Origin of the sequence: Desulfoluna spongiiphila (assembly GCF_900101345.1) — a bacterium.
Taxonomy (GTDB): Bacteria; Desulfobacterota; Desulfobacteria; order Desulfobacterales; family Desulfolunaceae; genus Desulfoluna; species Desulfoluna spongiiphila.
Genome location: NZ_FMUX01000010.1, coordinates 57,285 through 101,440 on the forward strand (window position 1 = coordinate 57,285; position 44,156 = coordinate 101,440).

The window sequence follows — 44,156 nt, forward strand, 5'->3', positions numbered from 1 at the left end:
GAGAAAGGTGGACAGCCCCGGCCCCGGGATGTACCCTTGCACAGAAGTGTCCCCACCTTCGATGGTTAAACCCAAACACCCCGAGGGACCCCCATGCCCCTGATCATTCTTTTTGTCAAAGCCCCGGAGCCCGGCAAGGTCAAAACCCGGCTGGCGGCCCGCCTGGGCAATGCCATGGCCCTTGACCTCTACCGTCACTTTGTGGAGACCTCCCTTGCCCGCCTTGCCCCGTTGGGCCCTGTCCGCATCGCCTACACCCCTGACAACCGAAAAGAGTTCATGGAAGACTGGCTTCCCGGACACCCCGAGATGCGTCCCCAGCGGGGAGACGACCTCGGCCAGCGCATGGAAAACGCCCTGATGGAGGCTTTTTCAGACGGTCACGACAAGGCGGTGGTCATCGGAGGAGACATCCCGGACCTTCCCGAGGACCGAATCCGCGGGGCCTTTCGGGAATTGAACACCCACGACATGGTGGTCGTGCCGGTATCAGATGGGGGGTACTGCCTGGTGGGAGCGCGCAGAGGAACCCTTCTTGCGCCTGTGTTTGACAAGATGCGGTGGAGCTGCAGCTCGGTGACCGAGGAGACCGTCAGAAGGGCAAAGGCTCAGGGGATAACCCTTCGCCTCCTTGACGGCTGGCACGACATCGACACAGCCGATGACCTGCTGGCCTTTGTCCGGCGCCATAAGCGCCGGGCCGATGTGCCCGCACTCTACCGGGACGCCATTCGCCGCCTCAGTGATGGTGATGGGGATTGTCCCCGTGGCGATGGACGTGGGCATGGCGATGCAGGTGAAGCCCCCCGTCCATGACGATCTTTCCCCGCACGAGGCTGTGCAGGGAATCGGTCACCTGCTCCAGGAAATCAAAATCGTGGGAGATCACCACCCGGGCCACCTTGGATGCCTGAAGCACCGCCACCAGCCTCGAAAAAGTATCCCGGTCCAGGCCCGTGGTGGGCTCGTCCAGAAGCAGCAGGTCCGGGTCCATGGCCAGCACCGTGGCCAGGGCCACCATGCGCTTCTCCCCGCCGGAAAGGCGAAAGGTGATCCGCTCTTCGTAGCCGGAAAGCCCCAGATCCGACAGCACGTCCCTGGCTTTGGCCCGGGCCTCGTGCCGTCCCATGCCCAGGTTCATGGGCCCGAAGGCCACATCCTCCAGCACCGTCGGGCTGAAAAGCTGATCATCGGCATCCTGGAACAACAGCCCCACCCGACGCCTCACCTCCTTAAATCCCTTCTCACCGCTCACCTCACGGCCAAAGGCCGTGATCACGCCCGCCTGGGGCTTGAGAAGCCCCATCATCAGATGAAACAAGGTGGTCTTTCCGCTGCCGTTGGGGGCGATGAGTCCGATGCTGGCCCCCTGGTCCACGGCAAAATCCAGCCCGTTGATCACCGGTTCCCGGTCACCGGGGTATCGGTAGGTAAGCCCTGAAAGATGCATCAACTGTTCAGCCATCACATATCACCTTCTGTGGTTAAAGGTCTTAAGCAAAACGTTCCAGGCTCCGCCGAAACAGTGTCGACTGTTTCAAAATCAGGAAAGTTTTTTGCGGAGCTTTTTTTCAAAAAAGCGACCTGCCGGAGGCAGGCTTTTCCATGCACTTTAACCATAAAAAGGCTTTGCTTTTTGTGCATTTATTTTTTTTTCTGCAGCCTAACCTAAATCCCGCCCAGCCGCACGGCCACCTCAAGGCCCACAAGGGCCACCACGGAACCGGCCATGCAGGCGGTCTGGGGAAGGCACCCTGCCATCCTCTCGGAACGCCGGGCCGTCAGCAGGTTGAACCGGCCGTCAAACCCCCGCAGCACCATGGCGTTGTGCACCCGTTTTGCGCGAAGGTGGGAGCGCACCAGAAGCATGGCGGCCATGTGGGCAAAGGTCCGGTAGGCGTGCAGGGAGGTGTCGGATTGAAAGCCCCTCATGCGGGCCGCGTTTCTCAGTTTTCGGTACTCCCGCTCGATGACGACGATATACCGGGCGCTCATCACGATGAGAAAGGTCAGCTTCGTGGGCATGCCCAGGGCATTGAGGGCGTGGCCCAGGTCAAAGGTGTGCATGGTGGAGACCAGGGCCATGAGAATCAGGAGAATGGAAAAGGACTTCAGGGAGATCAGGCAGGCCAGGGCCAGCCCGTCGCCTTTGACGGTCAGGGGACCCAGGGAGCCCAGGGCCGGTCCCTCCCCGGTAAAGGGCAGCACCACCCAGAGAACAAACAGAAACAGGCACAGGGGCATCAGTCGCCTGACAACCGCCCCCAGGGGCAGCCTTGCAAGGAGAAGAAAGCAGCCCCCCAGCCCCAGGGCGGCAAGGGGCACCGTCGGGGTTGAGGCAAGGGCCGTGACCAGGGAGAGGACAAAGGCCACCGCCACCCTCACGGTGGGGGCCGTGCGATGAATAGGTGAAGAGATATCCACAAAGGGCTCGTTCATGCAGCCCCCTTCCGGCTGCGATACCAGGCAAACGCCCCCAGCAGGCCCACGATGTAGCCGAGGCCACCCACGACGTCCCGAACCCGCGTCTCCGCCTGTTGCCGGTGCAAGGACCTGGTCACGGCGCTGTCCACCACCTGCTCCAGGCGCGTCCAGTCCCCGGCGGAAAGCCCTTTTTCCACAGCAGCGGCCTGGGAAGCCGGTGCGTCCGGCACCACCTCAGCGCCCACATCCTTATAGGCCTGCGCGCCCTCTGCAGGCTCCAGCTCCCACCGGCTCTTGTGGCCCATCCCCGCATCCACTTCCACGGTCAGGGCCCCGGACTCGGGCCGGGAAAAGGTTAAGAGGCCCGCATCGTCTGTCTTCCCGGTGAATACCTGGGTGCCGTCCGCGTTGAACACCCGGATCACCCCGTTTTTCACCGGACGCTTTCCGGCAAAGGTGCTTTCGGTATACACCTCGCCCCCTTCATCCAGGGCAAAGATGTTGATCCGGTGGGCCAGGGCCGGAGAGGCCATGGAAAGAAGAAAGCTTAATATCACCAGCCATCGCATGGGGTTCATCGGTCCTCCTTTTTCTCTTCCGGGGCCCTGATGAGCCCCCCCAGTAACTCAGGGTAGACGCGCAGGAGAAAGGAGATCACAAAGGCGGTGAAGATCCCTTCCACAACCATCACGGGTGTGTTTCCCACCACCGACGCCCAGGCGATCACTGTAAAATTTTCTCCGGTAAACACGAGGGCGGCGGCCAGGAGCAGGGACGAGAAAAGAACGGCAAGGAACCCGCACCCGAAGGAGGCGGCCATGCCCACGCGCCCGTTGCGGGACACCAGGGGCCCCAGCAGCAGGGAGACCCCCACGGCAGGCGCTGCCATCACCACGGTGTTGACCCCCAGGGTGGTCAGGCCCCCGTACTGGAAGAGAAGGGCCTGGAGAAGCAGGCCCGTAAAGATGGCGGGAAATGCCGCCCAGCCCAAGACCAGGCCCACCAGCCCGTTTAAGACAAGGTGAACGCTGGCCGGGCCGATGTTCAGGTGGATAAGGGACGCCACGAAAAACGCAGAGGTCACCAACGCGGCGCTGACGGTTGCCTCCCCGTCCATCCGCTTCAGGCCGTAGGCCACGCCGCCTGCGGCGACGGCAGCCCCGGCCAGGAGCACCGGGGCGGACAACACCCCTTCCGAAATATGCATCGCTGAATTCCTTGGTCAATCAAACATGTCTGTGGTGCCCGGCATCATCCCTGCCACTTGGAAAACTCCACCCAGAGGACGGCGCCCAGCTCGACACCCTTTTTCTCTCCGTCGACCTCCAGGCTGTAGTCCGCTTCATTGAGGGCGGAAAAGCCCCACCACCCCTCGGTGGGCACGGTAAAGGAAAAAATCCCGTTGGCGTCGGCCTTCACCACCTGGGTCACCAGGTACTCGTTGGCGGCCTTTGCCTTGCCGTCCCGGTTATAAAACTCCACCTCCACTTCGGCCCCGGGAACGGCCTTGCCGTTGAGCTTCACCACCCCCTGGAACAGGTTGCCTGCATACAGCCCGAAGGGTCGGGTCAGGGGGACGATCTCGGTCTTCAGGCCCAGCTCGTCATCCCAGCCCTCTTCCCCGCCGTAGGCCGGAACGATGGTCTTGGTATAATGGATGATAAAGATATCCTCGGCAGGTTCCCAGTAGGGCTTCGGGGTCATGACAAAGGAGTAGACCCCTGGCCTTTTGACGGCGTAGGTGGATGTCCAGGAAGGCTTGCCCATGATCTCTGCGGGGGTCAGGGTCCCGGTGAGGTCCCGCTTCTTGCCGTCCATGACCACGGAAAACTCCGCGGGCTTTTCAAGGGGCATGCCGATCCCTTCAAAGGGATGCGAAAAGGACAGGGAGAGATCGAGTTGTTTTCCGGTTTTCTGGGAGACAACGGATGTATCGGGGATCACCATGCCAAAATGGGCCAGGGCGGACGTGGGAAGGCAGACCCCAAGGGTCAGGGCAACGACTGCTGCGAAGCGTTTCATCTTGATTCCTCCATTTCAGAAAGCAAAAAACCACCTTAAGTAAACCACGTGACGGCACCGCAAAAAACCAAAACCGGCCATGCCCTTTCAGGCCATGCCCCGGTCTTCCCTGCCGAACCCTCCCGGGGGAGGTGCTTCCGGCGGCGTTTTTGCGAACCCATCACATCAAATGAAAGCCTTCGTGGCCGTTTACCTTCGTGGAGCGCCCATTCATGACAACTTCAGAACAACGACATTCGCAACAGACTTCGTGTCTGCTATTATTTAACACAGATAGCGTGAAGGAATTGCTCTTGTCAAATCCAAAGTGAAAAACAAAATCCCCCGACTTTCGGGGCGAAGCGCCCTCCCTGCCTAGTCCCTCACCAGCACACCCGATGCGATATATCACCCATAACCTGCTGAAATCCCAATTGACATGCACGCCACCAATTCGTTATATTTGGGGAAAGCATCTTATTTTAAAGGCATCTCCAACCGACAAAGCCTCGTTGACAAGCAACCCTCTCCTGACAACAGGTGCCCCTTCACCAGACGCAGCTTTTCCCCGGACATCATTGCGATTCACATCCGGCAATCCCCCAATGGTCCCCCCGGACCAGCGCCTTTGCACTGACGATGCAATGGAGACCATCATGACATCCACCCATCGCACACCCCGGGGCCCCATCCTCGTCATTGACGAAGACGCCTCGGTTATCAACACGTATGCCCCACACCTGGAAGCCTGCGGATATGAGGTGATGACGGCAAGGGACGGTCACGCCGCCACCCAGCTCATCGCCGTCAACCCTCCGGACCTTATCATTTCAGAGCTGCGCACCCCCGCCATGGACGGGCACTCCTTCTTCCGGCACCTCCAGAGACGATGGCCTGAAATCCCCGTGATCGTCACCTCCACCACCTGCGAACCCACCGAGGTGGTGGCGTGCCTCCGCAAAGGTGCCAGCGATTTTCTGATCAAGCCCCTAAAAAATATGGACATGTTGTCCCTGTCGGTGTCACGGGCCCTGCGGGAAATAAAACTCAAGCACCAGAATCAGCGCTACAAAGAACTCCTGGAACAACGCGTCTCCCGCAGCTCCGAAGAATTGAAAACCACCAACCGCTACCTCACCGAACTGAACCGGCGCCTCACCGAGGTGGTGGACTCCTCCAGGCGCCTCTCCTCCTGCGTCACCATCGAAAGCTTCGGCACCCGCCTGCTCGAAGAGTTCAGCCACCACCTGGACGCATCGGGAGGGAGCCTCTACATCGCCGGCCAGGAGGGCCTGCGCCTCGTCCACTGCCTGGACGGGGGACACGCCCCCGGCCTCATCTCCTACCCGGTGGCCAAAAGCTCCCCCTTTGGGTACGCCCTCTACCGCAAAGAACCCGTCCTCATCGGAGACATTCGCAACGAAGGGGCGCTTCGCCCCAGCGGATACGGAGGGTACCACAACGGCTCCTTTGTCATTTTTCCCCTGCAGAACCAGGAGGGCAAACCCTTTGGCCTCGTCTCCCTCCACGGCAAAAAACGCCCCCCCTTTGTCAACCAGGACCGCGAAGTGGGAGGGCTCCTTGCCTCCTACAGCTCCGAGACCCTTCGAGCGGTCAGGGCCATGGAAGCCCTGTCCAAAAGTGAGGAGAAGTACAAGCTTGCCGCCCTCACCGCCAGCGACCTCATCAGCGAATGGAGCCCGGCCACCGACGACCTTGTCTGGTTCGGAAACATCGACGCCGTCATCGGCTCCGCCCCGGAAACCCGCCCCACCACCATGGAGGCCTGGCTCTCCCTGATCCATCCCGACGACAGGCAGCGCATTGCCGATACCTACCGGAACAAGACCCACTGCGCCACGGCCGCTCCCATGGACTATCGCGTACGCCACCTCTCCCATGGCTGGCGCCATTTCCGGGAGCGCACCACCACCCTCAGGTCCAAAGGGGGGGCCACCAAGGTACTGCGCGCCTGCAACGACATCACCCGGGAAAAAAACGCCGAAGAGGAACGCATCATCTTCGAACTGAAGATGCAGCATGCCCAGAAACTTGAAAGCCTGGGCATCATCGCCGGGGGCATTGCCCACGACTTCAACAACATCCTCATGGCGGTCCTCGGCCACGCGGACATCGCCCTGGAAGAGGTGGAAGGCAATCCCGGCCCACAAAAGGCCCTCAACAGTATTGTCACCGCAGGAAAACGGGCAACGGAACTGGCCCGGCAGCTCCTTGTCTACTCCGGCAAGGGAAAGCTGGAGACCAGCATCGTCAACGTCAACACCCTCGTCTCGGACATGATGAGCCTCATTGAGGTGTCGGTGTCCAAAAAAGTGCGCATCCTGTTTCATCCCGGCCGCCACACCCCCCACATCGAAGGCAACCTGAGCCAGCTCAGGCAGGTGGTCCTCAACCTCCTGACCAATGCCTCCCAGGCCATCGGCAACGCCAGCGGCCAGATCGAGATCCGCACAGGAAAAGTCTTCTGCACCCGAAGCGATCTGGACGCCTGCTCCATGCCCGTGCGCCCCGACGTAGATGCCCCCCTGCCCGAGGCCACCTACACCTTCATCGACATTGACGACACCGGCTGCGGCATGGACGCCACAACCCGAAACAAGCTCTTCGACCCCTTTTACACCACAAAAAAAACCGGCACGGGCCTTGGCATGGCGGCCGTTCTGGGCATCATCCGCCAGCTGCGGGGCACCATGACCGTGGACAGCACCCCGGGGGTGGGCACCCACATCCGGGTGCTCTTGCCCGCATCCCTTGCCGCTGTGGAGAACAGAAAACAACCGGAAGCGCCCCCAACGGAAAAGCCCATCCGGCAACAGGGCGGCCTGATCCTCATTGCCGATGACGAAGAGCCCGTCCGAAAAATATCCCAGCGCATGGTGGAAAAGCTGGGTTTTTCCGTTATCTCGGCAAAGGACGGCAGGGAAGCGGTCTCCCTCTACAAGGCCCACCGGCAAAAAATCCGCTGCGTCATCCTCGACATGACCATGCCAGGATTAAGCGGCAGCGAAGCCCTGGACCAGATCCGCATCGTCAACCCCTCGGCCAAGGCCATCATCGCCAGCGGATACGGTTCGGCCCCGTCCGAATCAGACCTGGCCGCAGACGACAGCTGCTCCTACCTCCAGAAGCCCTATCAGATCAGCGAGTTGAAGCAGGTCCTCCGGGAGATGCTCAACGGCAGCGGCCTGCCTGCAAAGCCAGAATAAAACAGCAACGATTCGCCTTCGGCGGCCCTGCCGGGGGCTAACCTTTTGCCTGATTTTACGAAAGACAGGTCTTAAAAATTCGGCTTAATTGAATTCGGCTTTAAAGGCGGATGCGCACCTTGATCATCGTTTGGGCCGCGACCTGCAAAAAGCCGATTCGTCGGGTGCACTCCGTGCACTAAAATCAAAGCCTGTCATGCCCCGAACGCCTCGGTAGAATCGAAACCTTGGGTGGCCCGGACATGGTGCACAGAGTGCACCCTACGGGCTGTCGGCCTTTTGGGACGGTGCCATCAATAACACCCTGGTGACCCAAACGGTGATCAAGGCCCGGAGGCGTGGTGTCCCCCCCCTTCCCCAAAAATCGTTGCCACCCGCACGCCCCCCTTGAAAAACCACCCAGATCAAAGACACGAGCAGCTCCCCAAAAGGCCCCCCAGGCGGGGAATTGATTTTTTCCGTCCCCGGGCGTATACCTAGGTCCGTAGGCTAAAAGGAAACACACGGATTCATGTAAGGAGTAAAGAAGATATGCAGCGACCGAAAAAGATGTGGGGGGTCAATGTAACCCTGTTTGTGCTGGGAAGTTTTCTTGCCGTGACCGGGCTGATCAATGCGTGGGTTCTTCCCCACGGGTACGAAGCCAAGGGGAGCGTGCTGGTGGACATCCGCCATGCGCTGACCGGCCTCCACGAATGGGCGGGGATCCTGTTCATCATTGCCGTGGGCATTCACCTGGTGCTCCACAGCACCTACATCCGAAAAAACATGGAAACCTTCGGATGGATCCGCTGGATAAAACCTTAACCCGGATATTTCATAAAAACCGGCGAACTATTCAGTTTGCCTTCTATGGTTAAAGTGCACGGAAAAAGCATGCCTCCGGCGGCCAGGGGATGATCCCCTGAACCCCAGGCTGCGAATGCCCTCCCCCTTCGTTCCTCAGGGTGAGGGCATTCGCGAAGGGTTCTATGAAATTGAGCAAGGCCTGTTTGTCAAACGTTTCAAAAATTTGGCCCCCGGCAGGGCCTGCTACGCCACGTCCAGATACAGGGTATCGGCAATGGAAAGCCGCTCAAAGGGAGCCTCCGTGCCAAAAAGCTCGTCGCAGAACATGGCATTGACGGCGGCCAGCATCTGATTCATGGGGTCCAGGTTGATCATGACATCCCCGGAAAGGGAGGAGAGTCCCTGGAGATTCTCCGGGCAGAAGTCGACCCTCTGGTTCCCCTTGCCGTCGTCAAAAAGGATGGGAAGCCCGTGGGTCCTGCAGATCACGGGCCGATACCCGTATAAAAGGCAGGCCCCGGCCCCGTCTAAGAGAGGACAGGGTCCCTCGTCGCTGCTTTCGGCTGCCCGGGTCAGGGCAAGGGCTTTCTGGTCCTCGGAAAGGGTGTCAAAGGCCAGGCGAAGGCTGACGGCCTCCACCGGAAAAAGAGAAATATTCAGGCAACAGGCGCTGCACCCCTTGCGGCAGGCCATGTGGCCTGAAAGCGCGGCTTCGATCTCCCCGCAACGGGCGCTCACGCGCGCGAGAAGTGTCCTGTAGTTTTCAAACAATGCGTCCATGGGTCTCTCCAGATAAGGTCGGGAAAAAAAACAGGGGAGGCCAAACATGGAGGCAGGACGACGTGCGACGCACCTTGAAATAAAGCCACCCGATTCGTATGGCCCTCGTCCCGAAGGCATACGGTACATGCGCCGGTGGCGGTTTCTTCTGAAACAGGATGTGCGTGTGCTTATGTAGTGTATTTCACCCCCCCAGACAAGCAAAGGAACGAAGAGATCATGGAAATATCACCCATCGGAACCCTGCACACACCCCACAGGGAACTTGCGTCCATGCCCATTCAGCCCAAAGGGGCAAAAGAGGTCAAAGGCCACGCCCTCCTTCTCCCCGAATACGCCGACGGGTTGCGCGACCTTGAAGGCTTCAGCCACATCTACCTCATCTACCACTTCCACAAGGCCACCCGCACCGAACTCACCGTGGTCCCCTTCATGGACACCCGGCCCCGCGGGGTCTTCTCCACCCGCTCCCCCTTGCGCCCCGCCCACATAGGCATCTCCATCGTCCGCGTCACCCGGGTGGAGGGAAACACCGTGCACTTCACCGGGGCCGATATGCTAGACGGCACCCCGCTCATCGACATCAAACCCTACATCAAAAACTTCGACCAGGTTGAACAGAGCACCTCAGGCTGGATGACCGCCGACGAAAAAACCGTCTCTGATAAACGATCCGACGATCGGTTTGTGTAAAAAAAATGCCTCCGGCAGGGCCGCCGGAGGCAATTTTGGACCCTGCGGGTTAGAGGTAGGTCTGGTAGACGAGTCTTGCCGTGGTCAGAAAGACCACGGTGATGAAAATGGGCTTGATGAGCCTGGATCCGTTTTTGATGGCCAGGGAGGAACCGGTGCGTGCGCCGATGACCTGACCGGCAGCCATGATGAGCCCTGCACTCCAGACGACGTTGCCCAGGGCGATGAAGACGGTAAGGGCCACGACGTTGCTGGTGAAGTTCATGACACGGGTGTACCCGGCGGCCCGGGTCATGGAGAAGCCTAAAAAGAGCACCATCCCCGTGGTCCAGAAGGAGCCGGTACCGGGACCGAAGAAACCGTCGTAAAACCCCAGGAGCAGGCCGCAGAGGGTGTAGAAGACCGGGGTGGGAAGCTTGGGTTTGCGCTGGGTGTCGCCGAAATCGGGGGAGGCCAGTGTGTAGACCAGCACGCCCAAGAGGAGAAGGGGGATCAGGCCCTGGAGAAAACCGGCCTCCATGTGCTGGATGGTCCATGCTCCGGTGGCTGCACCGGTTAGGGTGGCGACAATGCCCATGGCAGACTCTTTCAGATTGACCTCGCCTTTCTGGATGTAGTTGAGGGCGGCCGAAAAGGTGCCGAAGGAGCCCTGGAGCTTGTTCGTTCCCAGGGCAAGCTGGGGGGGCATGCCGACGGAAAGCAGCATGGGCAGGGCCACCAGCCCGCCTCCCCCTGCGATGGAGTCCACAAAGCCGGCAGCGATTCCGGTGACGAAAAGACAAAGGGCGATGACGGGGGTAAGGGCAAAATCCATGGGGCTCCCAGTGATGGCGGATGGTTGCAGAGTGCTCAGGCCTGATGCGCGTGCCTTGGCGGCGATGCTTTAAGGGCCGGAATCTCTGTTTTAATGGCAGGCCCCCGCAAGGGCCTCCGGTCAACAGGGCTTTCGTACCATTGTTTCCCGCAAAATGAACCAGGAATCTTGCCCCGGCTCCTGGTGAATAGTCTCCAGGCGTGTGCAGAGTATTCTTTACCGGTGCGCCTTCCCCAGCATTCGCTCCCCTTTAAACGCCACAATTCCTAGATTTTATGGGACTTCTTCCTGTTCGGCACGTTTCATGAAAGATGCATGTGTATGATGTATCAAAACGCAAGGACAGGGAAACACCTCACGGTAAGCGCAACATGCGTAAAGGAGGGGGAATGCGGTCAGCAGCGGTGATTCTTGCGGCCCTGTTCGTGGGCGTTGTGTCGGTGGCCTCATGGGCACAGGACGCAGGGAAAAAAACAACATTTGACGTGGATCGGATGGCCTGCGACGCATGCCTAGCCGCCATTTCAACGGGGGTGGCACGTGTGGCGGACGGCGCCCGGGTCACCGGTGATTCATCCAAGGGTGTGGTGGTGGTTGTGCATAACGCCGGTATCTCATCGGAGACCATCGGACGGGCCATCACCCGCAGCGGTTTTCCGGCACGGGTTACGGGCACCATGGATGCCACCCCTGAAGAGATGACCGCCATGGGTGGCGCTTTTGCCGAAGAGGCGGAGGGCTGCAGCACGGGAGGGCGCCCTGCATGCGGTGGATCCGGGGAGAGCTGGAAGGCCCTGTACATGAAGATGAAAGACAGGTGGTTTCCCTGATCGAAAAGTAACGATTCAGCTCATTGTTGCCTCCGGCGACCCGCCGGAGGCAACTGCAGGCTCAAATAGGTATCAAAAAAATGAAATTCGGGTGTGTTCGCCAGCCTATGAGTCCAGTTCGCGCTTGAACTTGTCGGCGATGTCGTTATAGAGGTCCTGCTCTTTTTTCTTCTGCTCTTCCTGAATGGCCTTGACCTTCTGTTCGTAGAGACCTGCGGTCTTCTCCTTGAACTTTTTCAGTTCCTCTTCCATGCGGTTCTCCCGGGCTTTTTTCGGAAGGGACTCCACGGCGAGGTGGTCTTCAATAACAATGCAGGTGGTCTGGAAGGGGCCCTCCACCAGGTCGACAATGCCTTTTTCCGTCAGCTCCGAGCATACCCTGGACACCCAGTCCGTGGTCATCTCAAGGATCTCGGCCACCTCTTTAAAAGAGGGGGACGCTTTTTTCGTAAACTCATGGACCCGAACGGCGGCCACCAGGGCCTGTGCCTCATCATAGGGGGTCAACCGGTTCATCATACACCTCCCCTGGTCCCGGCGGTCACCTCCCGGGGCACCGAGACATGCAAGGGACGCGGGGGGCAGCAGTTTACAGCCCCTGCCCCCCGCGTCCCTGTGGGTTTCAGACCGTGACCCGCCCTTCGAACACCAGCGTGGCCGGTCCGGTCTTTAAGATATGGTTGTCGGACTCGTTCCAGGCAATGATCAAATCACCACCCTTCAGCCCCACCTTCACCTCACGGCCCGTAAGGCCCAGCAAATTCGTTGCCACAGCCGTGGCGCATGCGCCGGTGCCGCAGGCCAGGGTCTCGCCGGCCCCCCGCTCCCAGACGCGCATCTTCACTTCCGAGGAAGACACCACCTCCACGAACTCCACGTTGGTCTTCAAAGGAAACAACGGATGGGTCTCGATGGAAGGGCCGAAGGTCGTAGGCTCGTCTCCTGTAAGGCGATCCACCACGATGACGGCATGGGGGTTGCCCATGGAGACGGCGGTGACGGCATATTCCCGGTCATCGGCGGTGAGGGGAACGGACACGGCCCGCTCGCCTTCCACATCAAAGGGGATCTTCCGGGGAGACAGCACCGGCTCGCCCATGTCCACGCACACCCGGGTCACACCGTCCCGGGTCGCCTCGATGATCTCAGGGACAATGGTCCCGGCCTTGGTCTCCACCGTAAAGCGGGTCCCGGCAAGCAGGCCCCTGTCGTTGACAAAGGCGGCAAAGCAGCGCATTCCGTTTCCGCACATTTCCGCCTCGGACCCGTCGGAGTTGAAGATACGAAAGCCGATATCGCAGGCATCCGAGGGAAGGGCCAGGATAATGCCGTCGGCCCCCACGCCGAACCGCCGGTCGCAGAGCTTTCTGGCAAGGGCCGGATACCCCATGGCGCCCAGGGCCCCATCCATGTCGTCCAGCAGGACAAAATCGTTTCCTATGCCTTCCATTTTCGCAAAATCGAGTACCATATGTCCTCCGGATCAATAGAATATTATACGTCTCATTTTCATACCGAATACGCCTTTATCACACAACACGTTTAACGGCCTAATGATAAAAAAGCCCCTCCGGCAAGCAGAGAAGCATCGCCCCGCGTGCTGTACATATCGCCCGCAGGAACGCCGGACAAACGCGGCCCGAACAGGAACACTGTGTTTGACAGAAATCCGCGTTCAAAGGTATAGTTAACTACAGACTACCCACCACACACCACACGACAGAACCGCTCCACATCACCCCCGTCAGGCCCATGTCCCCCGTAACGCCTGTCGGACAACCCACCAACAACGTCGAAACGGAGGTGAGCCGATGAAAACCTTTATCATCCTGACGGAATTGACCGAAGAGGGCAAAAAAGCCATCCAGAATGACCCGGTCGGCATGAAACTCTCGGCCCAGGCCATTGAGAACCGGGGTGGCATCCTCGTGGATCAGTTTGCCCTTCTCGGGCCCTGGGACTTCCTTACCATCATCAAGGCCAAGGATGAAAAAACCATCTTTCGCATCACCACGGAGCTCGATGCCCTGGGCACCGTCAAAACCATGACCCTTCCGGCCATGCCCATCGAGGAGTTCATCGACGACATCATCACCTCTGTGTGACCCCTTTTCCCCGGTGCTTCCCGGAAAACAGAACAGCCCATGATCCGAATCAGGATCATGGGCTTTTTTTGATTCAAAGGCGTTACCAGAACGGGTTTTGATAACAAATCAATTCACGAAAAGAAGCCTCCGGCGGCAAGGTGGGGGCACCTTGAAACCCAATGGCGAATGTTTGAAGGGTATCGTGACACGATCCTTACCGGGGCATTCGCGTGCCGGGTGACATTATGCAACCGCCTCTGGAAAAGAGACGGGCCTCATCATTCGGTGTCATGATCCCCGGCTGGGCAGCCAGGTTAAAGATGCATCCGGCGGCCCTGCCAGGGGGCTAAACTTTTAAAAAGTTCAATAAACAGGTTTAAAAAACAGATTCAGTTTAATCTGAACCAATGGCGAATGTGATTTTCCCTGAGGAACGAAGGGGAAAGCGCATTCGCAACTTGCTTTCAAGGTGGCACACCTTGCCGCCGGAGGCATCTTTTGGGTTTTTACTCTGAGCCCTCTTGCCCCTGTCGTTCATCCGACTTTAACCATAGAAGGCTTTCCGGCCCTTTACCCCCTCTTGCGTTGGGCTTCTAAATGATCGATGTAGGACGGCCGCAGGGCGTCCTGATAAAAAATACCGGTCATAAGGCGTTCGTCCCGTGCCAGGCGCAGGGCGGCCTCGTGGTCCTCGGGATCGTGGGTGTGGGGCAGGGGGAGGGCCAGCTCCGAGAGTCGCTTCCAGGTGTAGTTCTCCTTGTCGAAGGTGACGCACGGGGAGACAAGGTGCAGAAAGCTGAACCCTTTGTGAAGGATTCCCTGGTGCATGATGTGTTTCATGCCCTCCACGTCCCCGGCAAAGCCCCGGGCCACAAAGGAGGCACCGTAGGAGAGGGCAAGGGCCACGGGATTCAGGGGGGTGTCGGGGTTGCCCCGGGGGTGGGAGCCGGTGACGTTGCCCATGGGCGTTGTGGGAGACGACTGCCCCTTGGTGAGACCGTAGATGGAGTTGTCGAAGAGAAACAAGGTGACGTCGATATTTTTCCGGGCAATATGGGGCAGGTGACCGCCCCCGATGCCCAGGATATCTCCGTCCCCTCCCACGGCAAACACCGTCAGGTCCGGCGAGGCCAGCTTCACGCCGCTGGCGATGGGGACGGCCCGTCCGTGGAGGGTATGAAATCCGTAGACCTTCATGAAGATGGGAAATCGCCCGGCGCAGCCGATGCCGCTGACCACACACATCTCTTCATTGCGAAGGCCAAGCTCCCCCACCACCTGCAGCAGGGCGTGGGCAATGCCGAAGTACCCGCATCCCGGGCACCAGGTAGGCAGCTCGCGGGTACGGTAATCAAGGAACCCCTCTCCCCGGACTTTCACCAGGGCGTCGCTGATGTAGGTCATGTCAACTCCGTCTTTGATCCAAAAGCGCCTCCGGCGGCTCTGCCGGCGGCCAAACTTTTGAAAAGTTTGATAAACACATCCTGTAACGATTCAGCTTATGCCTCCGGCGGCCCTGCCGGGGGCTAAAAGTTTAACAAACCGGTTTTAAAAAACAGATTCAAGCCAACCTGGATCGCATCAGCAACCTGCTTTCAAGATGTTTTAGCCTCAATGGCTTCCATGAGAAGACATCGCATTTTGTATGTTTAATCTTTGTGCTGACCCTAAAACTTAAACTTCCCGATAAACTCCAGAATATCCTCGGACGCCATGGGCAGTCCGGAGATGAGGTTGAGGCGGTGCACCTCCCGGTTGATGACCGGGGCCACGAGGTTGGCGTACTGCCCGGTGTGGTTGAGCTCGGCAACCACCAGGGTCTTGCATCGCCCACTGAAGGCTTTCAAGGCCTCTTCGGGCAGTGGATAGATCACCGAGGAGTGGAAGGAGGCGATGCGATGCCCCTTTTTCCGGGCCCTTCTCACGGCCTCTTCGGCGGCCCCGGAGGAAGAGCCCCAGGAGAGGATCCCGATATCCACCTCCCCTTCGGTGCCTGACTCCATGACCGGAGGCAGTTCGGCCTGAAGGGTCTTGAACTTTCTGAACCGCTTCTCGGTCATGGCCAGATGATTTTCGCCGTCGTAGACGGGCTTGCCGTAGGTGTTGTGCTCCAGGCCGGTGTCCACGAACATCCCGTAGGGCATCCCCGGAAGGGTCCTCGGGGAGATGCCGCTCTCGGTGATCTTGAACCGCTCGTAGTCGTCTAAGTCCTCATCCTCCGGAAAAACGTTGGCAGACAGCATGGCCTCCTCCGGCGGATCGGGCTTGGGAATGTTCCGGATGCTGTTGGACAGGTAAAAATCGAGGAGAATCACCACCGGGGTCTGGTACTTCTCGGCGGTGTAGAAGGCCAGGCAGGTCATGGCGTAACAATCCATGACGTCCCTGGGGGCAAAGACCACCCGGGGCGAATCCCCGGTGCCGCCGCAGACCGCCGCGGACAGATCGCTCTGCTCCATTTTGGTGGGAAGCCCGGTGCTGGGACCGCCCCGCTGGGAGTTGACGATAACGGCGGGCACCTCGGCCATCACCGCCAGGTTGATCATCTCCCCCATGAGGGCAAACCCCGGTCCGGAGGTGGCTGTCATGGCCCGTTTTCCTGAGAACCCTGCCCCCACCACGTTGCCGGCGGCCGAGATTTCGTCCTCGGTCTGGATCATCACCCCCCCGAAGTCTCCCAGGCGCTTGCTCAGGATCTCCATGATCTTGGTGGCCGGGGTGATGGGGTACCCCGCATAAAGACGGAGCCCGCTGTCCATGGCGGCCATGGCCACGGCTTCGTTGCCGTTCATGATGACCTGCTCGCCATTGGGGGGCGGGGGGGCCGCCCCCTGGAAGGAATACGGGTCTTCCTTGGCGACATGGCTCGTCGTCCACTCGTACCCGAGGCTGAACGAGGCCAGATTGCTGTCGATAATCACCTGCTTCTTGCCCTTGTAGCGTGCCTCGATAAAGGCCTTCATGGCCTCGGGGTCGATGCCGAACAGGGCGGCCACCGCGCCGATGGCCACCATGTTCCGGCCCTTGGCGTTGCCCGCGGCCTTGTTGGCCAGCTCCAGCATGGGGATGCCGTAGGCGGTCATGCCCGGCTCGGCCCATCCGGCAATGCTCATGTCCTCCTCGTGGCAGACCGGGGGCTTGCTGTCATAAATCAGCACCCCGTCTTTCCGAAGCCCTGCCATCTGGGTGATGGCATGGGCGTCGTTCAGAGCCACCAGAACGTCCGTGTACTTCCCCGGTGAGAGCACCTTCTCCGAGCTGACTCGAAAATGGGCCACACACTTACCGAACCCCCGGATCTCCGAAGGAAACGAATCAAAGGAGACAATGTCGTAGCCCTCGCTGCTCATGAAGCGGGTCATCACCTCGCCGGCGGAGATGGTCCCCTCCCCTGCGCTGCCACAGATCTCAATCACAATATCAACGCTGGTCGTCATCGTGTTCGCTCTCCTGTATTGAACATGCAGCTCAAAACATCCGATGCCTTCTATTGTCAAATTGGGTCAAAAAATAAGCCTCCGGCGGCGAGGTGAGCCACCTCGAAAGCATATTGCCCTTGCGGTTTATGCAAGTAAATTCAAAAATTCCGACGGACCTGGATACGTTAACGTACCTTGTGAATTATTAGGTTTAACCGCGGTGCCTCCGAAGGCACGGGCGAAGCCCGTCAGCAAATGAGACGTCCCTGAGGAACGAAGGGACGGAGCATTTGCGAACCTGGGGTGCAGGGGCTTTAGCCCCTGCTTATGCGAAGGATTTCCACCAGGAGGTGCGGATGGTAACCCCATCCATCTCAAAGATCTCCTTGGGCTGGTAGTCGATGATCTTTTCCCGGCCCAGAAGGTTCATGGCGGTGATCTCACCTTGTGCCTCGGCATTGCCCCAGCCCACGGAAACCCAGTAATCCTTAAGGTCCGGGTTGTAGATCTGGGCGCAATCCCCGCAGGCATAGACATCTTCATGGTTGCTGCGCATGAGGTGGTCCACGAGCACCCCCTTTTCCGTGTTGATCCCGCTGCCCACCAGAAACCGGATATTGGGGACGGAGCCGAAAAAGGAGAAGACCAGGTCGGCTGAAAGCTCCGCACCGTCGGGCAGGATCAGAATAAATCCCTCCCCTTCGGGCCGGACATCCGTCACCGGCTCGGCATCGGTGATCACGGTAACCCCAAGGCTGGTGAGGCGTTTGGTTACGTTCTTCTGAATTTCATCCTTGAGGCTCACGGGCCAGAAGAGGCTGCTGTAAAGGACAAACACCACCTCCTTACCCGCTTTGCGGGCCTCCCTGGCAAAGCCCATGCTGGTGAGATCCCCTCCGAGAACGGCAAGGCAGGAGGCCTTTTCCATGGCATCCCGCACCATGCGGGCGTCATCGAAACCGGCCAGGCAGTGAAGGTACTCGGCAAACCCGGCGTGGGTGGGGAGCCGACGGGCCGAGGCGCCCACGGCCAGGATGAGTTTGGTGTAGTGCACCTTCTCCATGTGCCGGAGGTAGACCACCTTTTCAGCCGGGTCGACCTTCTCCACGCGCTGGCCCAGACGCAGCCGGATCCGTTTCTCCTGGTACCCCCGATAGGGACGGATGACGAGATCCTCGGCCTGGCAGCCCCCCACGGTGTAGAGGGGCACCCGGTGCTTGTAGTAATACAGGGGTTTCTCATCGGAGATGATGGTGATCTTGGCCTCCGGGTCTTCCCTGCGCAAGGTGTCGGCCGCGCTGTTGCCCGCCGGGCCGTTTCCTATGATGACGTAATGGTCGTCCTTCGGCATCACTCCTCCCTGTCCACTTCCACCAGCTCGGTTTTGGTTATGGTTATGCAGTCCATGGGACAGACCTCGTAACACTTCCCGCAGCGAATACAGCGCTTGTTGTCGATGGCGATGGCCACCACGTCGTTCCAGTTGCCTGTCTCGCCGTACTCCCCGTAGCTTCCGTCGGGGTTCTCGGCAACGCTTGAGATCATCTTGATGCAGTCCCGGGGAGCCACGTCGATGCACATGGAGCAGTAGATGCACCGGGACACGTCGATCTCATATTTCAAGCTGCAGAGGTAGCAGCGCAAAGACTCCTTGACGGCCTCGGCCTCGCCGTAGCCCTCTTCCACCTCATTGTCCGCATCTTCAAAACGTTCCTCAACGGGCAGGGTGGGCATGGCCACCGGCTTGATGAAATCGTACTCCCGCTCCCGGTCGGTCTGCTCGGCCGGTTCGAATCGCACCAGAAGCGCCTTGCGCCTGCGCCCGGCAAAGAGCTCGTCCACCTCGTGGGCGGCGTGGCGCCCGGCGGCCAGGGCGGAGATGACGTTGGAGGCGCCGGTGACGCAATCGCCTGCGGCGTAAAGGCGGTCCACGGAGGTGAGATACCGTCCGGGCTTCACCCCGATGCGCTGCCCGTCCATATTAAGGGGCTGGCCCAGGTCCACCAGGGGATGCTGGCCGATGGCGCTGATGATGGTGTCCGCCTCCATGACAAACTCGGAGTTTTCGATGGGCACGGCGATGCGGCCCTTGCCGTCCGGGGTGTCTTCCAGGCGGGTCCTGAGGAACTCAATGCCCTCCACCCGGCCACCCGTCCCCAAAATCCGGTGGGTGCTCACCAGGCTGTAAATGCGGCCCCCTTCCACCTTCACCTCGCGAATTTCATGGTCGTCCACGGGCATGTGCTCTTCGGTGGCCAGGATATTGATACGCACGCTCTCGGCCCCCATGCGAAGGGACGTCCGGGCACAGTCCATGGCGGTAAAGCCATCCCCCACCACGATGACCCGGCGGCCCGTCTCCACCTCCTGTCCGAGGTTGGTCCTCACCATGTAGTCGAGGCCGGAGATCACCCCTTCCATCTCCTCCCCCTCCACCCCCAGGCGGTTGGGCTCCATGCATCCCACGGTGGTGATCACGGCATCGTGTTTTTTAAGCAGGTCTTTAAGGACGATGTCGTGCCCCACCAGCACCCGGGTCCGGAGCACCACCCCCAGCCTCAGGACATTTTCGATCTCAAGGTCCAGAATATCCCGGGGCAGCCGAAAGGCGGGAATCCCGTAGCGCAGCATTCCGCCTGCTTCGGGCATGCTCTCATAGAGGGTGACGTTGTGTCCGTACACGGCCAGGTCGTGGGCCGCCCCGATGCCCGCAGGGCCGGAGCCGATGACGGCCACGCTCTTACCCGACGGGGCGTACAGGTCCTCTTTGATGCGGTGCATGGCCGGTTTCAAATCGGCTGCCGAACGCTTTAAATGGCAGATATTCACCGGGTCCCCCAGGTCGTCCTCCCCGTGGCGGCAGGCCGCCTCGCAGGGCCGGGAACAGATCCGCCCCAGGGTGGCGGGCAGGATGTTGTAAACCCGGTTCAATTCATAGGAGCGCCCGTAACGGTTCTCGGTGATGCACCGGATGTATCCCGGCACGTTGGTGGCGGCGGGGCAGGCATGCTGGCAGGGGACGTTGTCGGCCATGTACCCGAAGTCCCTCGGGTCATCTGAAAAGGCGATCTCTTTGATGATGCGGAGCATGCCGCTGGTCCCGTCGTTTCCGCGCTGGCTGCTGTAGATCTCTCGTTTCATCGGCTTTTCCCGTGGGGTCTTTTCTGTAAGGCTTATTGACAGTTCATGACAAAACGCGTGGTGAGGCTGCTGCACGATCTTTTAAAGGGTGCGGGGGGGAGAAATGGGGTCAACCCCGTGGTGCCTGAACCGACGCGGTGGCTTTGTGGCGGTTTTGCTACCGGGCAGCGCCGAATCGGGGTGTGCAACCCCTCAGGCCCTTGGGGGAAAGACCATCCCGCATGGGAAGAGAGCCCGTGCGGGCGCAGATCGCCGCACGGAACCCTTGGAAACAGAATTGTTACCGGTAAATATACTCTCTTTTTGACAGCCATGCAAGGCGGTTGCGTTTTTTTAACCTTGTGGTTATCAGGATTTTCATGTTTAATTAAGGAGTTCGCGCCGCCGCACAGCATGCGCAAAAAGTCTTTTATATCAACTTCTTGCCGAGCTCTCCATGCACATTCTCCTCTCCTTTGCCTTCACCTGTCTGCTCGGCCGCCCGCACCCGGGCCTCTCTCGTTATTCGTATGGTGGCGACTCCGGCCACCGGAGTGTTTTGTTCATTCCCGTCAATTCCCTGTGCCTCTCCCGGCACGCCGTGGCTTTTATTCCCGGGCGGATAAGGCCGGCACCAGGCCCCGTTCCCGACCCCATGTCAACACGACCCGATGCCCAACAAGGAGGATTCCATGGACAGCCCCATCAAAAACATCGGCCTTCGCGGTGTGGTTATCGCCAGCACCAAAATCTGCGACGTGGACGGTGCCAACAGCCGCCTCCTCTACCGCGGCTACCTCATCCAGGACCTGGCAATGGAGACCACCTTCGCCGAGGTGGCTCACCTGCTCCTGCATGACAAGATGCCCGACATCCATGAGCTGGTTAATTTTACCAACCAGCTGGAGAGAAACCGCACCCTGCCCCCCAACCTCATCTGTGCCATGCAGACGCGCCCCGTGACCACGCCCCCCATGGACATCCTCCAGGCCTGCGTCGCCCTGTTGGCACACCACGACGACTCCCTCCCCGAGAACAGCCTCCCCCTGGCCCGCAACCGGGCCATGGGCCTCATCGCCAAGCTGCCCACGGTGGTGGCCGCCTGGACCCGCATCCGCCAGAGGCTGGAACCCATCGAACCGGTCCCGGGCCTCTCCATGGCCGAGAACTTCTTTTACATGATCACCGGCGAGCGCCCCGACCGGCGCATAGCCGAACTCTTCGACCGGGCCCTGGTCCTGCATGCCGAGCACGCCTTCAACGCCTCCACCTTTGCCGCCCGGGAGGTGGCCTCCACCCGCGCGCACATGTACGCCGCGGTGTCTGCTGCCATCGGTTCCCTCTCCGGCGAGCTCCACGGCGGGGCCAACACCCGGGTCATGGAGATGCTCAAGGCCATCGGCACCAAAGAGAACATCAAGCCCTTTGTGGAAGACAAACTGGAAAAAGGCGAGCTCGTCATGGGCCTGGGCCATGCCGTTTACAAAAACGGAGACCCCCGGGTGGAGATCCTGCGCCCCATGAGCAAAGAGGTGGGCGAGCGGGTCGGTGACACCCACTGGTACGAGATGACCGAAGAACTTGAGCGGGTAGGCAAGGCCCTGTTCAAGGAGAAAAAGGACCTGGAGATCTTCCCCAACGTGGACTTCTACAGCGCCTCCCTCTACCACACCATGGGCCTGGCCCACGACCTGTTCACCCCGGTCTTTGCCATGAGCCGAGTGGCAGGATGGTGCGCCCACATCATCGAAGAGCAGTTCGCAGACGAAGCCCACAAACCCGTCCTCTATCGCCCCGAATCCGAGTACATCGGCACCTACTGCGGCCCCGAGGGCTGTACCCTTGTCCCCATGGACAAACGTTAACAAGGAGGCGCCCCATGATCTCCCTGGACTCCCTGATCCGAGATGTTGTCGTGGACGGCCGTACGTACGCCGCCGTGAACGTGGCCGGCCTTGCCGGGGTGTATGCCTCGGCCCCTTCCCGGCTCCCCTTTTCCCTTAAGATCCTGGCGGAGAACATGGTGCGCAACATCCTCTGGGAACGCCTGGCCCCGGAGAACCTCACCCGGCTCCTCTCCTGGCGCCCCGAAGGCTTTGCCCCCGTGGGCATCAGTTTCTACCCGGCCCGGGTGCTGATGCAGGATTTCACCGGCGTCCCCGCCCTCTGCGACCTGGCCGCCATGCGGGACGCCGCCGTAAAGGCGGGGTTCCCACCGGAGCGTATCAACCCCGAGGTGCCCGTGGACCTGATCATCGACCACTCGGTGCAGGTGGATTTTTTCGGGATGAAAGGGGCCCTTGAGAAAAACGTGGGCCTGGAGTTCGACCGCAACCGGGAGCGCTACGCCTTTTTGAAGTGGGCCCAGAAGAGCTTTGACAACCTGAAGATCGTGCCCCCCAACTCCGGCATCTGCCACCAGATCAATCTGGAGAAACTGGGAACCGTTGCGGTGTCAAGCACCTACAAGGACCGTGCCTGGGCCTTTCCGGACTCCCTGGTGGGCACCGACTCCCACACCCCCATGATCAACGCCCTGGGCACCCTGGGCTGGGGTGTCGGCGGCATTGAGGCCGAGGCGGTGATGATGGGACAACCCCTGTCCATGCGCCTGCCGAGCGTCACCGGCGTTCGCATCTGCGGCGCCCCGAATAAAGGCGTCACGGCAACGGATGTGGTCCTGTATGTCACCGAGCGCCTTCGGCAAGAGGTGGTGGTGGAGCAATTCGTGGAGTACTTCGGCCCCTCCCTGGCCGCCCTCTCCCTGCCGGACCGAGCCACTATCGCCAACATGACGCCTGAAAACGGAGCCACCGTGGGCCTCTTCCCCGTGGACGAGGTGACCATAGAATACCTGCGCGCCACAGGCCGCGACGCCGCCGCCCGGTTCGCAGAGGCCTACGCCAAAGAGATCGGTCTCTTCCACGACCCCGCGGAGGAGCCGTCCTACAACCGCGTCATCGAACTCGACCTCTCGGACATCACCCCGTGCGTGGCCGGACCCTCTCGCCCCCAGGACCGCATCCCCTTACAGAAACTCAAACCCGCCATGCAAGCCGCCTTCGGAGGAGGAAAAAAAGGCAGGGACATCTCCATGGACGGGAAACTATGCCGGGTACAGGACGGCTCCGTGGTCATCGCCGCCATCACCTCCTGCACCAACACCTCCAACCCCCATGTGATGCTCGGCGCAGGCCTCATCGCCAAAAAAGCGGCAGCCCTGGGCCTTTCCATCCCGCCCTATGTCAAAACCTCCCTGGCCCCGGGCTCCAAAGCCGTGGTGAAATACCTTGAAGACGCAGGTCTCATGACGCCCCTGGAGTCCCTTGGCTTTCACCTGGCAGGTTTCGGCTGCACCACCTGCATCGGCAACAGCGGCCCCCTGCCACCGAAGGTAGCCCACGTGGTGGAAGAGGAGAACTTAAACGTCTCCGCCGTGCTCTCGGGCAACCGCAACTTCGAGGCGCGCATCCACCAGAAGGTGCGCAGCAATTTTCTGGCCTCACCCATGCTCGTGGTGCTCTTTGCCCTTGCCGGGCGCACCGACATCGACCTCATGCACGAAAGAATCGGCTGCACCCCCGAAGGCAAAGAGATCTTCATGGCCGACCTCTGGCCCTCCCGGGAGGAGATTGATGCCGTGGTGGCACGCTGCATCAGCCCTGCCACCTTCACCTCCACCTACGCGTCCCTCTACGATGGGGACGCCCACTGGCAGGGCATCGACTCGGGCTCAGGGCTCACCTTTGACTGGGACAAGGCATCCACCTACATCCGTAAGCCCCCCTTCTTCGACGATTTTTCCCTGACGCCCCCCGCCATGGAAAACATCACCGATGCCCGGGTCCTGGCCAAACTCGGGGATTCGGTCACCACCGACCACATCTCCCCGGCCGGCGCCATCCCACCCTCCTACCCGGCCGGGGCCTACCTCACCGACCAGGGAGTCACCCCGGACGCCTACAACTCCTACGGCTCCCGCAGGGGAAACCACGAGGTCATGATGCGCGGAACCTTCGGCAACATCCGCATCAAAAACGAACTGGCCCACGGCCGGGAAGGGGCCTACACCACCCTCTTTCCCGACCACGAAGAGCGCTTTATCTTCGACGCCGCCCAAACCTACGGGAAACACCGCACCCCCCTTGTCGTCCTGGCCGGGACAGAGTACGGCACAGGCTCCAGCCGGGACTGGGCCGCCAAAGGGAGCCTCCTTCTCGGCATCAGGGCCGTCATCGCCGAATCCTTCGAGCGCATCCACCGCAGCAACCTCGTGGGTATGGGCGTCCTCCCCTTAGAATTCATGGAAGACGAGTCCGCCCGCACCCTGAACTTAAACGGCACCGAAACCTTCTCCCTCTCAGGCCTGGACACCCTGGAAGCCGGGGGTACCCTCTCCGTCCGCGCCCAGAAGGAAACCGGTCAGGCCATCCTCTTCGGCGTCAAGGTCCGCCTGGACACAGCCAAGGAGGTGGAAACCTATCGCCACGGCGGCATCCTGCCCATGGTGTTGCGTGAACTGCTGGAAAAATAGCCATCAACCCGAAGGCCCAACAGACGAGACGCGATGGCACACCTTGAATTGAAAATCCCCCCGGTTTTGGTCACCGCCCTTTTTGGCTTTTTCATGTGGGCCACCACCCTGGTGGTGCCCGGTAGCGGGTTGCCGCTGTGGCTCCGTGGGACGGCCTTTGGACTGGGATGCGGTGCAGGTGCTTTTTTCATCGCAACCGGAGTGCTCTCGTTCCGCCGCGCCGGGACCACGGTGAACCCCCTGGCCCCCGGAGCCACCACCTTTGTCACCACAGGAATCTACCGGCGAAGCCGAAACCCCATGTATGTAGGCCTCCTGCTTCTTCTGGTGGGCTGGGGCCTGCTGCTGGCAAATGTGGGGGCCCTTTTATGGACGGCTCTCTTTGTGCCGTACATCAGCAGGTTCCAGATTCAGCCGGAAGAACGGGCCCTGGAAAAACGCTTCGGCGAGGCCTTTACTTCTTACAAAAAAAAGGTCCCCCGGTGGTTGTGATGTTTCCCGAAAGACACCACGCCCACAAACCGCATGGAAGATGGCTCAATTCGATGCAGCAAGCACTACCCATTTCCATCATCAAATCAAGACATTCCGATTACCCACGCAAAAACACACCGATCCACACTTGCTTTGCCATACGGACTATGATCTCATCTTAATAACTGCAACCACGATTAGACAGTATTAAACATTGAAACATGGAGCCCGGGTTCTCATGACATGCCGGCCCCTTGAATACCGCTTAGCTCACCTGATTGTGAAATTTTTATAGGGGGATAGATCAGAAAAAGGGACAGGCTGTGCATGCGTCGCCTTTTCACGAGGTATACATCGTAACGATTTCAACGGGAGGGAAGGATGACTATTTTTGCACTGATCGCAAACACCATTCAATTTTTTATCGCGATTTTGTTGTTAACAGAGCTCTCTTCTCCGTGGGGTGACAGGGATATCTTTCTAATTTTTGTCATGCTTGTTGTTCCGGCTCTGAACTTGATGTGTTTTTTACCTGTTTCGGAAAAGAGAAAAGACAAGGCCGGCTTTATCTCCATGCATTAAATAAGCAAAGGATCAGCGTGCTTATTAATTGTTCCATGCCGCTAAAATGATGCATGGTTCGGTAAAAGAGTAAAAAAGGGTCTGCAATCCCAGCGGGGTTGCAGTGCTCAATAGCCTGCCATTGAAGCATACTATTGCAACCAGATACACATCTGCAATAACACACGCCAGTAGAAGCAAAAAATGAAAACAGACATATTTGTTAAAAACGAGTCGAAACGTATTATTGGAATGAAGATTTAAATTGTGCAACGACAACACTGAAAATACTGTCGGAAGTGTTTGAGACACCCCTTGACGAGCAAGTCATCAGCTCAGCCATTGGGCTGCCCGGCGCCGGTAAACACGGCGCGCTCTGTGGACTGGTCTCCGGCACCCTCATGTTTTCGGGTATCTGGGGAAGAAGGAACAGCATCCCGGACACTGAGATTTCTGTGTATTGCCAACGCTTTTCCACCGCCTTTGAAACGCGCTTTGGCAGCCTGCAATGCAGCGTTCTGAGACCCCAAGGATTTCACCCCGACAACCCGCCTCACCTCTGCGAGCCCATAACGTGTCAGGCACTCGAACTGTCCATAGCATTTCTCACAAATGTCACCCCATGACGGAAAAGGCACAGCAAAGGAAAGGCGCCTTAAGACCCACACAAAGACAAAACATCTAAAAAGAAGCATGTTACAGAGACAGAGACGAGCCACATTGAAAGCGAATTGCCGCAGCGCGCCCCCCCTAATCACAGAGGCATATCTCGTAAAAAATATTCATTTATTTTTCGAGAAAGCCGTCTCTCCCATCATCAAAGCCAATCAGAGTCATAAAAAATCGTCTCCTTTCCTATTACCCTGTGCACCCCCAAAAATCCGAAACCTTTGAAAACCCGAAAAATCGTAGGGTGCATTCCATGCACCACCCCGAAACCACTCGTCCAACCCTATAAAAACGGATCATGAAGACCACCAGTCAAAAGCCTTCATCGGCCCTACAGGGAAGGGACTCAAACTCTATAAAAAGGATAGAGAGCCACAGGAGAAAAAACGATCTATGATTTGTCCAATGTCAAGACGCGACCCCTTTCCACTTTCCACGTTATAATTTGTTTTTAAATCGAAACTTATGCCTCGTCGGGGCAAGAGACTGGCATTTGTTAAGGGTTTGATAGAAGAGACTTCGATACATCTCCCAAGGTCGTTTCTGGTTTGCATATGACAGTTTCGACTTACTTTGGGATTGTTTCATTCCAAGATACCTCAACTTACCATTGGCCGAGGCCAAACCACCGAATATTTCTCGGAGGCTTTTTGCTTGGGCTATTTGGCAAAAAAGCATGGAAACAAAATGATCCCAGCATTTGAAGCCTTTCGAGTTTCTTTCAGCTCCGTGAACTGAGACTAAGCGGGCAAATTCGTTACGGTCAAAAAACCTACTATTTGACTGAAAAGGCTGGAATGACGTACCATTGGCATGCTCCTTGTTTGGCGAGGTCTTTGTTTGCAAACTTAACCATGCCTTATTAAGGAGCTTCTTTTCAAATTCTCACCGGTTTACTTCCGGTCAAATCCTATTTTGGAAAACAGTGATTTTTTTATATAAAATATGAGTGATACTTTATGTTAAATACAATCATTCTAAATTCTTTTGAACTATTCAAGAATATCATTATTCATCCAGCTGTATTCTTTGATAGAGCTGGAAAAGGCAAATCCAATCTCGCAATATATTTTTTGTTTATAGTCAGTATTATTATCACTTTTTTTAAGTCTTTCAGCATAAAAAAACATACTTTTAACTATTTTTCAAATGAGATTATCAATATAGTTATATCTTTTTTCAATATTCCACAAACAAAATGGCTCATAGCATTTCTGGGGTTTAGTATGTTTCTCATGTTAATTATCGTTTTTTGTCATTTTTTATTAAAAAAGTGCAATAAAAAAGAGTTAACTATGAGTTTTTTGGCTATCAGCTGTGCTGGAATAATACTTCAAGCTGTATTTTATATCCTTGAGCATTTATTGTCTCAAAAATCAGCTTACATACTAAGCAACATAACGTTCTCTTGGATTATTTTCCTATCAATTACGGCAATAAAAATCAGCCAAAACACCTCGTATAGTAAATCAGTCATAATCTATATTATAGCTGGAATACCTGTAATAGTTATAATTGGCTTAACCGGACTCGCACCATTCTTGTTATGGCTTGTCCCCCCAGTAAACTAAAATTAAGGTTTGCAACCTAAACCTCTTACGACGACCTATGTCAACAATTTGCAATAGCCGCAAGGATTCCAACTTACGCAATAATGTTACTTGATAACCTTCCGAAAAGAGCAAAGGGATATCTGTAATGATCGTCAAGAGGGTACGTTAGAAAGAAGGGCCGATGGATTGGATGCGGCTGTCGGTGCGGGAGCCGCATCCTACGCGTCGTATCCCGTGGGGCCACGGTGATTCCAATGATTCGACAGCATGGAAAAAGCCTCTATTGGCATACTCCTGCAACCGAAAACATGAGGCGAAAGCAAGTAGAACAACGGTAGGTTGGAGGGGCAGTCCCAGTAAAAAAAGAGGCTACCCCATTTGGGTTACATAAAAATGGGGATTACATGTAAAAGTAAATCCAAAGCATTGGTCAGTGCAACAAGAAGTTCATTCGCAACAACCATAAATAAGAGCAACTTCATTAAATACCTCTCGGTTAAAGGTTGACAAGGGGGCAGACAGACCTTTAAATGAGAGTTGTGAATCTATCATTCGGGCTATCTGCCTTGATGGCCTTGTTTGGTTGAAAGAAAAGGACGGATATGGGTGGCAGCCCTCGCCGTCCTTTTTTTTTCTACAAGGCCAAACGACACCTACAAATTGCACATATGGTAGACTTTGGCAAGGTACAAAAAAGCAATTCACCCTTTTTAAAAACTCTACAACCGCCCGAATCTTAACTAAAAGTTAATCCTGAACTTTCAACCCCCTCACAAGGCTAACCCCCGGCATCAATCAGTAAAATACCATACACATCTTTATCTACTCTATTTTTCTGAGCTTAACTAATTTTCTTTCCCACCATGAAACACACCGCATTCCCGTGCTTCCGCAAGCAGCTTATCATAAAACATTTTCAGCATACCCCCGGATTGAAAGTACGGCCCCATGTACGCTTCCACCTCCTCATGGGTCACCGACAGTTTCCTGTAGGAGGAGTGGGTCTTGTTGGTGCACAGGTTCTGGATCAGAGGCATCAGCTTGTCTGCGGATTTGACGATTTTTGCCTCTGCGGTCTCCTGGGCCATGTACTCGGCGAACAGGCCGGACAGTTTGGTTTCAAGTGCTGCAGGCAGCTGGGAAAAGAGCTTTTTGGCTGCTTTTTTCTCGTTCTCTTCCTTGTCATCGGTGTTGCCCCTGTACGGGTTCGTGTCCCCTGCATAAATCTCCGGGAGATCATGGATCAGGGCCAACTGGAGGAGTTTCATGCGATCGACACCTTCGAGTTCGTCTTCAATGAGCATGAGAAACAGGGCCAGGTGCCACGAGTGCTCGGCATCGCTTTCCGGGCGCTCTGCACGGGTCGTGCGGCATGTTCGTTCACAGGTCTTGAAGGTTTCAACTTCTTTGAGAAAAGCGATGATCTGGTCATATTCCATGTTTATTTCCTGCTTCTTCTTTCCGGACCTCTGCACAAACAGCACTCAGCCCATTATTCGGTCGATGCCTCTTTTTATGGCGGCGGCCAGTCCTTTGGGGTTATCCCAGGCCATTGCGTGCCCGGCACCCTCTACGATTTCAAGATGGATCTGTTCTTTTTTCAAGGTCTCGACGTCTGGGTCGGGAAGCGATTTTTCACCGAAAATATACGTTTTCGGAGCTTCAAGGGAATACAGCAACTGGCGCCAACTCGGATTTTGTCCTTCCACCAGACATATTGATTCTTTATAAACGGCCTCAGGTGAACTCACCAATAGACTGGCTGTCCAGTTTTCGTTGGGTGAGCCCTTGTTTTCCCGGATCATTTCAGCATGCCCTCCGGCAACATACTCCTCTTCACCATACGATGCGATTTTTTTGCTGTAGTAGCCTCCTCCCGAATCCAGGTTGGCCTCACTGAGTATGACCCCCTTGAGCTGTTTCCCGCACCTGGCTGCAAGGGAGATCGCTATGGCCCCACCCATGCTGTGCCCGTAGACAATAAACCGGTCGACATCCAAAAAACGCACAAACGCTTCAAGGTAATCCACATGGTCATTTAGGGAGTAGCCAAAGTGGTCCGGCTTATCACTGTACCCAGCCCCCAACAGATCAATCAGAATTCGTCTGTGTCCTGCCAGGTGGGGCATTGAAGCAACCTGGGGATAATCCAGGGACGAGGCGCAACCCAACCCGTGAATGAAAAGAATCGGTGTCTCCTCGCCAGGAAAATCGTGATACCGAATTCGTGCATTCATGTGGTCTATTGGAAATTCTTTCATCGCTATCCTGTACACGTTGCCTTAATCAAAGCGTTAACCCGAAGAGACCGTGAAAAAGATACCCATGTATCCTGAAAGCCCCTTTTTTCCAAACCCCATACACAATCAATGTGTTTGTTGTTACACCACCCCTTATTCTTGGGCATCCCTGAAGTGAAACGACCGGACAAACCCGTCGAACACAGGCAGATACCTGTCGTAATTTTTCTTGCTGTTTGACGAGTACACCAGCACAGCAAAGGAGTACTCCGTCTCCACGTACACGATGTCCTCCCTGTACCCCCCGTCAATGCCTGAAAAAGTGTAATGCCATGAGGCAATGTACGAAGGCTGTATGGCCGATTTTTTCCTGGTGAAGGACAGGCTGTGCTGCTGGCCTTTAAAATCGTCAATGTCCGACTCAATAAAATCTTGAATTGTCTGGGACCGGTCTGTTTTGTCCCAGGCCTGGGCATAGAGATAGGTCTCGGTCTTGATCGAAGCATGGGCAGGACAGAAAAAAGACAGGAGGTCGAACGCCCGGGCAGAGGGGCTGTCCGAGACCCAGCCCTCAGGCGTCCTTACGGTAAAGGCATGGCCGTTTCCATATATAAATTCAAGAGCCGGGCTGTTTTCCCGGCAATAGCCCATGGCAAAGGGGGACAAAACACACATCACCACAGCAACCAGAATCACCTGTTTCATAAAAACTCCCATAACGTCCGTATCGCCTTAGGACCGGCGCAAAAGTAAAACATACAAAAACAGGCCTTCTATGATTAAAGTCGGATGAACGACAGGGGCAAGAGGGCTCAGAATAAAAACCAAAAAGATGCCTCCGGCGGCAAGGTGTGCCACCTTGAAAGCAAGTTGCGAATGCGCTTTCCCCTTCGTTCCTCAGGGAAAATCACATTCGCCGTAACTATTCAGCTTGCCTCCGGCGGGTCGCTTTGATCGCCCTGAAGGGCGATCAAAACGAAACGCGGGTGCGAAAAAGTGGAAATTATTTCGGCGGAGCCTGGAAAGGCTTGCTTAAGACCTGTTTGTCAGACCCGGTTTTATAAATCAGGCTAAAAGTTTGGCCCCCGGCAGGGCCGCCGGAGGTTTTTTTTCTGATGTTGACCGTGGAGGGCATTGCCTTACAAAAGCACCATTGTCGCTTTGTACAGGATCATGCACCCCATGGTCCCCAGAAGAGTAAAGAGAATCTTCCGGTAGGAAAAGTCCCCGATGAGCCGTGAGATGCGGATGCCGATCCAGCCCCCGGAGACGGCAGAGGGAACCGCCACCATGGCAAGGGTGACGGAGGCGGTACTCTGGAGTCCGGCCAGGGTCTGGGCCGTGATCATGATGATGCCTGCGCACATGAAAAAGCTGCCGATGCCTGCTTTGATCTGCTCCTGCTTCCAGCCGGTCAAGGAGGTGTAGACGATGGTGGGGGGACCGCCCATGCCGAAGGAGGTACCGATGGCCGACGAGGAGAACCCCGCAAGGACGCCCCAGTATTTCGAGACCACTCGCCGGGAGGCGCCTTCGAAGAAGAGCCCCCAGAGGGCCTAGGTGATAAGGAAAATCCCCATGGCGAATTTCAAGGTATCCCCGGGGAGTTTTTTCATGAGGGTCACACCGGTGAGGGCGCCGGGAAAGGCGCCGAATATCAGCGGTCGCAGCCGGTCCCAGTCTGCATATTTACGAAAGGTAAGCCCCATCTGCATGTTCATGGCAAGCCCGATGATGGTTCCGGCGGGGATCGCTATGGGAAGCTCGATGAACTGGGTGGCAAGGGGTGTGGCGACAAGGGCGCAGCCAAAACCGGCGATGCCGTTCACAAGGCCGCCGAGGCCCCAGAAGAGGGCCATGATAAGGTAATCATTCATACAACACATCCTGAAAGGAGAGAAAGTTCGAACCCCATGGGGACAAAGCGCCCAGGCGGGGTGAAGATCAGGTTTTTACCGTGTTGCCGGTCTTTTGTAAATTCTGTTTTTTAAAAGGACAGGCCCCTCTGTACCCGTCTGCGGAACGCCTGTGACATGGATGCGTCCACCGATGTCTTCCGACGAGGAAAAAGCACTTGAAAAAAGCCTCCGGCGGCAAGGTGTGCCACCTTGAAAGCAGGTTGCGGATGCGCTTTGCCCCCTCGTCCCTCGGGCCAAAGCACATCCGCCTTTAAAGCGAAATTCATTCAAATAGTTTTTTCAAGACCTGTTTGTTTAACTTTTTAAACGTTTAGCCCCCGGCAGGGCCGCCGGAGGCATAAGCTGAGTCGTTATTTTTTCGTGAGCTATAGCCAGCCCCCACCATGGCCCCCAGCATAAGAGTTTATCAATGGCATATATTTACTTTATCGATACATACCATCGAAAAGTCCCTGAAAAATCAATTTGATTGTCTCACCTCAAACCCTTTACATTCTCTGATCCGTACACACCTGAAGCAACGCCTCCGGCACCACTGCAACCACGGCCTCACCAAATGGATGAGGCCGTCATGTGCGCCCGAGGCCCCTTATCACCCACAGGCGCCATAAGAGGATACCATGAAGCCAAAATCGATACTGATTCTGACTGCCCTGCTGATCGGGCTGCTCATTGCAACCACAACCCACGCCGCAGCCCCTTCAGGGGTGGTCACATTAAATCTTTCCCCAGCCGTTGAGGCCCCGAACCAGGCCGTAAAACTCTGGGTCCCCTACCCCATGTCCGACGCCTTCCAGACCATCACCGATGTACGAGTCACCGGTAACTTCGATGCATCCCAGGTTCTCCGTGATCCCGGCTCCGGTGCCGTCTATCTCTATGCCACCTGGGACAAGGCAGGCAAAAAGCCCTCGGCCAGCCTCAGCTTCCATGTGAGCCAGACAGATCGCAGAAACACACAGCTCACCGAGGTGGATGCCCCCTTCCCCGTACCGGTGAATAAATACCGGGAGTCCACCACCTGGGTTCCTGCAGCAGACGTGGAGATGCAGGGCATTGCTGCAAAGGCTGTGAAGGGCAAAGAAGGCACCCTTGAAAAGGCCAAAGCCGTCTACGACTGGGTTGTTGAAAACACCTACAGGGACCCCAAGGTCAAAGGCTGCGGCCTGGGCATCCCCTCCCGAACCCTGAACGAGTGCGGCGGCGGTGGCAAGTGCGCCGACCTGAGCACGGTCTTTGTCACCCTTGCCCGGGCAGCCGGGATCCCCGCACGGGATGTGTACGGCCTGCGCCTCTCCTCCCCCAAAGAGGGAGACATCACCAGCGCCTTTCACTGCTGGGCTGAATTCTACCTGCCCGGCACCGGCTGGGTGATGGTGGACCCTGCGGACGTTCGCAAGATGATGCTGGTCCACAACGTGAAACTCAAGGATGCCGATGAGTGGCGCCGTTTCTTCTGGGGCGGGGATGACCTGTTCCGCGTGGTCCTGCAAAAAGACGCCCGGGGAGCCGCCCTTGAAGGGGCCTCTGCGCCCCTGAACTACTTCATGTACCCCGCCGCCGAGGTGGACGGAAAGATGCTGAACTACTTTGACAGCAAAGCGTTCCATTACAATGTCACCTTCGCGGCAGACGCCGGGAAATAGGCCAGGTATCTCAATGGAAGACAGACGCACGTTTATCAAGCACGGGCTCCTGCTCTGCGCAGGGGCCGGTGGCCTCCTGGCGGTCCGGGCCGAATCAGCCCCGAAAAAGCGCCCCGACGGTCAGTGGACGATGGTTGTGGACAGCGCCCTGTGCACCGGATGCAACGCCTGCATGGTGGCCTGCAAGCTACAACACAACACGGAGAAGGGTAAATTCAACACCCACGTGGTGGAAGAGGAAAAAGGCACCTTTCCACACGCCTCCCTCGGTTTTTCCCCCACCCTGTGCCACCACTGCGACGATGCCCCGTGCGTCAAAGCCTGCCCCACCGGGGCGTCGGCCAAGGACCCGTGCGGTGCGGTGACCATGGACTGGAGCCTTTGCAACGGATGCGGGTCCTGCCTGCCGACCTGTCCCCACAATGCCCGATTTGCCGACAGCCGTTTCGGCAACCGGGCTGATAAATGCGACCTCTGCCTGGACCGCATCAGCCAGGGGCTCCAGCCCGCCTGCGTGGAGAATTGCGCTTCCGGTGCCCGAACCTTTGGCAGAAGCGATGGCCCGAATGAGGCCTTTGCCGGTCAGGTGGAAAAAATACGCCGCCATAACGAGAACGATTCCAACGGGGCGGTCCTGTTCTGCAAGGGAAACACCGGGGGAACCCAGGCATGAAAAAATGAAACGCAAAGACAAAAAAAACAGCCCCCTCTCCCGCAGGGCTTTTCTCACAGCCAGCGCCGCCGGGGCGGCCATGGCCCTGGCTCCGGGGGCCAGGGCTGTTCCGTCCGAGGCCTCGCCCACAGGAACGAGCCGCAAGACCCCCACACGCATGGACAAGGGGACCCAAACCGTGCACTCCGTCTGCCTGGCCTGCAACGCGCGTTGCGGCGTCCGGGGCGTGGTCAAGGACGGGCGGCTGGTCAATATCTCGGGCAACCCCTATCACCCGTACAACATGCAGTTTGCCCCCATTGGCGAGGAAACGCCCGTGGCTGAAGCCCTTAAGATCTCCAGCCCGGTCTGCGGAAAAGCCCTGGATACGCCCTCCCACATCTACAGCCCCTACCGCCTCATTCGCCCGTTAAAACGTACGGGTCCCAGGGGGTCCGGACAATTCGAACCCATTGAGTGGGACCAACTGATTGCAGAAGTCTCCGGTGGAGGAAAACTCTTTGCCCACCTGGGAGAAGAGCGGGAGGTGGAGGGGCTCAAGGGCCTCCTGGCCCAAGAGCCCGTCTCGAAAGACGACCCGGGCCTGGGCCCAAAGCAAAACGGCTTTGTGTTCATGACAGGAAGGCTTCAGACAGGACGAAAGGAGTTCATCGACCGCTTTGTCAAGTCGGCCGTGGGCTCCAGAAACCGCATCGGACACACCGACATCTGCGGCCTGGGCTTTCGCATGGGCAACTGGGCCCTCACCGGGGCCAAACAGGCGGAGCTGAAGGCCGACGCCCTCAATGCCCGCTATATCCTCGTCATCGGTGCCAATATCTACGAGGCCCTTCAGCCCGGCATCAACACCTATGGTGCCATGGTGGCCCGTCGCCACGGCCAGGGAGAACTCGACTTTGCCGTGGCCGACCCCCGGGCCACACGGGCCTCGGCCCATGCCAAAGAGTGGATCCCCGTCAAGCCCGGCAGGGATGGGGCCCTTGCCATGGGGATAATCCGGTGGATGATTGAAAACCAGGCTGTCAACCGCGACTACCTCACGGCCCCCAACATCAAAACAGCACAGAAACGCGGATTTGCAACCGTCTCCAACGCCACCCACCTGGTCATCAGCGATGCCCACCACCCCGATGACGGCGCCTTTCTCCGCATGGGGCACCTGGACCCAACCCTGGGCGACCTAAAAAAAACATCCCCCATGGTCCAAAGCCCGGAGGGGACGTTTCGGTCCGCCGAAGAGACGACTGAGGCCGTGCTGGAGGCCGAAGGGATGGTCCGAGACGCCTCCGGCACCTCAATCCGGGTGAAAACAGCCTTTGCCCTGCTTAAAAAGAGCGCCTTCTCCCACAGCCTCTCTGATTACGCCCAATTCTGCGGCGTGCCCGAAACACAAATGGCCTCGGTGGCCCGGGAGTTCTCATCCCACGGCACCCGCGCCGCCGTTACCCAGTACCATGGCGCCGGAAACTACGTAAACGGCACCTGGGCCGCCTACGCCGTGGCCGCCCTCAACGCCCTGGTGGGAAGCATCGGCATGCAGGGGGGCTACCTCCACGGCGGAGGAAAAGCAGGCTCCCCCCACAAGGGGGTCTTCGACCTCAAAGGCTTTCCCGGCAGGAAAAAACCCTCCGGTGTGGCCCTCTCTCGGGAAAAAGCGAGCTACGAATCCACCGAAGAGTACCGGTCCAAACAGGAAAAAACAGGCAACGGCTACCCGTCCAGGCGGCCCTGGTTTCCCTTTTCCAAGGGCGGGCTGTGCGTGGAGTGCTTAAGCGGTATGGATGAGCAGTACCCCTACCCGGCCAAGGTCCTTTTTACCTACCTCTTCAACCCGGTCTATTCCATTCCCGGGGGATACCGCTTCAAAGAGACCCTTTCAAGCACCGACAAGGTGCCTCTGCACGTCTCCATGGATGTGGCCATCAACGAATCGAACATCTACGCCGACTACATCGTACCGGACCTCAGCTACGCCGAAGGCCACCACGGATGGCTCACGCCCCATGCCCCGGCCCTGACCTTTTCCGCCATCCGCACCCCCATGGTGAGGCCCCTCACCGAACACACCAAAGACGGCAGGCCCTTCTGCACCGAGACCTTCCTCATCGACCTGGCCAAGGCCCTCGGCCTCGGCGGGTTCGGGGACAAGGCCATCCCGGACAGCAAGGGCACCCTCCACCCCTTGAACCGGGCCGAGGATTTCTATCTGCGAGGATTTGCCAACATCTGCCACAACGCCGGAGTCCCCGAGGCCTCCCCGGAAGAGGTCCGGTTTGTGGAAACCAACTACCCCATCGCCACCCACAAAAAAATCCTCCCCGAGGACCAGTGGCGACGTGTCTGCCGCCTGCTCTCCCGGGGAGGCGTGTTCGAACCCTATGAAAAGGGATTTTCCAAAGGGCGCTTTACCAAGGCAACGCCCCATGTCCATCTCTACAACGAGACCCTGGGTACCACGCGCAACACCCTGACAGGCAAGCGGTTTTCCGGGGTGCCCGGATACCTGGAGCCAACGGATTCAGCCGGTATCCCGTTAAGCCGTGCGGACAAAGAGTACCCCTTCACCGTGGTGACCTACAAAAGCAGGCTCCACACCCAGTCCCGCTCCCTCTGGTGTGACCGGGCCATGGAGATCCAGGACGAAAACCATGTGGAGATACACGCAGAAGACGCCCGCCGCCTGAACCTTAAAGCAGGTGACCGGGTCAAGGTCTCCTCCCGAAGCAACCCCGAGGGAATCTCCGGCACGGCCCGCCCCACCGCCCTCGTGCGACCGGGGTGTATCGCCATCTCATTTCACTTCGGCCACACCCAGTTCGGCGGCTCGTCCCTCACAGTAAAAAACGGAGCCCGGGCCTTCCTGGGCGGAGAGAGCATCATGGACGGCTCCCGACTGATCCCCACCCCCGGATACACCAAAGGCCTCAACATGAACGATGTCTCCCGCCTGGACGAGCACCTGGCCCGCACACCCCTTGTGGACCCGGCGGCCGGGATCCCGGACTTCAGCAGCACCCGGGTCAGGATCCGGCGGGAACAAGAGGATTGTTGAAAACATAAAAAAATCAGTAACTATTCAGTTCCAGCTTGCCTCCAGCGGCCCTGCCGGGGGCCAAACTTTTGAAAAGTTTGACAAACAGGTCTTAAGAAAGCCATCCCAGTCTTCGCCGAAAGAAATTGGTCATTCCTGCACCCGCCCTTTGTTTTGATCGCCCTTCGGGGCGATCAAAACAAAGGGCGGGTGTATTTGGAAAGTTTTTTGCGGAGCTTTTTTTCAAAAAAGCGACCCGCCGGAGGCAAACGGAATAGTTACGTTTATCCAACGTTTCAAAAGGTTGGCCGCCGGAGTTGTTCCGCTTAAAGTCAAGCGACTTCCAACGTTCTTCATCGTGTTTTTAGAAGAATGAAATGGGCCTCTCCTGCAAAGACGGCTGCCAGATGTCACACATCACGCGAATGCCCCGATAACACCGGTAGAATGGCTGCCCTCATGCATTCGCCATAGGGTTTCCAGGTGCCCCCACCTGGCCGCCGGAGGCAACCTTTACCTTATTCCATTCATCACCAGGCGTAGGAAAGATTGACCCCTGCCCCCCACTCATCCCCATGGGCATTTATAGAGTAAAGCACGCCGCCCCGTGCCTGCACACGGCTTGAAAGAGAACTTCCCAGGCCGATGCCCACTGTCATGATGTCACTGCCCCGGTTCTGGCCTTCAAAGGTCTGGGTGAATTCCGGGTGGGAGACAAGGGAGGCGTCGATGTCGTGGGCCTCGTTGCTGTTTGCGTAAACATCATGCTCGTAGCGAATAAAAGAGAGGGGAAACACCCTCGGGGCGAACGGAAGCCCTGCAAACTGCATGTTCAAACCCACGGAGGCCACAATGGCCTGGGCATCGGCATCATCAACGGCAAGGCTGAGGTTCGGGTCGCCGCTTTCGGTGAACGACTCCTGATCGTAGTAAATATAACTGAGCCCCAGCTCCGGAAAAAACGCCAGAACCTCATTGGCAAACACCTGTTTTTTAGCGCTGATGGACGTATAGACGCTGTGGCTGGAGTAATTTGCCTCGGGCACCGCCTCCGTGTGTCCCACCATCACGTACCGCTTGGAGCCATGATCCCCATAGCTGTACCCCAGGAGCACATCAAAGAGCCATCCGTTCTGTTCCGGGAGCAGGAGATATGCGCCAAGATGATACACGGAGCTGTCAAAGCTCTCCGTGAGAGAATCGTGTTCGTCCATCTCCTGGAGGCCATAGGAAAAATAGCCCCCCAGAAACCCGTCGCCAATACGGGCCAGGGTCCCGCCCACGGTGAACCCGGTGAGGGTATAATCAAAATTGCCAAGGTGCTCGTCACCGTCCACGTTTCCGTCCACGTGGCCCGCGTCAAACCAGATGCCCTTTTCAGGTTGCGGCAGGTCATCACGCCCCGCCCCGTCACCTGCTGACCGCTCAAAAAAACCATGCCGCATCACCGTACCGATAATCATATCGATCTGCTCCAAAGAGACCGTCATGTACGAGGAATAGGGTTCCGCGTGGATAAAATCCGCATGGATTCCCACCTGGTCGTTGGTCAGCATGTTCAATGCGGTCTGGTTCTGAGGATTGCCGGTGACGGCGCTGTTGACCATCAGCTGCATCCCGTTTTTCTGGTTGGGGGTCGTCACGCCCGGGTGGGAGAGAAGACTTGTATATGGCTGCGTCTCCAGCTTCACCGTCACCTTGCCGTCCGCTGAAGGCGTGGCTGTCTGCCTGGCCGTAAGCAGGGCAGGCATGCTGCCGCCCAGGGTGGACCCAATGACATCGCCATCCGTGGTGCTGGTGACAAAAAATACCATATCATAACGTCCGTCGGCGGCTGCTCCCCCCGACGCATAGGCATCGGCACCAAGGCCTGCCTGCAGGGCCTCAAGGGTCAGGGACAGAGCGGGCGTCCCCGTGATGTTCACATCCGTAAAGGCCACGGAGTCGTTGTATTGATTGAACCCCGGTGCAATGGGCTGACCACCGGGCAGGACCCTCAGGTGAACTTCGTTTGTCCCCGTGGCCTGAAAGGGCGTCCCGGCTGCGGCACCCGTGAAATCAAGGGACGACAGCGCATCACCCTGCTGATGCCGCAACACCACATCGCTGTTGCTTAGGGTGAATTGCTGTGAGGTAAACCGCATGGGGCTTGTCACAAGCCTGCTGTCATGCATGGCAAAGGAGGTCAGCTGATCCGCCTCGATGCTGTTGTAATACGAGAGCGTTGAATCCCTGATGTCCAGAGAATCCAAAGTGTCCAGCCCGTGAACACCATCAATGGTGACATCGGCCTGGTTGATCAGGTTCAGGCGAGAGACCTTCAGGGCGGGGTGGGTGGCAGGAACCCCGGTAAAGCTGCGTTGAAAAACCGTGGTGCCTCCGTCCACGATGAGGGTGCCGTTCACCAGGTCTGTGTCGTCATAGGACGCCGATAAAAAGGCGCCGTCGCCGAAATGTACCGTGTTATTGCCCTGAAAGGTAAACGACCCGTTGGCAGGGGATATCCCGCTATGGATATAGGAACGCAGGTAGGTGTTGTTGTTCAAATGGATGGTCGAATCCGTCACCTGAAGGGGACCTGTGCTCAGATGCGAATGGTTCAGGTCCACCGGAGCCCCGGATCCGTAGGAGCCTTTGAACGAGAGGGTGGCACCGGTAATCTGCGACGGTTGATAAACATATGAAAACAACTCCAGTTCTGAATTGGCAAGGTCGAGACGGCTCCCCGGGTCCATGAGGAGCTGCGACGAGCTGCTGCTGTAAATACTGGCGAAGTTGTCCAGGGTCAGAGACGCGCCCTGCAGGATGCGGACCTTCAAGGAGTTGCTCGATTTGAGCTCCGCGTTGATGGTGTTCTGGCCACTCGAGGCTGTGATGGTCGCAGCCCGTGGGAATTGAATGACTCCCCTGGTGGGTATATGGGACACCTTGAGGGTTGCGTCATCAAGCACAATGCTTTCAATGGAACGAATGATCACCCCGTTGACATAGTCATCGCTTACCAGGGGGTCATCGATGATCAGGTGCGCATTGGAGATCTGAAGGGACGTCAGGTAGAGTTCATAAGGAGATGCAGGCCCCGGTAGCGGCACCCGGGGACTGGGCGCTTCGGAGATCAGGTAAAGCGTGTCGGTCAGCCGATCCTTTCCCTCAATGATTAGGGTATCAAGGGCATGCAGGTTGGATGTCGGCAGGTTGGCCACCACCTGTTCCTGGGAAATGGCAAAGTGATCGGCATAATCGGCGTGGATCCTGAGGCTGTCGTAGTGGTTGATGTCCCCCGACAGAATAATCTGCGCCAGCAGCTCCCCTGAGCTGGTGATGTCAGCCAGGGTGTGTCCCCTGTTGGACAACGGCACAAAGGGGTGCACCGGCAGGTTGGGACTCAGGTCAAATTCTGCGGCAGAGGAAAGCAGGGGAATCACGCAAAGGGCCACTAAAATAAGATATCTTTTACGTTGTTTCATGGTGTGCTCCAATCTTAGCCCGAATATTTAACGAGTCGCACAACCCGGAACAGTATTGGATTCGAATAAACACAGAGGAAAAGCAGCGAAAAGGAGACACCGGGCTTGCCTGTGAAGGTACGGTATAAATAGATACGATGGAGGCCTTCACCACCGACTGATTTTTTCAATGAAATTTAAACAGATGGGAAACAATGGCATGAATATGTACATTAAACATGAATACCTTTGGGAGCACAAGATAAAAAGCACCGCTTTCAGGTCAAACACCTTGTAATTTTAGACCATTCACAGAGACACCGGCAACGATCGGATCATCAAAGCAAGGAACATATCGTGCCTGCCACCAGCCCTTTAGTAAAGACCGTGGCAAAGCGCCCCGATGACCACCACAGCGCACCATGGCGTGCTTCGAAGAACCTCCCCCTCTTCACCTTGTCCGGGAACAGCGCCTGTGCTAAACCGTTGTTTGATCAGGAAGGAATCACGCACCGCGGGGTTTTAGTCAAAGTGCGCCAAGGTCACGGGGATGCGCTCTTCTGACGTTACGTCCATGCACACCAACCGGAGGGAACCGAACATGAAAAAGATCGGCATTTTAGGCGGCCTCGCCTGGCCCGCAACCGTTGAATACTACAAAGCCATCTGTGAGTTGAGCCAGAAGCATCATGCCGACGCAGGACTCCCGGGTCCGTCCCCCATGCCGGAGATGTGCATTGAATCGGTGAATATCAACTATTCGTACAACCGGAGAGGCACCTTTGGTGACGAGGAGTCATGGAAGGCCTACGATGCCTACTTTCATGCGGCGCTGAAAAGACTTGAAGACAACGGCGTGGACTTTGCCATCATTGCCAGCAACACGCCCCACAATCGTTTTGATGCCATTACGAAAGGGCTGCGCATCCCGGTGCTCAGCATTTTTGAGGCTGTGGCCGCAACATGCAAGGCCCATGGGGTGTCCGACTGCCTCATTCTGGGAACAGAGCCCACCATGGACTCCGGGATCTTCCCCGGCTACCTCAAACGACACGGGGTCAGCGGATTCGCCCCGCCTGAAGCGGCCTTGAAAGCCAAGGTAACGGGACTGATCTCCGAACTGTTCAAAGGCAAAAGCGACAATGGCAGCGCCCGCATTGATGAGGTCGTCCGCGCGTCCTGTGGTCAGACGGACGAAAAACAAAACGTTGTGTGCCTGGCATGCACCGAGCTTCCCCTGGCATTTGAAGGCAAAGAGCAATGCGAAACCTTCCACCACAATGGTGTTTTCTACCTGAATACCACCATGATCCACGCCAACGCCACATTTCGGTATGCTGTGGCAGGGGAAGGTGCCTGACACCGAACCCAGCTCAACAATAAAGCAAAAAAGCAATGCCTTCAGCGGCGAGGTGTGCCACCTCGAAAGCAGGTTGCGAATGCGCTTTCCCCTTTACGGGCAGGGCAACAAGGGAATGACCTTTTCGTGATCAGCAGGGACCACTTTATTGTACTTCACTGCGAAATAGTAATCGGTCCCAGGATCGTACGAACGGTAGGCAGGATCGCCCTCAGACAGACCATATCTGCCATTATACGCGCTAATGACCTGCGCAACGTCCACAGAGACGGACTCCACGTCTCCCCTTTTCTGTTTCGGTGCCGGTTCATTGGCCACGTTCAGCGCAGCCCAGTAGTTATCATACATGCCCGGGTCGTATTGGTAGGTTCGGGTCACCTGGTTGAAGTTGAGGTTTTCCACCATGGGCACCGGGGCAACCTTGAGCTGGTACCCCTGGATCCCATCCATGGGAGCATTCCACGTGAGGGTGTAGACGGAGCCCTGGCGCGCAACGGAAGCCGCACTGGAATTTCCCATATCCACACGCCCGTTACCCACAGGGGCCACATAGCCTGCGACCACGTTTCGATTGTAGTAATCATGGATAAATTTCGACGAATAGGGGGAGTAGATACGCTCCTTGCTTTGCGCCGACAGCATCGCCTTGTAATGAGACTTGTATTGGATCAAAAAGGCGTCATCGCCCGTCATTTCGTACCCCAGGGCCATCAGGAACGAAAGGGGGTACTCCCCCTTTTCAGCTGCCCCATTGGCTGTATCCAGGAACATTTCATACGTTGCGTGCTCCAAGGGCACGAGTTCCATGATGCAATGGTAGGCCATCCCCAGGAGATAATCCCGAAAATCGTCGTACATCAAGGGGTCGTCAAAAGCCTCGGGAGCATAACACCAGAACGAGTTAGGAAAGATATCGTAGACCATGAACACCTTGTTGCACCGGACACCTTCCGGGCAGACCGCGGATTCACCCATGTAAAAAAAACCGCGATCCAGATCCCATCCGTCCTGATGGTCATCAAGAGGCGTCGCCCTCATGCCCATGAAATTCCCGACCATGAGGCACATCTTCTCACGCCACACCTCATTACCGGCATACAGGCCAAAGGCCCCGGCACGCCTAAGGGCCCTTGAAAAAGTACGAGGGTAACCGATGTAGGTGGTCCCGTCGTAATAGCTCCCGACCTCCCCTTTGCCGGAGCCCTGGTCGTAAAGCGTATACTCCCCATGATCCTGCCATGCGGCCTTTAAAGACTCGTCTCCGGTCAGGAAATACCCGATGGGAACAGAAATATCGTGGCTATGCTGCCTGTCGAAAAATTTAAAATTGAAGGATAATTGTTCCTGCCCCGATGGATTTACCGTATTTACGTTGGCAAACAGCTCGAGGCCTTCAGCGTACACATCAAAATCATCCGAGTGCCGTGTGGCCCCGAACATCTTATGGTGGTCCATGTTCTGGGCTGCCAGAAATGCCCCGCTGTTGCCGGTCTGAAGGTAGTGAAGGTACAGACACAAACTCACATCATACTGATTGGGGCCTCCGGTCTCCCCCCAGCCATAATACCTGCGCATGCTGTCCACATTGGAAATCTCATAGTTTTCCAGCCCGATCTCGGCAAGAAACCTCCGCGTCTCCTCATGGGTCGCGAGCCTCTTTTCGTAATAGACGGCTCCGGTGTCCCTGTAGTGTTGAAATGCAGCCCTACCTGTCAGTGGGTATTGTATGGCGTAAAAAGTCTCTCTCGGTAACGGGGCATCCTCCTCTTTTGAAAACTCCAGCACCACCTGCCGTTTGTCATGGGCAAAAAAGGCGAACCCGATATCGTCTTTTGAGTTCCACGGACTGAAGATATCAATGAACAG

35 protein-coding genes and 1 pseudogene are annotated in these 44,156 nt (G+C 57.3%); 15 read left to right on the forward strand and 21 right to left on the reverse strand.

The features are described 5' to 3' along the window. Window positions 1-93 precede the first annotated feature (93 nt). Complete coding sequence (locus tag BLQ12_RS14230) at window positions 94-816, forward strand: TIGR04282 family arsenosugar biosynthesis glycosyltransferase (RefSeq protein WP_092211335.1); 723 nt, start codon at window positions 94-96, stop codon at window positions 814-816. On the opposite strand, the gene BLQ12_RS14235 is transcribed toward BLQ12_RS14230, so the two are convergent. From BLQ12_RS14235 to BLQ12_RS14255, 5 genes are all read right to left on the reverse strand, one after another. Beyond that, on the reverse strand, window positions 740-1,465 hold the full coding sequence (locus BLQ12_RS14235) for an energy-coupling factor ABC transporter ATP-binding protein (RefSeq protein WP_092211336.1): 726 nt from the start codon (window positions 1,463-1,465) through the stop codon (window positions 740-742). The genes BLQ12_RS14230 and BLQ12_RS14235 overlap by 77 nt on opposite strands. Before the next feature lie 203 nt (window positions 1,466-1,668). Beyond that, window positions 1,669-2,439 (reverse strand): cobalt ECF transporter T component CbiQ, encoded by a 771-nt coding sequence (gene cbiQ, locus BLQ12_RS14240; protein WP_092211337.1) that lies wholly within the window; start codon window positions 2,437-2,439, stop codon window positions 1,669-1,671. Then, window positions 2,436-3,002 carry a NikL family nickel/cobalt ECF transporter subunit gene (locus BLQ12_RS14245; protein WP_092211338.1) on the reverse strand — a complete coding sequence of 189 codons (567 nt, stop codon included), beginning with the start codon at window positions 3,000-3,002 and terminating at the stop codon, window positions 2,436-2,438. The genes cbiQ and BLQ12_RS14245 overlap by 4 nt, the downstream gene beginning before the upstream one ends. Further along, window positions 2,999-3,631, reverse strand: coding sequence for a cobalt transporter CbiM (gene cbiM / locus BLQ12_RS14250; RefSeq protein ID WP_092211339.1), 633 nt, complete (start codon window positions 3,629-3,631; stop codon window positions 2,999-3,001). The genes BLQ12_RS14245 and cbiM overlap by 4 nt, the downstream gene beginning before the upstream one ends. Before the next feature lie 44 nt (window positions 3,632-3,675). Then, window positions 3,676-4,446 carry a DUF4198 domain-containing protein gene (locus BLQ12_RS14255; protein WP_092211340.1) on the reverse strand — a complete coding sequence of 257 codons (771 nt, stop codon included), beginning with the start codon at window positions 4,444-4,446 and terminating at the stop codon, window positions 3,676-3,678. A gap of 635 nt (window positions 4,447-5,081) precedes the next feature. Here BLQ12_RS14255 and BLQ12_RS14260 point away from each other — a divergent pair. Beyond that, window positions 5,082-7,652 carry a response regulator gene (locus BLQ12_RS14260; RefSeq protein WP_175469800.1) on the forward strand — a complete coding sequence of 857 codons (2,571 nt, stop codon included), beginning with the start codon at window positions 5,082-5,084 and terminating at the stop codon, window positions 7,650-7,652. A 531-nt stretch (window positions 7,653-8,183) separates the two neighbouring features. Continuing rightward, window positions 8,184-8,459 carry a DUF4405 domain-containing protein gene (locus BLQ12_RS14265; protein ID WP_092211342.1) on the forward strand — a complete coding sequence of 92 codons (276 nt, stop codon included), beginning with the start codon at window positions 8,184-8,186 and terminating at the stop codon, window positions 8,457-8,459. A 225-nt stretch (window positions 8,460-8,684) separates the two neighbouring features. On the opposite strand, the gene BLQ12_RS14270 is transcribed toward BLQ12_RS14265, so the two are convergent. Further along, window positions 8,685-9,221 carry a YkgJ family cysteine cluster protein gene (locus BLQ12_RS14270; protein ID WP_175469801.1) on the reverse strand — a complete coding sequence of 179 codons (537 nt, stop codon included), beginning with the start codon at window positions 9,219-9,221 and terminating at the stop codon, window positions 8,685-8,687. Between the two features lie 219 nt (window positions 9,222-9,440). Between BLQ12_RS14270 and tsaA the strand changes: the two genes are divergently transcribed. Beyond that, window positions 9,441-9,914 (forward strand): tRNA (N6-threonylcarbamoyladenosine(37)-N6)-methyltransferase TrmO, encoded by a 474-nt coding sequence (tsaA, locus tag BLQ12_RS14275; protein ID WP_254782056.1) that lies wholly within the window; start codon window positions 9,441-9,443, stop codon window positions 9,912-9,914. A gap of 49 nt (window positions 9,915-9,963) precedes the next feature. Here tsaA and BLQ12_RS14280 read toward each other — a convergent pair whose 3' ends face one another. Then, window positions 9,964-10,728 carry a TSUP family transporter gene (locus BLQ12_RS14280; RefSeq protein WP_092211344.1) on the reverse strand — a complete coding sequence of 255 codons (765 nt, stop codon included), beginning with the start codon at window positions 10,726-10,728 and terminating at the stop codon, window positions 9,964-9,966. Between the two features lie 389 nt (window positions 10,729-11,117). Between BLQ12_RS14280 and BLQ12_RS14285 the strand changes: the two genes are divergently transcribed. After that, complete coding sequence (locus BLQ12_RS14285) at window positions 11,118-11,558, forward strand: heavy-metal-associated domain-containing protein (RefSeq protein WP_092211345.1); 441 nt, start codon at window positions 11,118-11,120, stop codon at window positions 11,556-11,558. A gap of 105 nt (window positions 11,559-11,663) precedes the next feature. Here the strand turns inward: BLQ12_RS14285 and BLQ12_RS14290 are convergent, their stop codons facing one another. After that, a complete protein-coding gene (locus BLQ12_RS14290; RefSeq protein ID WP_092211346.1) occupies window positions 11,664-12,077 on the reverse strand; it encodes a hypothetical protein in 414 nt (137 codons plus the stop codon). 103 nt (window positions 12,078-12,180) lie between these two features. After that, window positions 12,181-13,029, reverse strand: a complete 849-nt coding sequence (dapF, locus tag BLQ12_RS14295) for a diaminopimelate epimerase (protein WP_092211347.1) — start codon at window positions 13,027-13,029, stop codon at window positions 12,181-12,183. Window positions 13,030-13,369: 340 nt separating this feature from the next. On the opposite strand from dapF, the gene BLQ12_RS14300 reads away from it, so the two are divergent. Further along, on the forward strand, window positions 13,370-13,663 hold the full coding sequence (locus tag BLQ12_RS14300; RefSeq protein WP_092211348.1) for a GYD domain-containing protein: 294 nt from the start codon (window positions 13,370-13,372) through the stop codon (window positions 13,661-13,663). A 552-nt stretch (window positions 13,664-14,215) separates the two neighbouring features. Here the strand turns inward: BLQ12_RS14300 and BLQ12_RS14305 are convergent. The 4 genes from BLQ12_RS14305 to BLQ12_RS14320 form a co-directional block, all read right to left on the reverse strand. Continuing rightward, window positions 14,216-15,049, reverse strand: a complete 834-nt coding sequence (locus BLQ12_RS14305) for a thiamine pyrophosphate-dependent enzyme (protein ID WP_092211349.1) — start codon at window positions 15,047-15,049, stop codon at window positions 14,216-14,218. A gap of 263 nt (window positions 15,050-15,312) precedes the next feature. Then, window positions 15,313-17,082, reverse strand: coding sequence for a 2-oxoacid:acceptor oxidoreductase subunit alpha (locus tag BLQ12_RS14310; RefSeq protein WP_092211350.1), 1,770 nt, complete (start codon window positions 17,080-17,082; stop codon window positions 15,313-15,315). Between the two features lie 307 nt (window positions 17,083-17,389). After that, window positions 17,390-18,415, reverse strand: a complete 1,026-nt coding sequence (locus BLQ12_RS14315) for an NAD(P)/FAD-dependent oxidoreductase (RefSeq protein ID WP_092211351.1) — start codon at window positions 18,413-18,415, stop codon at window positions 17,390-17,392. Further along, window positions 18,415-20,205, reverse strand: a complete 1,791-nt coding sequence (locus tag BLQ12_RS14320) for an FAD-dependent oxidoreductase (protein ID WP_217640316.1) — start codon at window positions 20,203-20,205, stop codon at window positions 18,415-18,417. The genes BLQ12_RS14315 and BLQ12_RS14320 overlap by 1 nt, the downstream gene beginning before the upstream one ends. Before the next feature lie 671 nt (window positions 20,206-20,876). On the opposite strand from BLQ12_RS14320, the gene BLQ12_RS14325 reads away from it, so the two are divergent. From BLQ12_RS14325 to BLQ12_RS28370, 5 genes and pseudogenes are all read left to right on the forward strand, one after another. After that, window positions 20,877-22,049, forward strand: a complete 1,173-nt coding sequence (locus tag BLQ12_RS14325; protein WP_092211352.1) for a citrate/2-methylcitrate synthase — start codon at window positions 20,877-20,879, stop codon at window positions 22,047-22,049. A gap of 14 nt (window positions 22,050-22,063) precedes the next feature. Further along, window positions 22,064-24,718, forward strand: coding sequence for an aconitate hydratase AcnA (gene acnA, locus BLQ12_RS14330; protein ID WP_092211353.1), 2,655 nt, complete (start codon window positions 22,064-22,066; stop codon window positions 24,716-24,718). Between the two features lie 33 nt (window positions 24,719-24,751). Continuing rightward, a complete protein-coding gene (locus BLQ12_RS14335) occupies window positions 24,752-25,210 on the forward strand; it encodes a methyltransferase family protein (protein ID WP_092211354.1) in 459 nt (152 codons plus the stop codon). Between the two features lie 363 nt (window positions 25,211-25,573). Continuing rightward, on the forward strand, window positions 25,574-25,774 hold the full coding sequence (locus BLQ12_RS14340) for a hypothetical protein (RefSeq protein ID WP_092211355.1): 201 nt from the start codon (window positions 25,574-25,576) through the stop codon (window positions 25,772-25,774). Between the two features lie 254 nt (window positions 25,775-26,028). After that, window positions 26,029-26,379, forward strand: a pseudogene (locus BLQ12_RS28370) (C-GCAxxG-C-C family protein); the annotation flags it as partial. A 481-nt stretch (window positions 26,380-26,860) separates the two neighbouring features. Here the strand turns inward: BLQ12_RS28370 and BLQ12_RS14350 are convergent. The 6 genes from BLQ12_RS14350 to BLQ12_RS14380 form a co-directional block, all read right to left on the reverse strand. Then, window positions 26,861-27,268 (reverse strand): DUF4372 domain-containing protein, encoded by a 408-nt coding sequence (locus BLQ12_RS14350; protein ID WP_092211357.1) that lies wholly within the window; start codon window positions 27,266-27,268, stop codon window positions 26,861-26,863. 1,552 nt (window positions 27,269-28,820) lie between these two features. Beyond that, complete coding sequence (locus BLQ12_RS14360) at window positions 28,821-29,414, reverse strand: HD domain-containing protein (RefSeq protein WP_139163985.1); 594 nt, start codon at window positions 29,412-29,414, stop codon at window positions 28,821-28,823. A 45-nt stretch (window positions 29,415-29,459) separates the two neighbouring features. Next, window positions 29,460-30,236, reverse strand: coding sequence for an alpha/beta fold hydrolase (locus tag BLQ12_RS14365; protein ID WP_092211360.1), 777 nt, complete (start codon window positions 30,234-30,236; stop codon window positions 29,460-29,462). Between the two features lie 132 nt (window positions 30,237-30,368). After that, window positions 30,369-30,920: a hypothetical protein gene (locus BLQ12_RS14370; protein WP_092211361.1), complete on the reverse strand. Its 552-nt coding sequence runs from the start codon at window positions 30,918-30,920 to the stop codon at window positions 30,369-30,371. A 434-nt stretch (window positions 30,921-31,354) separates the two neighbouring features. After that, window positions 31,355-31,732 carry a hypothetical protein gene (locus tag BLQ12_RS14375; protein ID WP_092211362.1) on the reverse strand — a complete coding sequence of 126 codons (378 nt, stop codon included), beginning with the start codon at window positions 31,730-31,732 and terminating at the stop codon, window positions 31,355-31,357. 39 nt (window positions 31,733-31,771) lie between these two features. Further along, the gene (locus BLQ12_RS14380; protein WP_175469803.1) at window positions 31,772-32,092 is read right to left on the reverse strand and encodes a sulfite exporter TauE/SafE family protein; all 321 of its coding nucleotides are present in this window, start codon (window positions 32,090-32,092) and stop codon (window positions 31,772-31,774) included. A 662-nt stretch (window positions 32,093-32,754) separates the two neighbouring features. Between BLQ12_RS14380 and BLQ12_RS14385 the strand changes: the two genes are divergently transcribed. From BLQ12_RS14385 to BLQ12_RS14395, 3 genes are read left to right on the forward strand one after another with little or no spacing between them, the layout of a single operon-like run. Beyond that, window positions 32,755-33,780: a transglutaminase-like domain-containing protein gene (locus BLQ12_RS14385; RefSeq protein ID WP_092211364.1), complete on the forward strand. Its 1,026-nt coding sequence runs from the start codon at window positions 32,755-32,757 to the stop codon at window positions 33,778-33,780. Between the two features lie 13 nt (window positions 33,781-33,793). After that, on the forward strand, window positions 33,794-34,453 hold the full coding sequence (locus BLQ12_RS14390) for a 4Fe-4S dicluster domain-containing protein (protein WP_175469805.1): 660 nt from the start codon (window positions 33,794-33,796) through the stop codon (window positions 34,451-34,453). Window positions 34,454-34,457: 4 nt separating this feature from the next. Continuing rightward, complete coding sequence (locus tag BLQ12_RS14395; RefSeq protein WP_092211366.1) at window positions 34,458-37,505, forward strand: molybdopterin-dependent oxidoreductase; 3,048 nt, start codon at window positions 34,458-34,460, stop codon at window positions 37,503-37,505. Between the two features lie 509 nt (window positions 37,506-38,014). Here the strand turns inward: BLQ12_RS14395 and BLQ12_RS14400 are convergent. Beyond that, a complete protein-coding gene (locus BLQ12_RS14400; RefSeq protein WP_092211367.1) occupies window positions 38,015-40,951 on the reverse strand; it encodes an autotransporter family protein in 2,937 nt (978 codons plus the stop codon). A gap of 580 nt (window positions 40,952-41,531) precedes the next feature. Here BLQ12_RS14400 and BLQ12_RS14405 point away from each other — a divergent pair. Then, on the forward strand, window positions 41,532-42,290 hold the full coding sequence (locus BLQ12_RS14405) for an aspartate/glutamate racemase family protein (protein WP_175469807.1): 759 nt from the start codon (window positions 41,532-41,534) through the stop codon (window positions 42,288-42,290). Between the two features lie 93 nt (window positions 42,291-42,383). Here BLQ12_RS14405 and BLQ12_RS14410 read toward each other — a convergent pair. Then, window positions 42,384-44,156, reverse strand: a 1,773-nt coding sequence (locus tag BLQ12_RS14410; RefSeq protein ID WP_175469808.1) for a hypothetical protein, incomplete at its 5' end; no start/stop codon positions are given.

Coding starts and splice junctions, on each gene's coding strand:
- BLQ12_RS14235 (WP_092211336.1), bottom strand. CDS start 1,465: ATGGCTGAACAGTTGATGCATCTTTCAGGGCTTACCTACCGATACCCC.
- BLQ12_RS14265 (WP_092211342.1), top strand. CDS start 8,184: ATGCAGCGACCGAAAAAGATGTGGGGGGTCAATGTAACCCTGTTTGTG.
- BLQ12_RS14365 (WP_092211360.1), bottom strand. CDS start 30,236: ATGAAAGAATTTCCAATAGACCACATGAATGCACGAATTCGGTATCAC.
- BLQ12_RS14315 (WP_092211351.1), bottom strand. CDS start 18,415: ATGCCGAAGGACGACCATTACGTCATCATAGGAAACGGCCCGGCGGGC.
- tsaA (WP_254782056.1), top strand. CDS start 9,441: ATGGAAATATCACCCATCGGAACCCTGCACACACCCCACAGGGAACTT.
- BLQ12_RS14290 (WP_092211346.1), bottom strand. CDS start 12,077: ATGATGAACCGGTTGACCCCCTATGATGAGGCACAGGCCCTGGTGGCC.
- BLQ12_RS14255 (WP_092211340.1), bottom strand. CDS start 4,446: ATGAAACGCTTCGCAGCAGTCGTTGCCCTGACCCTTGGGGTCTGCCTT.
- BLQ12_RS14270 (WP_175469801.1), bottom strand. CDS start 9,221: ATGGACGCATTGTTTGAAAACTACAGGACACTTCTCGCGCGCGTGAGC.
- BLQ12_RS14385 (WP_092211364.1), top strand. CDS start 32,755: ATGAAGCCAAAATCGATACTGATTCTGACTGCCCTGCTGATCGGGCTG.
- BLQ12_RS14325 (WP_092211352.1), top strand. CDS start 20,877: ATGGACAGCCCCATCAAAAACATCGGCCTTCGCGGTGTGGTTATCGCC.
- BLQ12_RS14400 (WP_092211367.1), bottom strand. CDS start 40,951: ATGAAACAACGTAAAAGATATCTTATTTTAGTGGCCCTTTGCGTGATT.
- BLQ12_RS14245 (WP_092211338.1), bottom strand. CDS start 3,002: ATGAACCCCATGCGATGGCTGGTGATATTAAGCTTTCTTCTTTCCATG.
- acnA (WP_092211353.1), top strand. CDS start 22,064: ATGATCTCCCTGGACTCCCTGATCCGAGATGTTGTCGTGGACGGCCGT.
- BLQ12_RS14305 (WP_092211349.1), bottom strand. CDS start 15,049: ATGACCTACATCAGCGACGCCCTGGTGAAAGTCCGGGGAGAGGGGTTC.
- BLQ12_RS14370 (WP_092211361.1), bottom strand. CDS start 30,920: ATGAAACAGGTGATTCTGGTTGCTGTGGTGATGTGTGTTTTGTCCCCC.
- BLQ12_RS14335 (WP_092211354.1), top strand. CDS start 24,752: ATGGCACACCTTGAATTGAAAATCCCCCCGGTTTTGGTCACCGCCCTT.
- cbiQ (WP_092211337.1), bottom strand. CDS start 2,439: ATGAACGAGCCCTTTGTGGATATCTCTTCACCTATTCATCGCACGGCC.
- BLQ12_RS14300 (WP_092211348.1), top strand. CDS start 13,370: ATGAAAACCTTTATCATCCTGACGGAATTGACCGAAGAGGGCAAAAAA.
- dapF (WP_092211347.1), bottom strand. CDS start 13,029: ATGGTACTCGATTTTGCGAAAATGGAAGGCATAGGAAACGATTTTGTC.
- BLQ12_RS14395 (WP_092211366.1), top strand. CDS start 34,458: ATGAAACGCAAAGACAAAAAAAACAGCCCCCTCTCCCGCAGGGCTTTT.
- BLQ12_RS14360 (WP_139163985.1), bottom strand. CDS start 29,414: ATGGAATATGACCAGATCATCGCTTTTCTCAAAGAAGTTGAAACCTTC.
- BLQ12_RS14310 (WP_092211350.1), bottom strand. CDS start 17,082: ATGACGACCAGCGTTGATATTGTGATTGAGATCTGTGGCAGCGCAGGG.
- BLQ12_RS14390 (WP_175469805.1), top strand. CDS start 33,794: ATGGAAGACAGACGCACGTTTATCAAGCACGGGCTCCTGCTCTGCGCA.
- BLQ12_RS14285 (WP_092211345.1), top strand. CDS start 11,118: ATGCGGTCAGCAGCGGTGATTCTTGCGGCCCTGTTCGTGGGCGTTGTG.
- BLQ12_RS14280 (WP_092211344.1), bottom strand. CDS start 10,728: ATGGATTTTGCCCTTACCCCCGTCATCGCCCTTTGTCTTTTCGTCACC.
- BLQ12_RS14405 (WP_175469807.1), top strand. CDS start 41,532: ATGAAAAAGATCGGCATTTTAGGCGGCCTCGCCTGGCCCGCAACCGTT.
- BLQ12_RS14320 (WP_217640316.1), bottom strand. CDS start 20,205: ATGAAACGAGAGATCTACAGCAGCCAGCGCGGAAACGACGGGACCAGC.
- BLQ12_RS14260 (WP_175469800.1), top strand. CDS start 5,082: ATGACATCCACCCATCGCACACCCCGGGGCCCCATCCTCGTCATTGAC.
- BLQ12_RS14380 (WP_175469803.1), bottom strand. CDS start 32,092: ATGAATGATTACCTTATCATGGCCCTCTTCTGGGGCCTCGGCGGCCTT.
- BLQ12_RS14340 (WP_092211355.1), top strand. CDS start 25,574: ATGACTATTTTTGCACTGATCGCAAACACCATTCAATTTTTTATCGCG.
- cbiM (WP_092211339.1), bottom strand. CDS start 3,631: ATGCATATTTCGGAAGGGGTGTTGTCCGCCCCGGTGCTCCTGGCCGGG.
- BLQ12_RS14230 (WP_092211335.1), top strand. CDS start 94: ATGCCCCTGATCATTCTTTTTGTCAAAGCCCCGGAGCCCGGCAAGGTC.